This is a genomic window from Streptomyces sp. NPDC046862 (assembly GCF_040704615.1).
Classification (GTDB): domain Bacteria; phylum Actinomycetota; class Actinomycetes; order Streptomycetales; family Streptomycetaceae; genus Streptomyces.
Genome location: NZ_JBEYXP010000004.1, coordinates 283,175 through 338,920 on the forward strand (window position 1 = coordinate 283,175; position 55,746 = coordinate 338,920).

General features: G+C 70.5%; 58 protein-coding genes, 3 pseudogenes and 1 riboswitch (2 of these 62 only partly in view). Of the genes and pseudogenes, 25 read left to right on the top strand and 36 right to left on the bottom strand.

The features are described 5' to 3' along the window. The 5 genes and pseudogenes from AB0959_RS06480 to AB0959_RS06500 form a co-directional block, all read right to left on the bottom strand. Positions 1-101: the start of a hypothetical protein gene (locus tag AB0959_RS06480; protein ID WP_366825153.1), read on the bottom strand. Its footprint begins 115 nt before the window's first position; 101 of the gene's 216 nt are visible here — the first part of the coding sequence; the start codon lies at positions 99-101; its stop codon lies beyond the left edge, outside the window. Positions 102-698: 597 nt separating this feature from the next. Further along, positions 699-1,043 carry a helix-turn-helix domain-containing protein gene (locus tag AB0959_RS06485; RefSeq protein ID WP_366825154.1) on the bottom strand — a complete coding sequence of 115 codons (345 nt, stop codon included), beginning with the start codon at positions 1,041-1,043 and terminating at the stop codon, positions 699-701. 206 nt (positions 1,044-1,249) lie between these two features. Then, positions 1,250-1,897, bottom strand: coding sequence for a PaaI family thioesterase (locus tag AB0959_RS06490; protein ID WP_366825155.1), 648 nt, complete (start codon positions 1,895-1,897; stop codon positions 1,250-1,252). A gap of 98 nt (positions 1,898-1,995) precedes the next feature. Next, a pseudogene (locus tag AB0959_RS06495) lies at positions 1,996-2,298 on the bottom strand (alcohol dehydrogenase catalytic domain-containing protein); the annotation flags it as partial. Then, positions 2,291-2,722 carry a tautomerase family protein gene (locus AB0959_RS06500; RefSeq protein WP_366825156.1) on the bottom strand — a complete coding sequence of 144 codons (432 nt, stop codon included), beginning with the start codon at positions 2,720-2,722 and terminating at the stop codon, positions 2,291-2,293. The gene AB0959_RS06500 and the pseudogene AB0959_RS06495, both read right to left, overlap by 8 nt. A gap of 121 nt (positions 2,723-2,843) precedes the next feature. On the opposite strand from AB0959_RS06500, the gene AB0959_RS06505 reads away from it, so the two are divergent. Continuing rightward, the gene (locus tag AB0959_RS06505) at positions 2,844-3,428 is read left to right on the top strand and encodes a TetR/AcrR family transcriptional regulator (RefSeq protein ID WP_366825157.1); all 585 of its coding nucleotides are present in this window, start codon (positions 2,844-2,846) and stop codon (positions 3,426-3,428) included. A 29-nt stretch (positions 3,429-3,457) separates the two neighbouring features. Here AB0959_RS06505 and AB0959_RS06510 read toward each other — a convergent pair whose 3' ends face one another. After that, complete coding sequence (locus AB0959_RS06510) at positions 3,458-3,934, bottom strand: tautomerase enzyme (protein ID WP_366825158.1); 477 nt, start codon at positions 3,932-3,934, stop codon at positions 3,458-3,460. Between the two features lie 305 nt (positions 3,935-4,239). After that, entirely contained in the window at positions 4,240-5,118 is an 879-nt protein-coding gene (locus tag AB0959_RS06515) for a helix-turn-helix transcriptional regulator (protein WP_366825159.1), read from the bottom strand. A 102-nt stretch (positions 5,119-5,220) separates the two neighbouring features. Between AB0959_RS06515 and AB0959_RS06520 the strand changes: the two genes are divergently transcribed. Further along, complete coding sequence (locus tag AB0959_RS06520) at positions 5,221-5,916, top strand: SDR family NAD(P)-dependent oxidoreductase (protein WP_366825160.1); 696 nt, start codon at positions 5,221-5,223, stop codon at positions 5,914-5,916. A gap of 61 nt (positions 5,917-5,977) precedes the next feature. Beyond that, positions 5,978-6,703: a DUF6081 family protein gene (locus AB0959_RS06525; protein WP_366825161.1), complete on the top strand. Its 726-nt coding sequence runs from the start codon at positions 5,978-5,980 to the stop codon at positions 6,701-6,703. 186 nt (positions 6,704-6,889) lie between these two features. On the opposite strand, the gene AB0959_RS06530 is transcribed toward AB0959_RS06525, so the two are convergent. From AB0959_RS06530 to AB0959_RS06545, 4 genes are all read right to left on the bottom strand, one after another. Next, a complete protein-coding gene (locus AB0959_RS06530; RefSeq protein WP_366825162.1) occupies positions 6,890-7,858 on the bottom strand; it encodes an NADP-dependent oxidoreductase in 969 nt (322 codons plus the stop codon). Between the two features lie 27 nt (positions 7,859-7,885). Continuing rightward, positions 7,886-9,034 (bottom strand): amidohydrolase family protein, encoded by a 1,149-nt coding sequence (locus AB0959_RS06535; RefSeq protein ID WP_366825163.1) that lies wholly within the window; start codon positions 9,032-9,034, stop codon positions 7,886-7,888. 246 nt (positions 9,035-9,280) lie between these two features. Then, the gene (locus tag AB0959_RS06540; RefSeq protein ID WP_366825164.1) at positions 9,281-9,871 is read right to left on the bottom strand and encodes a hypothetical protein; all 591 of its coding nucleotides are present in this window, start codon (positions 9,869-9,871) and stop codon (positions 9,281-9,283) included. A gap of 249 nt (positions 9,872-10,120) precedes the next feature. After that, positions 10,121-11,041 (bottom strand): dioxygenase, encoded by a 921-nt coding sequence (locus AB0959_RS06545; protein ID WP_366825165.1) that lies wholly within the window; start codon positions 11,039-11,041, stop codon positions 10,121-10,123. Between the two features lie 1,420 nt (positions 11,042-12,461). On the opposite strand from AB0959_RS06545, the gene AB0959_RS06550 reads away from it, so the two are divergent. Beyond that, on the top strand, positions 12,462-12,827 hold the full coding sequence (locus AB0959_RS06550) for a hypothetical protein (RefSeq protein ID WP_366825166.1): 366 nt from the start codon (positions 12,462-12,464) through the stop codon (positions 12,825-12,827). 976 nt (positions 12,828-13,803) lie between these two features. After that, positions 13,804-13,932, top strand: a pseudogene (locus AB0959_RS06555) (undecaprenyl-diphosphatase); the annotation flags it as partial. 149 nt (positions 13,933-14,081) lie between these two features. Here AB0959_RS06555 and AB0959_RS06560 read toward each other — a convergent pair. Beyond that, a complete protein-coding gene (locus tag AB0959_RS06560) occupies positions 14,082-14,948 on the bottom strand; it encodes a GNAT family N-acetyltransferase (protein ID WP_366825167.1) in 867 nt (288 codons plus the stop codon). Positions 14,949-15,069: 121 nt separating this feature from the next. After that, complete coding sequence (locus AB0959_RS06565; protein ID WP_366825168.1) at positions 15,070-15,918, bottom strand: helix-turn-helix transcriptional regulator; 849 nt, start codon at positions 15,916-15,918, stop codon at positions 15,070-15,072. 140 nt (positions 15,919-16,058) lie between these two features. On the opposite strand from AB0959_RS06565, the gene AB0959_RS06570 reads away from it, so the two are divergent. The 5 genes and pseudogenes from AB0959_RS06570 to AB0959_RS06590 all read left to right on the top strand — a co-directional run. Continuing rightward, positions 16,059-16,325, top strand: coding sequence for an Atu4866 domain-containing protein (locus AB0959_RS06570; RefSeq protein ID WP_366825169.1), 267 nt, complete (start codon positions 16,059-16,061; stop codon positions 16,323-16,325). A gap of 166 nt (positions 16,326-16,491) precedes the next feature. After that, a complete protein-coding gene (locus tag AB0959_RS06575) occupies positions 16,492-17,250 on the top strand; it encodes a glucose 1-dehydrogenase (RefSeq protein WP_366825170.1) in 759 nt (252 codons plus the stop codon). Between the two features lie 110 nt (positions 17,251-17,360). Beyond that, the gene (locus AB0959_RS06580) at positions 17,361-17,540 is read left to right on the top strand and encodes a hypothetical protein (RefSeq protein WP_131564309.1); all 180 of its coding nucleotides are present in this window, start codon (positions 17,361-17,363) and stop codon (positions 17,538-17,540) included. 51 nt (positions 17,541-17,591) lie between these two features. After that, positions 17,592-18,191 (top strand): AAA family ATPase, encoded by a 600-nt coding sequence (locus AB0959_RS06585; protein ID WP_366825172.1) that lies wholly within the window; start codon positions 17,592-17,594, stop codon positions 18,189-18,191. A gap of 304 nt (positions 18,192-18,495) precedes the next feature. Then, positions 18,496-18,678: pseudogene (locus tag AB0959_RS06590) on the top strand (winged helix-turn-helix transcriptional regulator); the annotation flags it as partial. A gap of 108 nt (positions 18,679-18,786) precedes the next feature. On the opposite strand, the gene AB0959_RS06595 reads toward AB0959_RS06590, so the two are convergent. Then, positions 18,787-18,972, bottom strand: a complete 186-nt coding sequence (locus tag AB0959_RS06595; RefSeq protein WP_366825173.1) for a hypothetical protein — start codon at positions 18,970-18,972, stop codon at positions 18,787-18,789. 244 nt (positions 18,973-19,216) lie between these two features. Here AB0959_RS06595 and AB0959_RS06600 point away from each other — a divergent pair, with 244 nt between their 5' ends. From AB0959_RS06600 to lnt, 3 genes are all read left to right on the top strand, one after another. After that, entirely contained in the window at positions 19,217-20,137 is a 921-nt protein-coding gene (locus AB0959_RS06600; protein ID WP_366825174.1) for an expansin EXLX1 family cellulose-binding protein, read from the top strand. Between the two features lie 102 nt (positions 20,138-20,239). Next, on the top strand, positions 20,240-20,713 hold the full coding sequence (locus AB0959_RS06605) for a nuclear transport factor 2 family protein (protein WP_366825175.1): 474 nt from the start codon (positions 20,240-20,242) through the stop codon (positions 20,711-20,713). A gap of 114 nt (positions 20,714-20,827) precedes the next feature. Further along, positions 20,828-22,393: an apolipoprotein N-acyltransferase gene (gene lnt / locus AB0959_RS06610; RefSeq protein ID WP_366825176.1), complete on the top strand. Its 1,566-nt coding sequence runs from the start codon at positions 20,828-20,830 to the stop codon at positions 22,391-22,393. Here lnt and AB0959_RS06615 read toward each other — a convergent pair. Further along, positions 22,317-23,222, bottom strand: a complete 906-nt coding sequence (locus AB0959_RS06615) for a Gfo/Idh/MocA family oxidoreductase (RefSeq protein ID WP_366825177.1) — start codon at positions 23,220-23,222, stop codon at positions 22,317-22,319. The two genes, lnt and AB0959_RS06615, sit on opposite strands and share 77 nt — an antisense overlap. Before the next feature lie 147 nt (positions 23,223-23,369). Here AB0959_RS06615 and AB0959_RS06620 point away from each other — a divergent pair, with 147 nt between their 5' ends. Continuing rightward, the gene (locus tag AB0959_RS06620; RefSeq protein WP_366825178.1) at positions 23,370-23,882 is read left to right on the top strand and encodes a DinB family protein; all 513 of its coding nucleotides are present in this window, start codon (positions 23,370-23,372) and stop codon (positions 23,880-23,882) included. A gap of 618 nt (positions 23,883-24,500) precedes the next feature. Here the strand turns inward: AB0959_RS06620 and AB0959_RS06625 are convergent. From AB0959_RS06625 to AB0959_RS06655, 7 genes are all read right to left on the bottom strand, one after another. After that, positions 24,501-25,013, bottom strand: coding sequence for a hypothetical protein (locus AB0959_RS06625; RefSeq protein ID WP_366825179.1), 513 nt, complete (start codon positions 25,011-25,013; stop codon positions 24,501-24,503). A gap of 137 nt (positions 25,014-25,150) precedes the next feature. After that, a complete protein-coding gene (locus AB0959_RS06630) occupies positions 25,151-25,834 on the bottom strand; it encodes a uracil-DNA glycosylase (protein ID WP_366825180.1) in 684 nt (227 codons plus the stop codon). A gap of 187 nt (positions 25,835-26,021) precedes the next feature. Then, positions 26,022-27,602, bottom strand: coding sequence for an ABC transporter substrate-binding protein (locus tag AB0959_RS06635; protein WP_366825181.1), 1,581 nt, complete (start codon positions 27,600-27,602; stop codon positions 26,022-26,024). Positions 27,603-27,803: 201 nt separating this feature from the next. Beyond that, positions 27,804-28,571, bottom strand: coding sequence for an SDR family oxidoreductase (locus tag AB0959_RS06640; RefSeq protein WP_366825182.1), 768 nt, complete (start codon positions 28,569-28,571; stop codon positions 27,804-27,806). A 17-nt stretch (positions 28,572-28,588) separates the two neighbouring features. Further along, on the bottom strand, positions 28,589-29,350 hold the full coding sequence (gene fabG / locus AB0959_RS06645; protein ID WP_366825183.1) for a 3-oxoacyl-ACP reductase FabG: 762 nt from the start codon (positions 29,348-29,350) through the stop codon (positions 28,589-28,591). Positions 29,351-29,498: 148 nt separating this feature from the next. Then, positions 29,499-29,909, bottom strand: coding sequence for a DUF3037 domain-containing protein (locus tag AB0959_RS06650; RefSeq protein ID WP_366825185.1), 411 nt, complete (start codon positions 29,907-29,909; stop codon positions 29,499-29,501). Further along, entirely contained in the window at positions 29,906-30,661 is a 756-nt protein-coding gene (locus AB0959_RS06655; RefSeq protein ID WP_366825186.1) for a HipA family kinase, read from the bottom strand. Before AB0959_RS06655 ends, AB0959_RS06650 begins: the two co-directional genes overlap by 4 nt. A 202-nt stretch (positions 30,662-30,863) precedes the next feature. Here AB0959_RS06655 and AB0959_RS06660 point away from each other — a divergent pair, with 202 nt between their 5' ends. Further along, a complete protein-coding gene (locus tag AB0959_RS06660) occupies positions 30,864-31,367 on the top strand; it encodes a Rieske (2Fe-2S) protein (protein ID WP_366825187.1) in 504 nt (167 codons plus the stop codon). A gap of 32 nt (positions 31,368-31,399) precedes the next feature. On the opposite strand, the gene AB0959_RS06665 is transcribed toward AB0959_RS06660, so the two are convergent. Beyond that, positions 31,400-32,044, bottom strand: coding sequence for a cysteine hydrolase (locus AB0959_RS06665; protein WP_366825188.1), 645 nt, complete (start codon positions 32,042-32,044; stop codon positions 31,400-31,402). Between the two features lie 134 nt (positions 32,045-32,178). Between AB0959_RS06665 and AB0959_RS06670 the strand changes: the two genes are divergently transcribed. Further along, positions 32,179-32,646 (top strand): pyridoxamine 5'-phosphate oxidase family protein, encoded by a 468-nt coding sequence (locus AB0959_RS06670; RefSeq protein ID WP_366825189.1) that lies wholly within the window; start codon positions 32,179-32,181, stop codon positions 32,644-32,646. A 17-nt stretch (positions 32,647-32,663) separates the two neighbouring features. Here the strand turns inward: AB0959_RS06670 and AB0959_RS06675 are convergent, their stop codons facing one another. Then, positions 32,664-33,617, bottom strand: coding sequence for a LysR family transcriptional regulator (locus tag AB0959_RS06675; RefSeq protein ID WP_366825190.1), 954 nt, complete (start codon positions 33,615-33,617; stop codon positions 32,664-32,666). A 74-nt stretch (positions 33,618-33,691) separates the two neighbouring features. Between AB0959_RS06675 and AB0959_RS06680 the strand changes: the two genes are divergently transcribed. Next, positions 33,692-34,672 (top strand): DMT family transporter, encoded by a 981-nt coding sequence (locus AB0959_RS06680; protein ID WP_366825191.1) that lies wholly within the window; start codon positions 33,692-33,694, stop codon positions 34,670-34,672. 7 nt (positions 34,673-34,679) lie between these two features. Here the strand turns inward: AB0959_RS06680 and AB0959_RS06685 are convergent, their stop codons facing one another. Next, on the bottom strand, positions 34,680-36,011 hold the full coding sequence (locus AB0959_RS06685) for an aminotransferase class I/II-fold pyridoxal phosphate-dependent enzyme (protein WP_366825192.1): 1,332 nt from the start codon (positions 36,009-36,011) through the stop codon (positions 34,680-34,682). A gap of 35 nt (positions 36,012-36,046) precedes the next feature. Between AB0959_RS06685 and AB0959_RS06690 the strand changes: the two genes are divergently transcribed. Then, positions 36,047-36,730 carry a pyridoxamine 5'-phosphate oxidase family protein gene (locus AB0959_RS06690; protein WP_366825193.1) on the top strand — a complete coding sequence of 228 codons (684 nt, stop codon included), beginning with the start codon at positions 36,047-36,049 and terminating at the stop codon, positions 36,728-36,730. 85 nt (positions 36,731-36,815) lie between these two features. Here AB0959_RS06690 and AB0959_RS06695 read toward each other — a convergent pair whose 3' ends face one another. The 3 genes from AB0959_RS06695 to AB0959_RS06705 form a co-directional block, all read right to left on the bottom strand. Next, the gene (locus AB0959_RS06695; RefSeq protein ID WP_366825194.1) at positions 36,816-37,793 is read right to left on the bottom strand and encodes an EamA family transporter; all 978 of its coding nucleotides are present in this window, start codon (positions 37,791-37,793) and stop codon (positions 36,816-36,818) included. A 264-nt stretch (positions 37,794-38,057) separates the two neighbouring features. After that, the gene (locus AB0959_RS06700) at positions 38,058-39,098 is read right to left on the bottom strand and encodes an EamA family transporter (protein ID WP_366825195.1); all 1,041 of its coding nucleotides are present in this window, start codon (positions 39,096-39,098) and stop codon (positions 38,058-38,060) included. A gap of 254 nt (positions 39,099-39,352) precedes the next feature. Further along, positions 39,353-39,910, bottom strand: a complete 558-nt coding sequence (locus AB0959_RS06705) for a Clp protease N-terminal domain-containing protein (RefSeq protein ID WP_366825196.1) — start codon at positions 39,908-39,910, stop codon at positions 39,353-39,355. 236 nt (positions 39,911-40,146) lie between these two features. Here AB0959_RS06705 and AB0959_RS06710 point away from each other — a divergent pair, with 236 nt between their 5' ends. Then, the gene (locus AB0959_RS06710) at positions 40,147-40,575 is read left to right on the top strand and encodes an SRPBCC family protein (RefSeq protein WP_366825197.1); all 429 of its coding nucleotides are present in this window, start codon (positions 40,147-40,149) and stop codon (positions 40,573-40,575) included. 117 nt (positions 40,576-40,692) lie between these two features. Here the strand turns inward: AB0959_RS06710 and AB0959_RS06715 are convergent, their stop codons facing one another. Beyond that, positions 40,693-41,331: a PadR family transcriptional regulator gene (locus tag AB0959_RS06715; RefSeq protein WP_366825199.1), complete on the bottom strand. Its 639-nt coding sequence runs from the start codon at positions 41,329-41,331 to the stop codon at positions 40,693-40,695. A gap of 106 nt (positions 41,332-41,437) precedes the next feature. Here AB0959_RS06715 and AB0959_RS06720 point away from each other — a divergent pair, with 106 nt between their 5' ends. From AB0959_RS06720 to AB0959_RS06730, 3 genes are all read left to right on the top strand, one after another. Beyond that, the gene (locus AB0959_RS06720; RefSeq protein WP_366825200.1) at positions 41,438-42,088 is read left to right on the top strand and encodes an HAD family hydrolase; all 651 of its coding nucleotides are present in this window, start codon (positions 41,438-41,440) and stop codon (positions 42,086-42,088) included. A 110-nt stretch (positions 42,089-42,198) separates the two neighbouring features. Then, positions 42,199-42,978, top strand: coding sequence for an SDR family oxidoreductase (locus tag AB0959_RS06725; protein WP_366825201.1), 780 nt, complete (start codon positions 42,199-42,201; stop codon positions 42,976-42,978). Between the two features lie 326 nt (positions 42,979-43,304). Next, positions 43,305-44,114: a PhzF family phenazine biosynthesis protein gene (locus tag AB0959_RS06730; RefSeq protein ID WP_366825202.1), complete on the top strand. Its 810-nt coding sequence runs from the start codon at positions 43,305-43,307 to the stop codon at positions 44,112-44,114. A gap of 81 nt (positions 44,115-44,195) precedes the next feature. Here the strand turns inward: AB0959_RS06730 and AB0959_RS06735 are convergent, their stop codons facing one another. After that, a complete protein-coding gene (locus AB0959_RS06735) occupies positions 44,196-44,996 on the bottom strand; it encodes a type II CAAX endopeptidase family protein (RefSeq protein WP_366825203.1) in 801 nt (266 codons plus the stop codon). Positions 44,997-45,282: 286 nt separating this feature from the next. Further along, positions 45,283-46,800 (bottom strand): glutamate--cysteine ligase, encoded by a 1,518-nt coding sequence (locus AB0959_RS06740; RefSeq protein WP_366825204.1) that lies wholly within the window; start codon positions 46,798-46,800, stop codon positions 45,283-45,285. 569 nt (positions 46,801-47,369) lie between these two features. On the opposite strand from AB0959_RS06740, the gene AB0959_RS06745 reads away from it, so the two are divergent. Beyond that, entirely contained in the window at positions 47,370-47,948 is a 579-nt protein-coding gene (locus AB0959_RS06745; RefSeq protein WP_366825205.1) for a hypothetical protein, read from the top strand. A gap of 430 nt (positions 47,949-48,378) precedes the next feature. Further along, entirely contained in the window at positions 48,379-48,573 is a 195-nt protein-coding gene (locus AB0959_RS06750; protein ID WP_366825206.1) for a DUF5999 family protein, read from the top strand. A 95-nt stretch (positions 48,574-48,668) separates the two neighbouring features. On the opposite strand, the gene gcvP is transcribed toward AB0959_RS06750, so the two are convergent. Then, positions 48,669-51,554: an aminomethyl-transferring glycine dehydrogenase gene (gene gcvP / locus AB0959_RS06755; RefSeq protein ID WP_366825207.1), complete on the bottom strand. Its 2,886-nt coding sequence runs from the start codon at positions 51,552-51,554 to the stop codon at positions 48,669-48,671. Positions 51,555-51,729: 175 nt separating this feature from the next. Then, positions 51,730-51,824, bottom strand: a riboswitch (glycine riboswitch). 121 nt (positions 51,825-51,945) lie between these two features. Between gcvP and AB0959_RS06760 the strand changes: the two genes are divergently transcribed. Continuing rightward, on the top strand, positions 51,946-52,314 hold the full coding sequence (locus AB0959_RS06760) for a PRC-barrel domain-containing protein (protein ID WP_366825208.1): 369 nt from the start codon (positions 51,946-51,948) through the stop codon (positions 52,312-52,314). 92 nt (positions 52,315-52,406) lie between these two features. On the opposite strand, the gene AB0959_RS06765 is transcribed toward AB0959_RS06760, so the two are convergent. From AB0959_RS06765 to AB0959_RS06780, 4 genes are all read right to left on the bottom strand, one after another. Next, positions 52,407-53,822 carry a DNA polymerase IV gene (locus AB0959_RS06765; protein WP_366825209.1) on the bottom strand — a complete coding sequence of 472 codons (1,416 nt, stop codon included), beginning with the start codon at positions 53,820-53,822 and terminating at the stop codon, positions 52,407-52,409. 78 nt (positions 53,823-53,900) lie between these two features. Further along, positions 53,901-54,560 carry a MerR family transcriptional regulator gene (locus AB0959_RS06770; protein WP_366825210.1) on the bottom strand — a complete coding sequence of 220 codons (660 nt, stop codon included), beginning with the start codon at positions 54,558-54,560 and terminating at the stop codon, positions 53,901-53,903. 395 nt (positions 54,561-54,955) lie between these two features. Continuing rightward, the gene (locus AB0959_RS06775; protein ID WP_005475662.1) at positions 54,956-55,429 is read right to left on the bottom strand and encodes a bifunctional nuclease family protein; all 474 of its coding nucleotides are present in this window, start codon (positions 55,427-55,429) and stop codon (positions 54,956-54,958) included. A gap of 84 nt (positions 55,430-55,513) precedes the next feature. Further along, positions 55,514-55,746, bottom strand: partial view of a MerR family transcriptional regulator gene (locus tag AB0959_RS06780; RefSeq protein WP_366825211.1) — the 3' portion only. Its footprint extends 526 nt past the window's final position; 233 of the gene's 759 nt are visible here — the last part of the coding sequence; its start codon lies beyond the right edge, outside the window — the gene reads right to left on this strand; its stop codon occupies positions 55,514-55,516.

Here is a 55,746-nt window from a genome sequence, read left to right on the forward strand (position 1 = left end):
GCACCAGCCACGGTCGCCACCGCACCGCACACCGTCAGCAGGCCCCCGAACGCGCCCAGGGCCAGGAGCCGTTCTCGGTGCCCCCACGACTGTTTCGCCATGCCGCCCCCACTCCTCAGGCTCCGCCTTGTACGTCTTCCCGAGCGTGCCGGAAGACCTCGACGGACGAGTCTCAGTCTGAGACACCCCAGCCACCGTCTCCCGACAGGGAGACAGGGCCACTTTCCAAACTCCGGGGATACGACGCACCGGCAGGGATCATGGGCCCACGGTGCACGTGCACCGCTCAGACTGCCCTGTACCGGTCGACTCCCCCACCTGCCGGGCAAGTCGGCACGTGGCCGGAGCCCGCACAGTCCGACCGCACCGCGCCCGCCGGAAACGCGTTCATCGACACCGGGGCCATCGGCCGGGGCCTGCTGCCTGTGGGGAACTCAAGAGACGCTGCGCGGCCTACTGGCCACAGCACGCACCGGCGCCGACCAGGACGATCGCATCGGCCGGCTGCGCTTCACGGTTCCGGAGCTGACACAGAGCGTCCGATTTTTCCTACCGGCGCCACTCGACTTCAGCCACCGCCGACCACAACACCGTCACCGGCAAGGCATCAACACGCATGATCAACGGGGCTGTCCGGCAATCCGGCAGCGCCTCCGACGTCCCGGCTTCTACCGCGCGTGAACTTGTCAGCCGACTGATCAGCCTTCCGCCCAGGCGGCCTCTTCTTCTTGGATCCTGTCGTACTTCTCGCGCGCGATGGCAATTTCCGGCAGATGGGTCGCACCCCACTCGTCCAACGTGCGGAACACCGGCCTGAGGCTATTGCCCAGCTCGCTGATCTCGTACTCCACGCGCGGTGGGATCTCTGCGTGATAAGTGCGGATCACCAGCCCGTCCCGTTCAAGCTGCCGCAGTCGCGTCGTCAGGACTTTGGGCGTGACATCCCCCAAGAGCCGCTGCAACTGGTTGAAACGCAGTCGCCCGTGATGATGCAGGACCCACAGAATCGGCGTGGACCACCGGCTGAAGACCAGGTCGACCACCGGACCGATCGGACAGTTCCTGGTCGCTTCGTCTGTCTGCACAGCCAACCCTCCCAGATGGAGGCCACTATCCACTGGAAACCAGTATACCCGGGAAAGCAACTATCCCGCTGATAGCCGCCGCGCTGCGGGAGCTCTTCGCCGCCGCCCGTTTGCCTGCTCAGCGGCTACCCGACCCGTCCTGCCCGCTGCCGCGACGCTGCGCGTCAGGCTTCTCCTTGCAGGCCGGGGAACAGGGCGCGGGTGCGCTGAAGGTCGGGTGTGACGAAAACCCCGTCGGCTGTGACCAGGTTCGTGGCGGGATCCGTCTGGGTGGTGATCGACCCGTCCACGAACACCTTTCGGTTGTCCGTGCCGGTGACGCGGGCGAGGAGTCGCAGCGGTGTTTCCAGCGGGACGGGCCGGTGGTAGCGCATCTGGAGGGAGACGGTCATGCCGGGCAGGCCGACCGCGGTGCAGGCGCGGCCCATGAGTTCGTCCAGGAGCATGGCGCTCATGCCGCCGTGGCCGTAGCCGGGCGGGCCCTCGTGGGCGACGCCGAGTGTGCACTGGCCCAGCAGGCCGTCGCTGGTGGGCGTGATGTGCAGGGGCGGGGCCAGTGGGCTGCCGGCTCCGGTGACGGGGCTGTACATCCGTGCCCCTGTGGGGAATTCGTCCACCTCGGGTATCTCCGCTCGTGCACGCCGTCGCCCCGTCAGCTGGCCGGTGACATGACGGACGGAGTCGGCTACCCGGTGAAGAGTGTCCGGCGAGGCGGCGGTGCGGACGGTGGCCTCGACCAGGGTGCGCAATTCGTGGCCGAGGCGGGTGATGGCCGCCTTCCGGTCTTCCAGTTCCTCGTCTGTCGCTCGCACGGATGAGGTGTCGGTGAGGGAGGTGTGCATCGGGTTTCTCGGTGCGGTGGAGCGGGTCGATGTCCGCGTGGGGTCAGTCATCGGCTCGCACGAAGGCGCGCGGTCAGCCCGGCCCGGCAGCGGTCGCAGGTGCCGCAGTTGATGGACCAGGGGACGACGACCAGGTCGACAGGGGCCACGGCGGTGACGACGTCGCCGGTCTCGACGACCTTGGCCACGCACTCGTGGCCGAGCGCGAAGGACGGGTCGATGAAGCCATGACCGGCCAGGATCGCGGAGTCCACGTCGCACGGGGTGGCGGCCACCGGCGCCACGATCGCCTCCCCGTCGGACCGGAGCTCGGGGTCGGGTGCCTCGCGCCACTCGACGGTGCGCTTGGCGACGGAGGTCAGTTCACACATCGCCCCGCTCCCCCTTCGCCAGAGCCACCAGGTCGGCGTAACGGATGACGGAGCCGCCCGCGCCCCAGGTGCCCTCGGGCTGTTCGTGCACCAGCACCCACACCCGCAGGGCGTCGTCGGGGGCGAGCCCGGCGGCGGACAGGACCGTCTTCGTCACTTCCTCGACCAACCCCGCCTTGCGGCGCTCGGACAGGGCCCCCTGCGGGACGGTGACCTCCACCAGGAAACGCGGCGCGTCGTCCTCCGCCGTGCTCTGCGCGCCTTCCGGCAGTTCGACCAGGTAACTCCACGCCTGAGCGCGGAAGAACGCCGTGTCGGGCGCGCCCTCCCAGCGCAGCAGCACCGCGGCGAGGTCCCGCTGAATACTGCTGCGGCCTTGTTCGGTCAGGGCACCGGCCGGGGCCGTGAGCCGGATCATCGGCATAGACACACCTTTCTTCGTTCCCCACAGGTCGACGGCATCCGTCCATGACAGTCGTTATAGACGGCCGTCACGCTAGACTATGACGGTTGTTATAGCCAGGGGACCGGAAGGGACCTCGTACGTGACCAAGCCCAGTCCGACGGCGCGTGAGCGGATCGTGGCCGGTGCGGCCGACATGATCAGCCGGCGCGGCCTGAACGCGACGAGCATCCGGGAGACGGCCAAGCACGCCAGGGCGCCGCTGGGCTCGACGTACCACTACTTCCCCGAGGGCAAGCAGCAGTTGGCGACCGAGGCCGTCCGCTACACGGGCGAGTGGGTCGCGCGCGGACTGCGCAACGAGCTGGAGGCGGGGCCGGTTCCAGGGTTGCGGGCCTTCCTCGGCCTGTGGCGCAAGATCGTCATCGACAGCGACTTCCGGGCCGGCTGCCCCGTCCTCGCCGTCTCCATCGAGGAACCCGCCACCGACGAGACACCCACCGCCCTGGCGGCCGCCGCCGACGTCTTCACCACCTGGGAAGGCCTGCTCGCCGACCCCTTGCGCGAGCACGGCGCCGAGCCGGAGCAGGCGGCCCAGCTCGCGACGCTCATCGTCGCGGCCGTCGAGGGAACGGTGACCATGTGCCGCGCCAAGCGCAGCACCCAGCCCCTCGACCACACCGCGGAGCAGTTGCAGTCACTCACCCTCGCCACGATCAAGGGCTGAGCCGGTCCACGCTCGCGGAGTCCCGGGCTTCAGACGCCCAGCGCGGCACGGACGGCCCTGACCCTCTCCTCCGTGAACACCCCGCTCTCGAGCAGCGACAGGATCGACTGCACACCTCCGGACGAGCCCCAACTGCCCTCGTCGATCACCCGGAAGTTGACCCACCAGGCCGGCGACGGCTTCTCCAGCCCGCAGGCCGCCGCCAGCGCGGCCAGAACGCGCTCGATGACCTCGACCCGTACGTCCGGCTGCCACGCGGCATCCATGACCGCCACGTCGATCACCATCACGTCGAGCTCCGGGCCGGCGTCCGCCAGCAGCCGTCCACCGATGGCCATCATGTCCCGCTCGCGTTCGACGAAGTGCACCTGGAAGCCGACCCGGGCGGCCGGAGCGGGCTGTCCCACCTCGGGCACCAGCACCGCGTCCGTCAGGGTCTCGGCCAGTTCACGGCGCTGGCCCAGACTCAGGCGCCCCTTGGGAGCCTTCACGGTGATGATCGTCACGCCATCCTCCTATGACAGTCGTTATAGAGCAGCAGACTACACACCTCCATAACGCCTGTCATATCGATGCTTATCGTCCATGCGTTCGCGCCGCCCGTGCGGCCACATGCGGTCGGGTGGGGCAGGGGGTCGGTCAGCGGGATGCGTCGCCGCTCGGCCACTCGGCGGAATCCGGCCATGGCCTAAGCTGTCCGGTCGATCACGGTCCCGCGACGGTGACCGCGGCGGAGATGCATGACGAGTGCGGCGGACCTCTGCCTGCTGCACGAGATACGGCCGACCCGACGGCTACGGCGACCCGATGGCTACGGCGAGGAGAACTGACCGGGCCCCGATGGCGAGGAGCCGCCGGCGCCGACGCCGTTCGTGACCCGCAGGAACTCCAGCTTCTCCGCATCGGCGGAGCCCGCGGCCACCGTGTAGACGACGAGGCGCACGTCGCAGCCCGGGACGGTGAGCACGTCGCAGTCGCACGTCACCTCGCCGACCTGGGGGTGCACGACGGTCTTGCGGGCCGAGACGTGCGGACCGACCGCGCCCTCCTCCCACAGCCGGGCGAACTCCGCACTGGTGGAGCGCAGTTCCTCGACAAGGTCGATCAGGCCACGGTCGCGGGGGTAGCCGACGAGAGCCGTGCGCAGATCGGCGACGAGGGCGGGGTTCAGGGCGTCGTCCTCCTGGAACACGGGCCAGGCCGCGAGCCCTGAGGGCCCTGCGGCGAAGACCGCCCGCACCAGGTTCCGCTCGGCGTGTGTCCGTGCGCTGGGGTCGCCCAGCAGCACTGCCCATGCGGGAGTCCAGGACAGCAAGGTCCAGTCGGCACTGAACACACCCGCGGGGAACTCCCCGAGGCGCGCCAGCATCCGTTGGACCCCCGGCGGCACATGCGTGGAGATCGTCCCCTCCTGTGGCGGGAGGAGGCCGGCCAGCCGGTAGGCGCAATCACGCTCCATGGGTTCCAGTTGCAGTGCCCTGGCCAGGCTAGCGACGACCTGCGCCGAAGGGCTCGTGGCGCGCCTCTGCTCCAGCCGCACCACATAGTCGACCGACAGCCCCGCGAGTTCGGCCAGTTCCTCGCGTCGCAACCCCACCGCACGCCGTCCGGGCCGCGAAGTCCGCCCGATGTCGATGGGAGAGAGCCGGTCGCGCCAGCGGCGCAATGCCGTGCCAAGGGTCTCGTCCACCTGACCATTGTGTCCGCCGGACAGCCGTTCTGCCTGGTACTGGCAGTCCTACCGTCAGAGAGAGCACTGGCTCTCCTCTCGCCACCCGCCGAGAGTGAACGCATGACAACAACATTCATCACAGGAGCCAACAAGTCCCTCGGGTACGAGACCGCCCGCCGATTGGTCGAGGCCGGCCACACCGTCCTCGTCGGCGCTCGTGATCCAGAGCGCGGTCAGGCGGCAGCCGACGCACTCGGTACCCGTTTCGTCCAGATCGACGTGACCGACGACGCATCGGTCGCCGCGGCCGCCGCCGATATCGAGGCTCGCGAGGGGAGCATCGATGTCCTGATCAACAACGCGGGTGTCTTCGGGCCGCACCTTCCCGCCGAGCAGCTCACGGCCGCCGACGCCAGCGAGGTGTTCGGCATCAACGTCGTGGGAATCGTCCGGGTGACGCACGCGTTCCTGCCGCTGCTGCGCAAGTCCGCGCACCCGGTCATCGTCAATGTGTCCAGCGGTATGGGGTCGTTCGCGGCCACCCACGACCCCGGGCGCGTCGAGGGCCGGAACCTCGCGCCGATCTACACGGCGTCGAAGGCTGCCGTGACCATGCTGACCACGCAGTACGCGAAGTCCTGGCCGGATGTGAAGGTGAACGCGGCCGACCCGGGCTACACCGCGACCGACTTCAACGGTCACCGCGGCCCGCAGACAGTGACCGAGGGGACCGACGCGATCGTCGAACTCGCCACCATCGGGGCGGACGGACCGACCGGGACCTTCCGTGACCGTCACGGTGCGGTGGCCTGGTGAAGACCGGCCGGTTCGACCTCCATCCCAGCCAGACCGTCAGCGCGAGAGGAAAGGCGCACCCATGACGAGCACCACCCTTGGACACGAGATCGTCTACGACAACTTCGAGGGCGCGACCCTGGACATGACCCGCTGGTTCCACTTGACCTTCCCGCTCCCGGACGGCGCGACGTTCGTCGCCGATGAGCCGGGAGCCAAGGTCGCGACCGGTGGTGGTGGCCGACGGGTTGTCATCGACCAGTTCACCCAGAGCCACCCCGTCCAGATGGCCGACAACTGCAAGTACCTCGTGCTCTCCACCGAGGACTTCGCCCTGCCCGAGGCCGGCAGGATCAGCTTTTCCGCCTCGATCGCAGCCGAGGCGATCAACGCGACCCCGTACGACCACCGAGACGGCTTCGCGGCCTTCGTGCTCTGCGATCCGGTCAACGGCTGGGTCTACGACCTGTGCACGAGCGGCGAGACCGTGTTCGCGATCACCGAACGCCTGGCGTACCCCGGGGTGACCTCACCCTTCACCCGCGTGGTGAGCGACCCTCTGTTCGGCCCTTCCGCGACGCCCGGACAGCTCCACCACTGCGAGATCACCATCGACACGGCCGTCAAACGGATCACGTGGCAGATGGACGGAAAGACCGTTCACGAAGAGCTGGCCGCCGAGCTCCCTGCGTCACTCAAGATGGGCATGGGCATCTTCACCGTGCACCAGGTCACGGAGGGTGCCAGCACTTCCCTGCGCGGACAGGGACTCACCGCCTACTGGCGGGACCTCCGCGTCCGCAACTGAGACCGAGCGCCAGGGCGGGCGACCGCACCGGCCGGCAAGTCGCTCGCGATACAGAGCTGCGGTGGTCACAGTCCCGAGGATCAACAGTGTTGCGTTGCGTGCACCGCTCTGCGTCAAAACCGGGCAGCCGGCCCCCACCTCCTGCACCACCTCCAAGGTGCCGGGCGCCGCACTCCGGCGGCACCGTTACGAGCGGCGGCTCGGTGGGCGCCTCTCGAACAGGACGACGATCTTTCCTCGGGCCTGGCCCGCGGCGAGGACAGCCAGGCCGTCGGCGGCCTGCTCCAGCGGCAGCACGGTGTGGACGTCGACGGCCAGGGTGCCCGCGGCCGCCTGCTCGGCGAGCGGCTCGGTGATCTCGCGGACCGGCTGGGCGTAGACCATCCCTCCGGTGAGTCCGGCGGCGTCGAGGGTGTCGGCGTCGGGGGCCATGACGGTGGCGGCGACCTTGCCGCCCTTGCGGACCGCGTCCAGGGGGACGTCGGCAGGGGTGTTCCCGACGAGGTTGACCAGCGCGTCCACGCCGTCGGGGTGGGCGGCCCGAACCCGTTCCACGATCGAGCCGGCGGTGTGGTCCACGACGGTCCTGGCCCCGAGTGCGACGAGCCGTTCCGCGTCGGCGGCGGTGCCGGTGGCCACGACGCGCACGCCCCGGGCGGCGAGCAGTTGGACGGCGTATCGGCCCACTCCGCCGGTTGCGCCGTTGCCCAGCACGGTCTGGCCCGGTTCCGGATCGACGTGGTCGACGGCGGCCGAGGCGGCGGCCGAGGCCAGGGGCAGCGCCGCGGCCGTGGCGAAGTCCAGCCCGGCCGGCTTGACCGCGACGGTCGAGGCGGGCAGCAGTGCGTACTCGGCGAGGGTGCCGGCCTGGATCGGCGACGTCAGGATCACATCGCCGAACACCTCCTGACCTGGTTCGACGTGGTCGACGCCCTCGCCGACCGCCTGCACGACACCGGCGGCGTCACGGCCGAGGACCAGCGGGTACTCGTGCCAGAACCTCTTGGCCATCAGCCCGGCGGCGATGGCGTTGTCCAACGGGTTCAGCCCGGCCGCCTCGACCTTGATCAGGACGTGCCCACGTGCCACTTCCGGGATGGGCAGTTCGCCGAGGACGGGCTGCCCACCGGCCTGGGGGACATGCAGCGCGCGCATGACCGTGCTCCTTGGGCTTGTGGGTGGTCAGCGGCCCGTGACCGCGGCCGCGGTGGCGCGCAGGGCCTTGGCGGTACGCCGGAGATCGGCGTGGACGAGCCGGCCCCTGGCCTTGACGACCTTGCCTGCCACGAGGACCGTGTCGATGTTGTGTGGCTGTGCCTCCGTGACCACGGCCGCGATGGGGTCGCGTTCGGCCGTGAGCATGTTGAGGTCGTCGAGGCGGATCATGATGACGTCGGCCTGCTTGCCGGGGCGCAGTGAGCCGGTGCGGTCGTCCAGTCCCATCGCGGCGGCGCCGTCCAGGGTGGCCATCCGCAGGATGTCCTTGGCGGTCATCGAGGGGTCTTCGGCGATCTGGCCGGCGAGGTGTGCTGCCCGCATCGTGGAGAACATGTCGCCGGGGGCGAAGGCGACGGTGTCGACACCGGTGCCGGTGGTGATACCGGCGCGCCGCAGGCGGCCGGCCTCGTCGCCGGGCGTGGCCGAGGCGGTGGCACCCGAGTCGGCGATCAGCTTCAGCTCGTCGTCGCCGATCCCGTTGGCGTGGACGTAGAGGGTCTTCTCGCGCAGCAGACCGGCCTCGCGCAGGGCGAAGACCGGCTGCTCGGCGTCGTGGACGACGGCGAGGGTGGCCATCCTTTTGCGGCAGGACTTCTCCCCGGTCGACAGCCGGGTGCGGAAGGTGTGCCGGGCCCTGGCGGCGGCCTTCGCGGTGGCCTCGCGCAGGTGGCCCGGGCGCATCACGATTCCCTTCTGGTCGACACTGATCACGATCAGCGTCCCGGCCGGGGCCGGGTGGGGAGTGCGGGCCGTATAGAACGCGGCGACGTCCACGGCCGCGGCCCGCACCAGATCCTCCACCTGGCGTTTGCCCACCACCCGGCCCCCGCAGCTGCGGTCGATCGCTTCCAGCGCGGTGTCGTAGGAACCGCGGGCCGCTTCGAGGACCGCGAGGCGGCGCAGTCCCAGACTGTGCCGCCCGTGGGGCAGGCCCAGCATGGCGTCGGCGGGGTAGAGGTTGGTCATGCCCGCGCCGCGCAGGGCGCATCGGGTCACGGTCACCGGCCCCAGCACGGTGGCCAGTTGCCGCCGGTGGCCCTTCTCCAGCCTGCTCCGGCCGCCGGCGAGCGCAGCCCGCTCATTGGGACCGAGGGCGGACAGGTGGTCCCCCATGGCGGGCCCGCCACTCGAGATGGGCCTGCAGGAGCAGTCGCCCCAGTTCCCGGGAACCCGCTTCGACGTCGGCCTCAGTCTGTTCATGCGTAGCGGTGAGTGCTTCGGGGCTGGAGAGGCGGGTGGCCAGGAAAGTGAGGGAAGAAAACACGCGGGCAAAGGGGTCAGCCGCCGCGGCCGTTTCATACGCTGCGTTCATCGGGCTCTCGTCCTCGGACAGTGGCGATCTGGTGGGCACCATCGACGCTAGGGACGAGAGCCCGGCCCCACACCGGCGCGACGCCGCTCGCCGGTCGCGGCTTCCCGCTCCGGCGCACCCGCGCCCGCCCTCCGCGCACCACCCCACGCGAACAGGCCCGGCTCGTCCTCGGCCAGCCAGCCCCGCTCCACCAGCCGTTTCAGCTTCGAACGGAACCCCTCCACCTTGTTCTTGTCCGTCGCCAACCCCAGCGCGGCGCACAGATGATGCGCCCGCATCGGATGCACCGCGTCCTGCAACACCTCGACGACGTCCCGGTACGAGCGCGGCAGCACATCCGCCTCAACCCCCGGCTCCCACTGCGGCACCAGCCGCACCCCGACCGGCGATCCCGCCCCGCTCCGGTCCACCGGCAGCAAGTCTTCCTCCGCAGCCCAGTCCACGGACACCGCACCCTCGCCGGACAGGATCTCCGTCATCGTCTCCCGCGTGATCTCCAGCCGGGACAGCACAGCCTCCCGCTCGGCAACGCGACCACCCAACTCCTCCATCCGCGAGCGAAGTTCACTGATCTCGGCCCGGGCAGCCGCCTCCCGCCGCTCGATCTCCTCCAGCCACGACACCATCGCCGCCTCCAAGACCACGTCCCAGGACACAACGTTCCGCCCTCCGCGCACACACGGCAACGGCGCACAGCATCACCAGCTCACTGAGAAAGAGCCGCACCCTAATCGGTTTCCGCTCACGGTCGGCCTGCATCAGGGCGGCCGCGGCTGCGCGACGTTCTGCTTCGGTGATCACCGGGTTCCTCTCGGGGCGGACGGAGTGCCGTCGCGTTGCGGCCGTCGGAGAGGGGCGTGCACTTGCCGGACGACGACACGGTCACGTCATGCGTGGTGGGGCTCGCTGTCGCGCTTGGCCGACACAGGTGGGGTCGGCAGCCATGCCTCACCGGGCTCGACGACGAAGGTGAACTCGAGGCTGTACCAGGGCTCAGCCACGTCCTCATCCGGCGCCGACTCGTTCTCGTGGCGCACGTACGTGCCGATGAGGCTCTGTACGACGCCGAACTGCGCGTCGCTCTCCAGGATGGGATCGTCGTGGCTGTAGAGCTGGGACGCGATCGTCTTGTAACCCTGTTTATGGATCAGCACATGGAGATGCGCCGGCCGGAACGGATGACGTTCGAGCGCGGCCAGGAGGTCTCCCACCGGCCCGCCGTTCGGTATCGGATACCCGGAAGGCTTGATACTGCGGAAGGCGAACCCGCCTTCGTCATCGCTGAAGAACTTTCCGCGGAGATTCCACTCGGCCTGCTCGGGGTCCTGGTTCTCATAAAGGCCGGCCGGTGATGCGTGCCAGACGTCGACTTCCGCGCCGACGACCGGCTTCCCATCGGTATCGACGATCCGGCCGGTGAAGAACAGCGGCGGCCCCTCGGTGGGCGAGCGGACGATCGACTCACCGTTGTTCATCGTCGGGCTGCCCTGGCGCCAGAAGGGGCCGAGGAGGTTCGCCGAGGTCGGCTTGGACTCGGTGCCGTTGTTCATCAGGGCAACCAGCGTCGACAAGCCCAGCGAGCCCGCCATCAGCCTCACCTCGTTGTGGCTGGGAGTGGTGAGCTGGCCGAGCCTGGTCAAGATGTTGATGGAAGTGTCGAACTCCTTCTCCGTCAACCGCACTTCACGGGCGAAATCATGCAGGTGGCGCACCAGCGCCTGGACGATCTCCTTGACTCGCGGGTCGCCGGCCCGCTCAGTCTCGGCAAGCACCGCCGCGGTGAGCTGGTCTTCGTCCTGGATGATCACGTCGGCATCCCCTTGTGACGGTCAGCTGCTGACCCGCGGCCGACACTGCCACGCAAGTATCCGAAGGCCGTTCGGCCTGCACAACGACAGTGTTCATCCAGTGAACAATGAGGCGCCGAGCTCGTGTCGGCCGGCCGCGGCGGTGGCCCAGGCAACCAGCTCCACGATGGACACGACCACGCCGTACCTCGATGGCCACAACGGCAGCCTGTCCAGGTCTACGCAGGGCCGAAGGGCCTGAGGGCGGTTTCTGTCGGTGATCTCGAACTGAGGACGTACAGCGGCAGCCCGGTCCCACAGCAGTTTCACAGCTTCATCCGGCGCCAGTGGCGAGACCGGAAACACCTGCTCGTCATACATTCCCAGCGTCTGGCGGCTGGTCTCCAGAATACGCAGCCCGGGTGCGGCCGACAGCGCATGGGCCAGTTCGGCACAGGCCTCGACCTGACGCTCGCAGTTGCACCACGCCCTGGCCCAAAGCTCTCACTCAATCGCCCATGCCGGTTCACGACAGCCTGCACCCCGCAATGAGGGTTCAGCCCGACGCGTCCCGCACGGCGGATTCTTCGTCGGCACGCTGTTCGCGGCGACGGGCGGACTGCTCGCCCTGGCCTGGGGCCCGATGGACGAGGGCATACCGGGCGGCATCGTCGGCTCTGAGGGAGAGCTGGGCAATGGCTGACCAGTCACCCGAAATCCGCGACGAGGCCGTGGTACCCCGCTTCGTCCGGTCTCCGAGGGGCCGTCATGCCGTCCCTCGTACGTCCACACTGACCCGACTGCGCCTGCCGCTCGGGAAGGCACTCGCACTCACCGCGCTGCCGACCGCCCTGGTCCTGGGGAGCCAGCACCTGTCCCCCGTCGACACAAGTGCCACTGTGGCTCATTCCGGTCCCGAGGAAGGGGCCGGAGGCGGCGTCGACCGTGCCCGTCCCGACGCCACAGCATCCCCTGCCGCGGCGCCCACTCCGTTCACTGCTCCCAGCGCGCCCGGCGCCCCCACCGGAGACGCTTCCGGCAAGCCGCTGGATCACGTGGCCGACGAGGGGGCGACGCCCGTCCCGGCTCCGACGCCCACTCCGGCCCTTTCGCCGAGCGCGAGTGCCGCCTCCACTGGCCTCGCGGACCTCCTCGGCTCCCTCTTGGGCGGCGACAGCGGGCAGCAGGGTCCGGCATCCGGCACAAGCCCCTCGCCCAGCCTGGCCGTTCCGACGCCCAAGGCCACGGAACCATCCGCCCCGCCACCGGCGACGCCTCACGCGTCACCCACCGCAAGCCACCGGACCATCGCCCCATTGCCCCATTGCCCCCACCAGCGTCCAAGGAGTCAACCCGCTCAGGAGCCCGCACCTGCGACATCAGCGACCTCAAGGCCCCCGAGGACAATTGCGCCGGCCGATTCGCTGCCGAATCCTGGAACATGAAGGGCAGTCACCTCGAACTGCGCAATCTCGTCTTCGGCGGCGTGGTGACCGTGGACACGGCCGCCGGGCCCAAGCGGGTGCTCAAGTTCTCCGCGGCGGCCGTCACGATCCGCGACCTGAAGATGGCCGTACCCGTCGGCCCGCAGATCCAGCACATCGACGGAGCTCCCGGCTCGACGTCCACGCTGCATGGCGACCACATCACCATGTACGTCGAGAGCCTGACCGGCACCCTCTCCGGAGTCGAAGGCATCCCCCTGCCCCCAGCCCTCCGCCTGCACCTCACGCCCGACACCGTCCCGGAATGGCTCTACGACACGCTCGGGAACCTCGACCTGCGCGGGCGCGGGTACCGCCTATGACCGGGAACTGGCTGCCCTTGGCGCGGCCTTCCCGGACACCGTTGTAGCGGGCTCCGACGCTGTTGCAGTGTCTGCAGGCGATGCCGTAGTTCGACACATCGCAGGCCAGCCACCAGTGACCCGGGTGGCCGGGCACGTCGCGTACTGGGCACCGAAGATCTCGGCTCCCGCACCGAACCCGTGCTGCTCCGGGAACACGGCCACGGGAGCGCGAGCCCATCAGAAAGCCCAGCGGACTCCGCGGACCGCCGAATCGCCTCCAGCACCAGCAGCTCGGCCTGGCCGTAGTCCTCCCCGGCCACCTCCCCGCTCTCGCACGAGAAGTGCAGCGCCGCGTACCGGCCCGAGGCCGTCAGTTCCCGGGCCATCGCCGCCAGCACCTTCGTCTTCCCGGTCTGCCGTGGCGCGTGCACCACGAAGTACTGGCCCTGCTCGATGTACCCGCGGGCCCTGGGCAGCCGCTCCTGGGCCGGCACCATGTAGTGACGCGTGGGGACGCACGGCCCGGCCGTATTGAAGTAGCGCATACCTCGCACGCTAGCCGACGGCACCGAAAACCTGGGGCGACCGTGCACCCGACCACCGGCTACACCGCCCCGTACGGGCACGAGTGCCAAAGCAGCGGTGCCCCGGTGCGGGGATCACCCGGCGGGCAGACGCAGAAACGCGGCCAGCGCCCGCTGGGGTGCGGTGACCGCTGGAGCGCCTCCGGCGACCGCCAGGGCATGCAGGTCACCGCGGCACAGCTCTTCGCGTGCCGATCAGCTCATCCGGGGCACCGCTGTCGTCCCAGTCGGCCTCACGCGTGGCCATGGAGCAGGAGATTGCCGATTTGCTGCAAAGCAGGTGGCTGCGCTTCGCGGCCAGCGAGGGAGGGCACTGGAAGGCGCCATCTCCCGCTGCTCTACCATTCGATCTTGAAAAGTGGTGGAAAACAGCAGGTCAAAGCCGCTCAGGACGCGTCGACATAGTTTCGTTCATGAAGTTCATCTCCACGAAGAGCTTCATGCCGTTCGTCTGGTACCGCATCGCCCTCGGGGTAGTCATCATTGTGCTGGTCAGCATGGGTGCGCTGAGCCCGCACGCGGCCGAGTCGTCGGGCTGACGCCGAGCGTCAAGATCGAGGCCGGCACGAGAGTCGGCCTCACCCGGCGGGCAAGCGCGGGCGGGGTGAGGACGGAGGCCTCGCTGACACGGGGCGATCGGGCCCTGACGCGCGCCCGCGACGCCGCCGACTACCGAGGAGACAAGGCACTAGGCGTCCCGGTACTGGTCCCGGACCTCGGGGCGTTGCCGGAAGCCGGCTGCCTTGTAGGTGGCGACGGCGCCGGCATTGGAGCTCGGGGTGCAGACGACCGCGCTCGACGAGCCCAACTCCTGGAGTGCGGCCGCCGCGGCGACGGTGATCGCCTCGCCGTAGCCATGACGGCGATGTTCCCGGTGCACGCCCATCGGTTCGAGCAACCCGGGCCTGCCCGGACCGGCCGACCACACCGTCACCGCCGCCACCGCGTTGTCCTGGTCGTCGTACGCGACCAGGCACCGGGCGTCGGCGTACGGCAATCCGGCCGCCATCGCGTGCCAGCGCTCGTCGGTGAACCTCGACCCGTCGAACGCTGCCCTGTGCACGGCGACGTACAAGTGCGCCTGCTCCGGCCCGACCACCTCGATCCGCACGCCTGGATCCTTCACCGGTTCCGTGAGGTCGCGGCGCAGCGGCGTCCACGGCTCGTCGGGGTTCCAGCCCTCCTCGAACAGCAGATCCTGGACCAGTGCGTCCGTCGGCGCCTCGATGCTCACCTTCCCCTCGGGCAGCACACCGCGCTCCGGCTCGGTCACGTCTTCAACCAACCGCTGCGCCAGTTCCTCGTCCCGCTGAGCATCCGGCGCGGTCGTCAGCCGCAACAGCCCGGGGCCGTCCAGCAGCCCGACGGCGAGAATCCGTCCGCCCCGACTCCACGTCCTGACCGCCGCGGCCGTCGCTTCCGCGCCCGATCGCCAGAACCAGCCCAGGTCCCCCGGATGCAGTTGCATCGGCGCCCCGTCGTTCTGCCACTCCCGCAGCACGCCCACAGCCTCGCTCAGCCCGTCGGCGCCCGGCTTGCCCATCGTCACCGCCATGCCCTCGATCACACCCCACGGCACCGACGGTCCGCACCCGGTTTCCGACCGGTCGGCGTGGTGCGGCTCCGGGAACTCGGGGAGACGGCCGGTGATCAAAGAGGCACGGCCTGGTGGTGGCCTAGCGGTGGTGCCGGGGAGCGGCCTGGCGGCGGGTGGCGTGGAGGGAACCGAGGAGATCGAGCGCCTCGGCGCTGGGGCTGCCTGGTTCGGCGTGGTAGATGACGAGCTGCTGGCCAGGGGCGTCGCGTACGTCGAATGCCTGGTAGGTGAGTGTGAGGGGGCCGACGTCCGGGTGGACCAGGTGCTTGGAGTCCTGGGTCTTGCCGCGCACGCTGTGGGCATTCCAGAAACGGGCGAAGTCCGCACTGTGCTCGGTGAGGATGCGGACCAGTTCGTGCAGTCGTGGGTCGTCCGGGTCGAAACCGGCTGCCTGGCGCAGGGTGGCGACGGTGGCGTGGGCCGCCCGGTCCCAGTCGGCGTAGAAGTGCCGACCCGCCGGGTCGACGAAGGTCATGCGGGCCAGGTTGTCCGCCGGGCCGAACGGAGCGTAGAGGGCATCGGCCAGGGCGTTGGCGGCGAGGATGTCCAGGGTCCGGCTGAGGACGAACGCCGGGGTGTTCGGGTAGCCGTCCATCAACTGGCGCAGCGCCGGGCTGACCTGTTCTGCCAGGCGGGTGGAGGGCTCGTCGCCCGGCGTGGTCCTGGCCAGCCGGTACAGGTGTGCGCGGGCCTCCGCGTCGAGGCGCAGCGCGCGGCTGAGGGCGTCGAGTACCTGGGGTGAGGGGTTGCGCTCGCGTCCCTGTTCCAGGCGGGTGTAGTAGTCGGTGTTCACTCCGGCCAGGACGGCGACCTCCTCGCGACGCAGTCCGGGGACTCTACGGGTCCCGTAACTTGCCATGCCTATCTCCTCCGGCAGCAGGCCGGCGCGGCGTGCGCGCAGGAAGTCCCCCAGGTGGTTGTCGTCCATGTGTTCAGGCTAGGCGGCTGCCCGATGTGGTGCCTGGGTGCCGCGCACCCAGGCACAGCGCGTCCTGGTCAATGGCCTTTGCTCTGCCCAGACTCGGTGGAGCAGGGCACAGCCGCACCAACCGTGGAGAGGAACGGGCCATGACCGGGACCGTTGGAGGAGACGACGTCGACGTGGTCGGGATGTGGGTGACCGCGGACGGTCACATCCGTCAGGAGCTCCTGGCGGACGGTCGCTACGACGAGGCCCGTGGCGAGCGGCGCAGCGCGTACACGGGCCGGTACACGGTGACCGGCAGCCACCTGGACTACGTCGACGACTCCGGGTTCACCGCGACGGGCGAGATCCGGGACGGGGTGCTCTACCACGAGCACCTCGTGCTGTACCGGGAGCTGACGTCGCCATGACGAAGGCCGCCCGGCCCCGGGTCACCGGGACGAGGCGGTCGCAACGACGGGGCGACGGCCCGCGGCTCGGCCGCCGACGGACGTTTCACCACAACCTGCCCGACGGCGGCGGAACGTGACACCTCCGCACGACAGTCGGCCTCAACGAGAATCAAGGACCATTCCGATGGCAGCACAACGACTTGACGGCAGGGTCGCGCTGATCACTGGCGCGACGGGCGGCATCGGCACGGCGACCGCCGAACTCTTCGCCCGTGAGGGCGCCCGGCTGGTGATCACCGATGTCGCCGAGGGGCCCCTGCGGGACCTCGCCCAGCGGATCGAGGCACGCGGAGCCGAGGTCGTCTCCGTCCGCCTCGACGTCTCCTCGGCGCGGGAGTGGGACGAGGTGATCGCCGTCGTACGCGACCGGTTCGGAACGCTGGACGTCCTCGTGAACGTCGCCGGCATCCTGGACTGGCCGGGTGTCGAGGACACGCGGGAGGAGGCCTGGGACCGCGTCATCGACGTGAACCAGAAGGGCACGTGGCTGGGGATGAAGGCGGCGATGCCGCTGCTGCGTGCGAGCGGCAACGCGTCGGTGATCAACACGTCGTCCGTGCTGGGGCTCGTGGGAAGCGGCGCGGCCGCGGCCTACCAGGCGTCCAAGGGCGCGGTGCGCCTCTTGAGCAAGACCGCCGCGGTCGAGTACGCACGGCAGGGAGTGCGGATCAACTCGGTGCATCCCGGGGTGATCGCCACTCCGATGATCCAGGAACTCCTGGACGACCAGGGCGACCGGCAGCCGGACGTCCGACGCACTCCCATGCGCAGGGCCGGCCGCGCCGACGAGATCGCACCCGCAATCCTCTTCCTCGCCTGCGACGACTCCTCGTTCGTCACCGGCTCGGAGCTCGTGGTCGACGGCGGGCTCACCGCGCACTGACCGGCTGGCCGTGCGCCGTCCACGACGGCTTGCCCATCGTGACCAACCACATATCGCACGAGTAGCCGCGCGGTAGCGCACTGTCAGTCCTTGCCCCTACTCTGTTCGGCATGTCCCCCGATTCCATGACCCCTGGTTCCGTGCGGTCCGCTGCCGACTTAAACGAGCAGATCCGAGCCCTGTGGATGCGCGCGGGCGGTTCACTGTCGGCGCAGGAGCGGGCCGAGTACGAACTGCTGGTCGTCAAGTGGGCGGCGGCGATACGCGGAGAGATCATCGAGGCGGCATGAGGCCATCGGCTGAGCAGGGCATCGGGGCAGAGCGTTGAGCGAGGCAGCCCCTTGAGATCCGACCCCGGGCGTCCGGACCCGGGCGCATCCCGTGGGACCGTCATCTTCCTGAACGGCACGTCCAGTTCGGGCAAGTCGAGCATCGCAACCGAGCTGCTGCGGATCCTCGACGAGCCGTACTTCCATCTGCCCGTGGACGCGTTCCACGCGATGCGGACGCGTCAGGAGATGCCTCCCGAGCGACTCACCAGCGTTCTGCACAACACCTGGCGCGGCTACCACCGGGCGGTGGCCGGAATGGCCGCAGGCGGCAACAACGTCGTAGTGGACCACGTGTTGAGCGAGGAATGGCGGCTGCGGGACTGCCTCGATCTCTTCGTCCCGCAGGACGTCGTGTTCGTCGGAGTCCGCTGCCCGCGCGACGAGCTCGAGCGGCGGGAGCGCGAGCGTGGTGACCGGCCACCCGGCCTGGCTGTACGGCAGTTGGCCCAGGTGCACGCGCACGGCGTGTACGACGTCGAGTGCGACACCAGTCGGGCCGACCCCCACGAATGCGCCCGTCTCATCAAGGACTTCCTGCCCCACCGTCCCGAGCCCACGGCGTTCCAGCGGCTGCGCGGGAAGATCGCCGACGACAAGACCCCCGGCTGAGTATCACCGCCCGCCGGGTCCCGGCAGCACCGCACGCGAGGTGTACGGCCCCCAGGCCCGCCACGCGTCAGCGCGGTTCCGCGGCCGGCCAGGCGCGGGGGTACGGGACGCCCAGCACCTCGGGCGCGACCGGGGGTGTGCTCGGCGGCGAGCAGCGTGTATCCCGCGTATCTCGCGTAGCCCTCTATCAGTCCGGCGACCGCGGGCACGACCGACCGGCCCCGCAGCCCCGCCGAGATCGCACAGGCCCAGTCGGCTCCGGGGTGTGGCGCGTGAGCGGGCAAAACGAGGGGGAACCTTCCCCATGGACGCTCTGGACCGGAAGATTCCTACCGAGCTGCAGTTGGACGGCCGTCTGACGGTGACCGAGCTGGCCGCCCGCGTGCGGTTGAGCGTCTCGCCGTGCCACCGCCGCCTGCGCGACCTCGAACGCGAGGGCGCGATCCGCGGCTACCGCGTGGTCCTGGACGCGGCCGCCGTCGGCCTGAACTCCTGACCCCCACTCTCGTCATGAAGCACGTCGTGGAGGACCGGCCACTGCCCGAGCAGCCCCGCCGTGCAGCCTCGGTGACGGCGACGGAGGCGATGACGAGGGCTACGGAACCCTGAACTCGATCCGGCTGATGGCCGGCCCGTCACCGGTGACCTGGCCTTCGCCGATCGCCTCCGTCCAGGAGCCCTCCGATTGGAGTTTCGCCAAAACCGCGGGGGAAAGACTGACGGTGATCTGGATACCGCCCCCGGAAGCAGGGGCGCGGTCTATGCGGACTTCATGGTTCATGCCGCCGACGGTACCCACAACCACACTGTCGGCACGGGCAGTTGGACTTTTACCCGGGGTCGTGAAGTTCTGAGCCGATCGGTCATGTCTTGTGGCCGGAATTGCCGCCGCTGAAACCTCGGCATCGCGCGGCAACCTTTTCGGCCACGACGACCACTGATGAGTCGGAAGCTCCATCCCCGAACTGCCTCGCCGAACTGCCTCACCGAAGACGCGCTCTCCCGAACCAGGCAAGGACTCATCTGTGGCATCCCGTCCCCGCGAGCGGCGCACCGCCCTCCTCGCCGCCACCGTGGCGGCCGTCGTACTCGTCGTGTCCCTGGTCCTGGTTTTCCGCCCCGACCACGAGGGCGATGACGGGCCCGCCGCGGCCACGCCCGTCGCCGGCACGCAGGTGACCAAGTCGCCCAAGGCGCCGGAGCGGAAGGCGTCCACGGCGTCACCGACCGCGACGGCCGGCACGACCGCCCCGGCGCCGGCTGCGACCCCCTCGACGGCGAAGCCATCGGCCACGCACACCCCGTCGGCGGCCTCCGCCACGGCCCCCTTGGCCGGACGAATACGTCCCGACGTCACCTACCCGGGGGTCGCCACCTTCTACGACGCGGGGACGGGCGACGGCGCTTGCCTGTACGGCCCGAGCGACGACCTCATGGTCGCCGCGATGAACCACACCGACTACGAGTCGTCGAAGGCGTGCGGGGCGTACGTACGCGTCCAGGCGGCCGGCGGCGCATCCGTCACCGTCCGGATCACCAACGAATGCCCGCTGCCCTGCGCTCCCGGTCAACTCGACCTCAGCGCACAGGCCTTCGCCGAACTCGCCGACCCGTCACGGGGCCAGATCCCCGTCACATGGACCTTGTTGAGCCCCGACACGTCCGACACGGTCTCCGTCCGGTACAAGACGGGGTCGAGCCGCTGGTGGTGCGCCCTCCAGGTGATCGGCCACCGGAATCCGGTGGCGCGACTGGAGGTCCGCGCCGACGGCGCCTGGCGTCGGCTGCCGCGCACCGACTACAACTACTTCCTCTCCGATGACGGCACCGGGTGCGGTGGCGCGATCAGGATCACCGACATCTACGGAGAGCGACTGAACGTCGACGGGATCGCGCTGCGGCCCGACGTCGTGCAACCGACCCGCGTCCAGTTCGCCCGGCACTGACCTTCAAGCGCTCGGCGTCAGCTGTCACAGCACCCCGTTGCCACCGAATATCCCCCTGCAGGCCCCTTGGCGAGGCCCGCCCCCTCCCCCAACACTGAGCCGATGACGCAGCGTGTGGAGCTCGCGACCGTGTTGGACCGGCTCGCCGTGGACGAGTTGATCACCGAGTACGCCGTGGCCGTGGACGACGGCGACTGGACGGCGTACCAGAAGCTGTTCGCCCCGGACGGACGCGCCGACTACCGCTCGGCCGGAGGCATCGAGGGGGACGCCGTCGAGGTCGCCGGATGGCTCGCGCGAAGCATGGAGCTGTTCGGCATGCGGCAGCACCTGATCGTGAACCGGCGTGTCCGCTTCGGCGTCCTGGAGCACGACACGGGCGACACCGCCCACGTCCAGGCGGACTACGTCAACCCGATGCGGTTCGCCGGCCACGACGGCGGATCAGGCGGGTCCACGGCCCCCGACTTCGTGTGCGGCGGCCGTTACGCCTTCGTCCTGGTGCGTACGGACGAGGGCTGGCGGCTGCGCGAGGTGGTGGTCCGGGAGAAGTGGCGTCACACGCCGGACCGGTAGCCCGCCACGCCCTGACCGGCCCCCACGGAGATCGGCCTGGCCGGAGATCATCTGTCGGAGATCGTCCACCGAGCGCACACTGGAGGTACGTACCACCGGGGAGGGAGGCGCTGCATGAGGTTGCCCGGTCACTGGCTGGCCTCCCCGTGGCGGCGCGGCGTGCTGGCCGCGCTGTCCGGGGCCCTTCCGATGTTGGCGTTCCCGGCGCCGTCCCTGTGGTGGTTCGCGTACGTCGCCCTGGTGCCCTGGATGCTGCTGGCCCGCTCGGCGCCCACGGGCAGGCGGGCCGCGTACGACGGCTGGCTGGGCGGTCTCGGCTTCATGCTGGCCGTGCACCACTGGCTGCTGCCGAGCCTGCACGTGTTCACGTTCGTGATAGCCGCGCTGCTGGGTGCCCTGTGGGCGCCCTGGGGGTGGCTGGTGCGCCGGTTCCTCGCCGGTGCGCCCCCGGCCCGGCGGGTCGTGGCCGCGCTGGTCGTGCTGCCGTCGGGCTGGCTGATGGTGGAACTCGTACGGTCCTGGCAGGGGCTGGGCGGGCCGTGGGGGCTGCTCGGGTCCAGCCAGTGGCAGGTGGAGCCCGCGCTGCGGCTGGCCTCGGTTGGCGGGGTCTGGCTGCTCAGCTTCCTGGTCGTGGCGGTCAACGTCGCCGTCGCCGTGCTCGTCGCGGTACGGCGCTCCCGAGTTCCCGCTGTCGCCGGGCTCGTCGCGACGGTCGTCGTCACCTCCGCGGCCTGGATGTGGTCGCCGCGGCCCCACGTGGACGGCCGGGTGCGGATCGCCGTCGTGCAGCCCGGTGTCATCCCCGGCCCCGACCAGCGGTTCGCCCGCGAGGAGGCCCTCACCCGCGAGCTCGCCGGGCAGGACCTCGACCTGATCGTCTGGGGCGAGAGCAGCGTCGGCTTCGACCTCGCCGACCGCCCCGACCTCGCGAACCGTATCGCCGCCCTGTCCCGCGAGACGGGTGCCGACATCCTGGTGAACGTCGACGCCCGCCGCTCCGACCGCCCCGGCATCTACAAGAGCTCGGTGCTGATCGGGCCGCAGGGCCCCACCGGCGAGCGGTACGACAAGATGCGGCTGGTCCCCTTCGGCGAGTACGTGCCCTTCCGTACCGTTCTCGGCTGGGCCACCTCGGTCGGCAAGGCGGCGGGTGAGGACCGCAGGCGGGGCACCGAGCAGGTCGTGATGAACGTGGGGAACGGGCTGAAGGTGGGCCCGATGGTGTGCTTCGAGTCCGCGTTCCCCGACATGAGCCGTCATCTGGCCCGGGACGGTGCCCAGCTGCTGCTCGCCCAGTCGGCGACCTCCACCTTCCAGCACAGCTGGGCGCCCGAGCAGCACGCGTCGCTGGCCGCGCTGCGGGCCGCCGAGACGGGCCGCCCGATGGTGCACGCGACCCTCACCGGTGTCTCCGCGGTCTACGGCCCGAGCGGCGAGCGCATCGGCTCCTGGCTCGGCACCGACGCGAGCACGACGGCGGTGTACGAGGTGCCGTTGGCGGACGGTGTCACGCCGTACGCCCGGTTCGGCGAGTGGCCAGTGTACGCGGCGGTGCTCGTCCTGGTCGCGCTGGGTGCCATCGAGGGCGTACGCGCCGTGCGGTTCAGGAGGACGGCTCCTGAACCGCACGCACGACCCGCTCGCACAGTTCGTGAGTCGCCAGCGCGTCACGGGCGCTGAGCACCCTGCCCGCGCGTACGGCGTCGAGGAAGGCGAGCACAGCCTGCTCGATGCCGCGCTGCCGGGCGACCGGCACCCAGTCGCCGCGCCGTCGCACGGTCGGCTGCCCCTTGTGATCGACGACCTCGGCGAGGTTCACGACCTGGCGCTTGGTGTCCTGTCCGGACACCTCGAGGATCTCCTCGGCCGAGCCGCTCAGCCGGTTCATCACCCCGAGCGCCGTGAAGCCGTCCCCGGACAGCTGGAGCACGACGTGGTGCAGCAGTCCGTCCTCGGTGCGGGCGCGCACGGTCACGTCGTCGATCGGCCCCGGCACCAGGAACCGCAGGGTGTCGACGACATGGATGAAGTCGTCGAGGATCATCGTGCGCGGCACCTCGGGCAGGCCGACGCGGTTCTTCTGCATCAGGATCAGCTCGCGAGGATGGTCCGCGCACTGGGCGTACCCGGGTGCGTACCGCCGGTTGAAGCCCACCGCCAGGGCGACGTCGCGTTCCTCGGCCAGCTCCACCAGGCGTTCGGATTCGGCCAGTTCGTACGCCAGCGGCTTGTCGACGTACGTCGGTACGCCCGCGTCCAGGAGCCGCGCGACGATCTGGGGGTGCACGTCGGTGGGCGCGTGGACGAAGGCCGCGTCGAGGTCCTGGGCGAGCAGGGTGTCGAGGTCGGCGTGCCGCCGCTCCGCGGGGAGGTGGAGGCTGTCGGCGACCCGGTCGAGCGTCGCGGGTGTCCGTGTCTGCAGGTGCAGTTCGATCCCCGGCTGGGTGCCGAGCACCGGCAGGTACGCCTTCTGCGCGATGTCACCGAGTCCGATGCAGCCGACCTTCACAAGGATCTCCCGTCACGTGCCTCGCCGGAAGCATACGGCGGCGGTGGCGGGCGCCGGCCGAGCGGGAGGAGTCACCGAGCGGGAGGAGCGGCCGGCTTTCCCGAAAACCCGTGGTGGCGCCTGCGTCACTGCACGAGGATGCACATCGTGACGATCAAACGCACCGAGCCCGCGACCAACGCCGACGAGCGGTCCATGCTGGAGGGTTTCCTCGACCACCACCGCCAGACACTGGAGATGAAGTGCGCGGGCCTGGACGACGCCCAGCTCAGGACGGCGTCGGTGCCGCCCTCCGTGCTCTCCCTGATGGGTCTCGTACGGCACATGGCGGACGTGGAGCGCTCCTGGTTCCGCCGGGTGCTCGCCGACGAGGACGCGGCGCCCCTTCACTACAGCGACGAGGACCGGGACGGCGAGTTCCACCTCACCGACGCGGACACCTGGGAGGACGCCTACGCCACCTGGCAGGCCGAGATCGCCGCGGCCCGGAGCAACTCGGCACGCTTCGCCCTGGACGACGTGACCAAGGGCAGGAGCCGGTTCACGGAGGAGCCCATCACGCTGCGGTGGATCTACACACACATGATCGAGGAGTACACACGGCACAACGGTCACGCGGATCTGCTCAGGGAGCGCCTCGACGGCGCCACCGGCGAGTGACGCCGTCATCCGTGTCACCCGTGCGGGGCATCCCGGGCCCGTCTCCTCCCGTAAACGGTCCGGACACAGCAGAGTTGCACGGGTGCACCGAACGACGACCACCCACACGCTCCTGGTCACCGTGGCCGCCGCGGCCCTTTCCGGCTGCGTGACCATTCAGCACCCGCCCTCGCCCGACGTGGCGCCGGCGCCGTCCCGCCCGTCGGCGCCGCTCCCCGACGGCCGCGCCGAGCCCCAGGTCGTGCAGGCTCCGGCCCAAGAGGCGCTGGAGCTCATCGGCCCACCACGGCGACCGGCCCCGAGCGCGCCACCGGCCCCGAATGCTGCCTCGACCCCCGCGGCACCGCCACCCAGGCCCGTTCGACCGCACCCCGCCCCACCCGGGCCCTCGAAGCCCCGCGTACCCGGCCCACGGGCCGCGATCCCCCAGGACCTGGCCGAACCGCCCCGGAGCAGCGACGTCTGCGCCCTGGGCCGCAAGTACGGCGGGTGGGCGAAGGACAGCCCACAGTCCACCATCTGCCAGGACACATACGGACGTTGACCACGGCCCCGCGCCAGGCCCGACAGGAACTGGGTGCGCCGTCCCGGCGGTCCGGGCGGCCCCGGCGGCTCCTCTCATCCGTCGGCCGCGTCCTCCCCGTTCAGCCGCAGGTTCAGGCGGTTCATCGCCGCGCGGATGCCGTCGCCGTAGCTGTCGTCGCCGAGGGTGCCGACCGTCTCGTACGCCAGCCGGAGGTGGCTGCGGGCGGCCTCGAGGCGGTCGAGGTTCGCGTAGTCGGCGGCGAGGTTCAGGTGCAGTGACGGGTAGAGGGCGCGCACCGCGCGCCAGTGCCGGTGCTCCGCCACCCGCCCGTCGGTGAGCTCATCGGCCGCCGACAACGCCCGCAGGTCCCAGGCGAGTTCGTCGGCGGGGTCCTGTTGCGTGTCCGCCAGGTAGTGCGCCAGCGTGCAGCGGTGCAGTGCGTCGCCGTCCTCGCCGATCTCCACCCACAGCTCCAGGAAGCGGTCCCGCGCCTCGTCCCGGTCGCCGCCGCGGTGCAGCATGACGACCTGGCCGATCCGGGTCATCACGGCGTCCGGCGTCGCCTCTTCCTGGTGCTCCGCCACGGCGTCCTCCCTGCTCGTCATCCGTCCCCCAGGACGCTAACGGCAGGTGCCGGCGATCGCGGTCAGGCGGCTCCGTACGGCCACGGAGTCCACTGGGCCGGGCCGGTGACAGCCCCGGCGGAGCCCCGTGGCCGTACGGGGACGGCGGGAACGAGGGGTCAGCCCAGGTTCGGAATCGTCCAGTCGATCGGCTCGTGGCCCTGGGCCGCCACCGCCTCGTTGATCTGCGTGAAGGGGCGGGAGCCGAAGAACTTCTTCGCGGAGAGCGGCGAGGGGTGCGCGCCCTTCACCACCACATGCCGCTCCTGGTCGATCAGCGGCAGCTTCTTCTGCGCGTAGTTGCCCCACAGGACGAAGACGGCCGGATCCGGGCGGTCGGCCACCGCGCGGATCACCGCGTCGGTGAACCTCTCCCAGCCCCTGCCCTTGTGCGAGTTGGCCTCGCCGGAGCGGACCGTGAGCACCGCGTTGAGCAGCAGGACGCCCTGCTCGGCCCACGGCATCAGGTAGCCGTTGTCCGGGATCGGCGTGCCCAGCTCCTCCCGCATCTCCTTGTAGATGTTCCGCAGCGAGGGCGGGGTCTTCACGCCCGGGCGCACCGAGAAGCACAGGCCGTGGCCCTGGCCCTCGCCGTGGTACGGGTCCTGGCCGAGGACGAGCACCTTCACGCGGTCGTACGGCGTCGCGTCCAGCGCCGCGAAGACCTCCTCGCGGGGAGGATAGACGGGACCCTTCGAGCGCTCCTCCTCGACGAACTCGGTGAGTTCCTTGAAGTAGGGCTGCTGCAGCTCCTCGCCCAGGACGCCGCGCCAGGACTCGGGCAGCATGGCGATGTCGGTCACGTCGACTTCCTCCGGTGTGCGCTCAGTTCACGGCCGCACAGCGTGCGCCCGCGGACGGCCGCGCGAACGCGACCGCCTTACGAGCACAGAACCTACAGGCGCCCACTGACAACCGCGCCCGAAGGCGTGACTCCCCGGCGGAGCCACCGCGGGTCCCGGTGCCGGCCACCGCGGAGCCCGGCGCCGACTACCAGCTGGTCTTCCAGGACAGCGTCCACATCGTCATCATCGTCGCGGGGTCGATGGACTTCTCGGCGCCGGCGATCTCCTCGTTCGCGGCCACGAACTGCTTGCCCTGCCACAGCGGCAGCAGTCGCGCGTCCTCCATGAAGATCTTCTGCGCCTCCTCGAACTCCTCGGCCACGGCACCGCGGTCGCTCTTCCGGCGCGACTCGGGCAGGAGCTTGCCGGTGATCTCGGGGGCGTCGTACGGGGTGCCGAGCGCGTTCTGCTGGCCCACGAAGGGCGCGACGAAGTTGTCGGCGTCGGCGAAGTCGGGGAACCAGCCGCGGCCGAACACCGGGTACTCGCCGTTCCGGTAGCCCTCCACGTACGTCTTCCAGGGACGGCTCTTGAGCGTGACGGTGAACAGGCCGGAGGCCTCCAGCTGTCGCTTGATCTCCTGGAAGGCGGGCTTGGTCTGGGAGCCGTAGCGGTCGCTGGTGTACCAGAGGGTGAGCGGTACCTTCTGGGTGATGCCCGCGTCGGTGAGGATCTTCTTGGCCTTGGCCTTGTTGGGGTCCCCGAAGCTGTCGAAGAAGCTCGTGGTGTGGCCGACCAGCCCCCTGGGGATCATGGAGTACAGCGGCTCGACCGTGTCCTTGTAGACCTTGTGGGCGAGCGTCGGACGGTCGATGACCTGGGCGACCGCCTTGCGGACCTCGGGCCTCTTGGCCCACGGGTCCTTGGGGTTGAACACCAGGTAGCTGATCTCGGTCGTGGGGTTCTCGATGAGCTGGAGCCCCTCGTCCTGGCCGTTCTCCTGGATGTCGACGGTGGCCGAGGCGGGCAGACCGCGGTAGATGACGTCGATCTTCTTGTTCCTGAGCGCGTCGACCATCTCGGACGACTGCTGGAAGTAGCGGATGGTGACGCCGTTGTTCTTGCGGTCCGCGATGCCCTTGTAGTTGTCGTTGCGGACGAGTTCGGCCTGCTTGCCGTCGTCGTAGGACGACAGGTTGTACGGTCCGGAGCCGCTGATCTCGCCGTCGTCGCGGAGCTTGTCCGCGGGGTACTCCTCGGGGTCCACGATCGACATGGCGGGCGTGGAGAGCACGAAGGGGAAGGTGGCGTCGGGCTCGTTGAGGTGGAAGACGACCTCGCGGTCACCCTTGACCTGGATCCGGGAGAGGCTGCCCAGGAGACCGGCGGGGCCGCCGTTGACGTTGATCTTCTTGATACGATCGATCGAGTACTTCACGGCCTGCGCGTTGAGGTCGTGCCCGTCGGCGAACTTCAGGCCCTCGCGCAGCTTGCAGCTGTACACCGTGGTCGCGGTGTCCGTGAACTCGCAGCTCTCGGCGGCGTCGGGCGCGGGCTCGGACGCGCCCGGATCGTAGTTCAACAGGGTTTGGAAGACGTTGCGCATCAGCTCCCAGGAACTGTCCCAGGCGGCCGCCGGATCGAGGGTGCTCGGGGCGCTGGTGGTCCCCACGACGATCGGACGGTCGTCGTCGGACGAGTCCGAGGAGAGGACACCACATCCGGCGACCATGGTTATGGACGTGATCGCCGCCAGCTGACGCAGGTATCTGTCCCGCTTGAACACGCGCACCATCCTCGATCGGGCATACCACAAGGGTGGCCAGACCATACCGCAGTGTCAGGCCACTTGAACCGCCGCCCCGGCAGGCCCTTGATCAGCGCGTATGTCCGAGCCGTAGAGGAACGGTGTTATTCCCTTGTGCACCGCCACAAGGTGGGCGCCCGCGTGTCTCCGGCCGTGCCGGGCGGGCGCCCACCACAGGCGTCAGCCGACGCCGGCGTTGAGGAAGATACCTCCGTCCACCACCAGGGTCTGGCCGGTGATCCAGTCGGACTGCTCCGAGGTGAGGAACGCGGCGGTGCCACCGATGTCGGAGGGCACGCCGAGCCTCCCCAGCGGGTAGGCCGCGGCGGCCTCCGCCTCACGGCCCTCGTACAGGGCCTTGGCGAACTGTGTCTTCACCACGGCGGGCGCGATCGCGTTGACCCGCACCTTGGGCGCGAACTCGTGCGCCAGCTGCAGGGTCAGGTTGATCATGGCGGCCTTGCTGATGCCGTACGCGCCGATGAACGGGGAGGCGGAGACGCCGGCGACGGAGGCGATGTTGACGATCGCTCCCCCGTTGTCCTTCTGCCAGGCGTGCCAGGTCCTCTGGGCGAAGCCGAGGGCCGAGACGACGTTGGTCTCGAAGACCTTGCGCGCCACGTTCAGGTCGAGGTCGGCGATCGGCCCGAAGACGGGGTTGGTGCCGGCGTTGTTGACCAGGAAGTCGACGCGGCCGAAGGCCTCCATGGTGCGCTCGACGGCGGTGGCCTGGTGGGCCTCGTCATGTGCCTTGCCGGCGACACCGATGACACGGTCGGCGCCGAGCTGCTCGACGGCCTCCTTCAGGGCGTCCTCGTTGCGGCCGGTGATGCACACGCGGTCACCCCGGGCGACGAGCGCCTCGGCGACGCCGTAGCCGATGCCGCGGCTGGCGCCGGTGACGAGCGCGACCTTGCCCGAGGGCTCGGGGAGCTGTGCGGAAGTCATGTGCTGGTCCCCCGGTGTCAGTTGAGCGGTCCGCCGGCCACGTACAGCACCTGGCCGGAGACGAAGCCGGCGGCCTCGCCGGTGAAGAAGGCGATGGCGTTCGCGATGTCGTCCGGGTTGCCGACGCGCTGTACGGGGATCTGCGTCGCGGCCGCGGCCTGAAAGTCCTCGAAGCCCATGCCGACGCGGGCGGCGGTGGCGGCGGTCATGTCGGTGACGATGAAGCCGGGCGCGACCGCGTTGGCGGTGATGCCGAACTTGCCGAGCTCGATGGCGAGGGTCTTGGTGAAGCCCTGCAGTCCGGCCTTCGCTGCCGAGTAGTTGACCTGGCCGCGATTGCCGAGCGCGGAGGACGAGGAGAGGTTGACGACGCGGCCGAACTTGGCCTCCACCATGTGCTTCTGACAGGTCTTCGTCATCAGGAAGGCGCCCCGCAGGTGCACGTTCATGACCGTGTCCCAGTCGGCGGAGCTCATCTTGAACAGCAGGTTGTCGCGGAGCACGCCCGCGTTGTTCACCAGGATCGTGGGGGCGCCGAGCTCCTCGGCGATCCGGGCGACGGCGGCCTCGACCTGCGCCTCGTCGGAGACGTCGCAGCCGACCGCGAGCGCCTTGCCGCCGGCGGCGGTGATCTTCTCCACGGTGTCCTTGCAGGCCGCCTCGTCGAGGTCGATCACCGCGACGGCGCGGCCCTCCGCGGCCAGTCGTACGGCGGTCGCGGCGCCGATGCCGCGCGCGGCACCCGTGACCACGGCGACCCGCTGCTCAGTGGTGGACATTGCTGCTTCTCCTCGCCCTTGGGATGCGGCTCTACAGTACGCCCAACAGGTGAGCGACCGCTTAGTACCTTCAGCACACGTGACGCTAGAAGCCCTGGCACCCGGTGTCAACGGCACACGAGCGACGTGTGATCCATTCCCTGTTCCATCACCTGACCAGGAGGTCGAGCAACCGCTCCGCCTCGGCCCCGGGGTCGGCGGTGAGCCCGGTGTGCACGGGCCCCGGCTGGACCACCGTCGAACGGGGCGCGATCAGCCAGCGGAAGCGCCTCCCGGCGTCGTCGCGCGCGGCCTGGCCCGCCGCCTCACCCCCGGCGCACACCCCCTCGACGGCACGCAGGGCGGCCCGTACGCCCGCCACGTCCGCTTCCGGGTCCAGCGCCCGCAGCCTCGTCTCGTCGAGGTGCGTCCGGGCGGCCACGAAGGACCGGGCGCGGCAGTACACCAGCACGCCCGCGTTGAAGCACTCGCCGCGTTCGACGCGGGGCACGACCCTCAGCAGCGCGTACTCGAAGACGTCCTGCTCCCTCGACCGGGTCCCCAGGGTGCGCTCGCTCACTTGATCCCCTCGATGCGTTCGTGGATGACGGCGGCCCGCGCCAGCAGCGGCTCCGCGTACGCCCGTCGCAGCTCGTCCGCGCTGTCGAACCCCGGCTCGCCCGCCAGCCACACCTCGGGGATCTGGGCGGTGACCTCCGCCAGCAGGTCCTCGGTGACCAGGGGTGCCAGCGCCTCGGCCGCGGCCGCGACATCCGGTGCGAAGGGCGCCAGCGCGTGGTCGGCGGCGTCGTAGGGCCGCTGGGCGGAGGCGACGGCGCCGGGCCAGTTGTGGTGCCAGATCATCGTGGCCCCGTGGTCGATGAGCCACAGATCGCCGTGCCACACCAGGAGGTTGGGGTTGCGCCAGGAGCGGTCCACGTTGCCCACGAGGGCGTCGAACCAGACGACCCGGCCGGCCTCCTCGGGGCTCACCCGGAAGGCGAGGGCGTCGAAACCGATCGCGCGCGGCAGGAAGTCCATCCCGAGGTTGGCGCCGCCGCTCGCCTTGAGGAGGCCCTGCACCTCCTGGTCGGGCTCGCCGAGGCCCAGCACGGGGTCCAGGTCGATCGTCACGAGTCCCGGCACCCGCAGTCCGAGCCGGCGGGCGAGCTCACCGCAGACGACCTCCGCGACGAGCGTCTTACGGCCCTGCCCCGCGCCCGTGAACTTCATGACGTACGTGCCGAAGTCGTCGGCCTCGACCAGTCCCGGCAGCGACCCGCCCTCACGCAGCGGAGTGATGTACCGGGTCGCGGTGACTTCTTTGAGCATCGCCCCAGGTTACTGGGGCGGGGACGAGCCCCGGACACGGCCAATGCGGTGGTGTGCCGACGACGACAGCGAACCGACAGCTCCGCTTTACCCACGTCTCATCCCGAGCGGGTCAAGATTTCGGCATCGTCTGAACAGGCGATCACCGCCGACCGTACCTGTCGGCAGATCCACGCACCCCCCACGGAAGGGAAACCCCAGCATGACCAGCGCACCGCACCAGCCCGCCTCGAAGCCGGCCCGCCGCGCCGTGATCGCAGCGGCCGGCGCGACGGGGCTCGCCGTCGCGCTGACCGCGTGCGGTTCGGACGACGACTCCTCGGCGGCCTCCTCCGACCCCTCCTCCGCCGCCGGCACCGAGGAGAGCAGTGGCGCGAGCACCGGTGGCACGAGCGGCGGCGACGCCGGCTCGGGCGGCGGCACCGAGGTCGCGAAGACCTCCGACATCCCGGAGGGCGGCGGCAAGGTCTTCGCCGACCAGAAGATGGTGGTCACCCAGCCGACGGCGGGCGAGTTCAAGGCGTTCTCGTCCACGTGTACCCACCAGGGCTGTGCCGTGAAGAGCATCAAGGACGGCGTAATCAACTGCCCCTGCCACAACAGCAACTTCTCGATCACCGACGGCAGCGTGAAGAGCGGCCCGGCGCCCAAGCCCCTGCCCGCCATGCAGATCACCGTCGACGGCGAATCGATCAAGATGGCCTGAGCCCGGGGGTACTCAGGCCGCCAGGCCGCCGCTCATGCGCGCCTCTGAGGCCGCTTGAGGCAGCGCAGCACCTCGTCCGTGGTCGCGACCGTGGCGACCAACGCGAGGGTGTTGCGGATCATCGCGGGGGTGTACTCGGAGGGCACCCCCGCGATGGCGTCCCTGGGCACGACCACCGTGTAGCCGAGGTTGACGGCGTCGAACACCGCGTTCGGGACGGCTACGTTGGCCGAGACTCCGGTCACGACCAGCGTGCGGCAGCCGAGGTTGCGCAGCAGCGCGTCGAGGCCGGTGCCGGCGAGCGGCGAGAGCCCGTGCAGCCGCCGTACGACCAGGTCCTCCTCGGCGACCTCGACGGGCGGCGCGACGCGTACGGCCGTGGTGCCCGCCAGTTGCCGGACGGGCAGCCGTTCGGCCGCGCGGAACAGCCGGGCGTTGCGGTTCGCGCCCCGGCCGTCGGGCCGCCGCTCGGCGACGGCGTGCACGACCTGCACCCCGCTCTCGTGGGCCCCGGCGACCAGTCGGGCGACATTCGCCAGCGCCCCCGACGACCGTGCCTCCCGGGCCAGCTCGGGCAACGCGCTGTCCGGGCCCACGACACCCTGCTGGCACTCCACGGTGAGCAGCACCGTGGTGGCGGGGTCGAGGAGGTCACCGAGCACCTCGTACGACGGCATGACTCCCCCTTCGTCCTGTCACCGGGTGGTCCACCAGGTGGTCGGGGCGTGGGAGCGTAACGTCCCTTGCGTATGGACGGAAGACGATTCATGCTGCCTCTCTGACAGGGCGTCAGAAAGAGGGAGACACCTCCATGACCGTCACGCAGCGCCGGGGCCGGAAGATCATGATGACCCCCACCGAGCTGGACGAGTTCCTGGCCTCGCAGCGCACCTGCCGGGTCGCGACGATCTCGGCGGACGGCGCCCCGCACGTCAGCCCGCTGTGGTTCGCCTGGGACGGCACCTCGCTGTGGCTGTACTCGATCACGCGCAGCAAGCGGTGGGCCGACCTGCGCCGCGATCCCCGTATCGCCGTCACGGTCGACACGGGAGAGGACTACGGCGACCTGAGGGGCGTCGAGCTGTCGGGCAGGGTGGAGTTCGTGGGGGACGTCCCTCGCACGAAGGAGCCGAATCCCGAACTCGCCGACCTGGAGCGGCTGTTCGCCCGCAAGGTCTTCGGTCTGGACGAGATGCCGCACGACGGCCGCCACGCGTGGATACGGCTGACCCCGGAGTCGATCGCTTCGTGGGACTTCCGCAAGCTGGCGTCCCTGTGACCAGACCGACCTCAGCTTCAGGACGAGGCATCTGAGGTGACAGAGGCGGCTGAGGTGGCAGAAGCGGCTGAGGCGATGCTCTCCCCCGCCTTCTGCAGCGCCTCCACCGCCGCCCTGATCGACGGGCGCCGGTCGGCGTCCGCACGCCACACCGCGTAGACGTACCGGTGGACACGGTGACGGACCGGCACGGCCCGCACCCCGGCCGGCATCGGGTCGCGCCCCAGCCTGGGCGCGACACAGACCCCGAGCCCGGCGGCGACCAGGGCGAGCTGGGTGTGGTGCTCCTCGGCGCAGTGGGCGATGCGTGGCTCGATGCCCCTGCCCCGCAGCGTGTAGATCAGCCATTCGTGACAGAACTCGCCCTCGGGCCAGGCGACCCACTCGTCCTCCGCGAAGTCCTCCAGGTCGACCGCGTCCCGGCCGGAGAGGGGATGCCCCTCGGGCATCGCGATCTCCACGGGGTCGTCGAGGATCGCCGCCCTGGCGAGCCCTTCGGGCACCGGCAGGGGCTTGTTGTACCAGTCGAGGACGACGGCCAGGTCGGCGTCGCCCCGGATCACCGCGTTGACCCCGTACTCCGGCTCCAGCTCCCGTGAGCTCACCCTCAGCGACGGGTGGTCGGCCCGCAGCGCGCTCAGCACCGACGGGAAGAGGCCGCGCATCGCCGTCGGGAACGCGGCCAGCCGCAGCTCGCCCACCACCTGCCCGCGCTGCGCCTCCAGGTCGGACTGCGCGAGCTCGACCTGGGACAGGATGCGGGCGGCGTGGTCGGCGAGCAGCCGTCCCGCGTCGGTGAGGCGCACCCCGCGCCCGTTCTTGGCCAGGAGCTGTTGTCCCACCTCCCGCTCCAGTTTGGCCATCTGCTGCGACACGGCCGACGTCGTGACATGCAGCCCTTCGGCCGCTCCACTGACCGAGCCGTGCCGGGCCAGGGCGTCGAGGGTGCGCAGGCGCTCCAGGTTCAACATGTAAGCGATGCTACGAAAATCAGCTCACAAAATCTCGCTTGTGCTACGAGATCGCGGAGAGCATCGTTACGGCCATGACCAGCGCCACCGCCGCCTCCCGGGCCTCCGCCCACCCCCCGTCCCCCACCGAACGTCGCCGTGCGGCCGTCGACTGGCGCCTCCGCTTCGGCTTCCTCGCCCTCATCTGGGGCTTCAGCTTCCTGCTCATCAAGGTCGGCACCGAGGGCTACGCACCCTTCCAGGTGACCTTCGGACGACTGCTGTTCGGGACGGCGGTGCTCGCGGTCGCGATGGCGGTGAAGCGGGAGCGGCTGCCGCGGGGCGCCCGCACCTGGGGCCACCTCACGGTCGCGGCCTTACTGTTGAACGCGCTGCCGTTCTCCCTCTTCGCCTACGCGGAGCTGACGATCCCGTCGACGCTCGCGGGCATCTGCAACGCGACGTCACCCCTGTGGGGCATGGCCCTGTCGCTGGTCGCGCTCTCCGAGGACCGACCGACGCGGGTGCGGGTCGCGGGCCTCGGACTCGGCTTCCTCGGCGTGCTCACGGTGCTCGGCGCCTGGCAGGGCTTCCACGGCCTGGACGCCTCGGGCACGGCGATGGCGCTGCTGGCCTCGCTCAGCTACCCGATCGGCTGGATCCACGTCCGCCGCACTCTGGCGGGCTCCGGCCACTCGAACCTCTCGCTGACGGGCGCCCAGTTGCTGCTGGCCACCGTCCAACTCGCCGTCGTCACACCGCTGTTCACGTCCCTGCCGGGCAGTTTTCCGGTGCTGCCCCTGCTCGCGGTCGTCGCGCTCGGCGCCCTCGGTACCGGTGTCGCGATGCTCGTGCAGTACGGCATCGTCGCCGAGGTCGGCCCGACCACCGCCCAGATGGTCACGTACTTCATCCCGGTGATCGCCACGGCCGCCGGCGTCGCGATCCTCGGGGAGTCGCTCACCTGGTCGACGCCGGCCGGCGCGGCGATCGTGCTGGCGGGGGCGGCTCTCACTCAGGTCAAGCCCCGTACACGGCCCTCGCCCATCAAGCCCCCTGCGCGCGAGCGAGATTGACAGGCCGTCACACGTAACGCCGAGCGGGCGCCGGGCCGATCGCCGAGGCCACGGCGTCCGCCACGTGCCCGATCTCGTCCTCCGAGAGCGTGGACACGGTGATCCGGATGCCGGGCGGCGCGCTCATGCGGAAGCGGGCACCGGGTGCCACGGCCCAGCCCGCGTGCAGCAGCCGGGCGACCACTCCGGTCTCGTCGGGGACGGGCACCCACACGTTCATCCCGCTGCGCCCGTGCGCCGCCACCCCGCGCTCCGCGAGCGCGCCGATCAGTGCGTCCCGCCTGCGCCCGTACGCCCCCGCCACGGCTCGCGCTTCCACGGCACCGTCGGCCCACATCCCCACGACGGCCCGCTGCACCAGCCGGCTCACCCATCCGGGCCCGAGTCGCTGCCGCCCCCGCACGCGGTCCACGGTCACGGAGTCACCGGTGAGCACCGCGAGCCGCAGATCGGGCCCATAGGCCTTGGCGACCGAACGGACGAAGGCCCAGTGGCGCGTGACGCCGGCGAGCGGCTGGAGGGACTGGTCGACGATCCGGTAGCCGTGGTCGTCCTCGATCAGCAGGGTCTGCGGGTGGTCCGCGAGCACGGCGCGCAGGGCACGCGCGCGCGTGGCGGTCACCGCGGCACCGGTCGGGTTCTGCGCCCGGTCCGTGACGATCAGGGCACGCGCGCCGCTCTCGAGAGCGCGGCGAACGTCGTCCGGGAGCGGTCCTTCGTCGTCGACACCCACAGGGATCGTGCGCAGTCCGAGCGCCGGGACCAGGTCGAGCACGCTGCCCCACCCCGGGTCCTCGACGGCCACCGCGTCGCCCGCCTTGAGGTGCGCGGCCAGGACGCGCTCGATGGCGTCGAGCGCGCCGGAGGTGACGGTGAGCGGTCCGTCCGGCACGCCGTCGGCGTCCAGGTCGGCACGCGCGATCCGCTCCAGTTCGGGCTCGACGGCGGCCTGACCGTAGAGGACGGGCACGCGGTCACCGTGCTCGGCGGCAGCCACGAAGGCCTTCGCCAGCGAGGGCAGCAGCGCCGGATCCGGATTGCCGTCGGCGAGGTCTCGTACGCCCTCCGGTACGTCCACCCGGATGTACTCGCGCCCCGTCGTGGCCGGCTTGGAACGCACCCGGCTGCCGCGGCGCCCGGCGGTCTCGATGACCCCGCGCTCCCGCAGGGTGCGATAGGCAGCCGCGACGGTATTGGGATTCACACCCAGCTGTACGGCCAACTCCCGCATGGGCGGAAGAAGTTGCCCCGGCTCCAGCTCTCCGGCACCCACCGCACGCTCGACGCTCGCCGCAATCTCTGCTGCGCGACGCCCTTCGATCCGATACTCTCCTAGCACAAAATAGATTATGCACTAGTGCAATGGAGAGCGCAATGCAGGGGACCCCGCAGCCGATGCCGTCGCCCACCGCCTACACCCCGACCGACCGCACCGTCCCCACCCGTTCCGCAGAGAGGGCCTCGTACGACAAGGAGGTGGTGCACGCGATACTCGACGAGGGCTACGTCTGCCATCTCGGCTTCGTGCGGGACGGCGCCCCGGTCGTGCTGCCCACTCTGTACGCCCGGGTCGGCGAGCGGCTCTACGTCCACGGCTCGACGGGCTCGCGCCCGCTACGGATGACCGGCAAGGCCGATCCCGGGCTCACGGTGTGCCTGACCGTCACACACGTCGACGGGCTGGTCCTCGCCCGGTCCGCCTTCCACCACTCGATCAACTACCGTTCCGTGGTCGTCCACGGCATCGCCCACCAGGTGACGGACCCGGAGGAGAAGCGGCTGGCCCTGGACGCGCTGGTGGACCATGTCGTACCGGGGCGCTCGCGCGACTCCCGGTCCGCCAACACCAAGGAGGCCGCCGCCACCGCGGTGATCCGCCTCGACCTCGACGAGGTCTCCGCCAAGACGCGCACCGGCGGCGTCAACGACGAACCCGAGGACCTCGCACTCCCCCACTGGGCCGGCGTCGTCCCGCTGAACAAGGGCTACAGCACGCCGGTACCCGACCCGGACATGACGCCCGGCACGGAGCTTCCTGACTACCTGTCGGTGCTGTGAGACGTCGGGCGCTCTCAGCCCGTCCGGGGTTTGCCGAGTGACGGTGCGGGCCCCACCCGTTCCGGGGAGGACCCGCACCCACGCCTCACACGCGCACAGCCTCCACCTCCCGCTCGACCACGACCGCACCCCGCGCCTCAGCCACCGCGAGCCCGGCGACCGACCCGAGCATCAGCAGCGTGCCGACCACTGTCGCCGCCGTCAGCTGCTCACCGAGCAGCACAACGGCGAGCACGGCCGCACTCACGGGCTCCAGCAGCATGATCACGGACACGGTGGCCGACCGGACGACGGCCGCTCCGGCGAAGTACAGCGCGTAGGCGAGGGCCGTGGGAACGGCAGCGATGTACGCCAACAGCCCGAGCAGCAGGGAGAGTTGGCCAGTCGCCGGGACCAGCCCCTCGGCCAGCCCGAACGGCAGCAGGCACAGGCTCGCCACGGCGAACGTCCACGCGGTCGTACCCGAGGCGTCGCCCGCACCGTCGCGTCCCCACCACCGGGTGAGCAGCGTCATCACGCAGTACCCGGCGGCCGACACGAGCGCGAGCAGCACACCCCAGGGCCGTACGCTCGCCCCGCCACCGCCGAGCACGAGGACGGCGAGCCCGGCGAGCGCTCCCGCGACGGCTGCCACGCCGCCGCCTCCGAGGCGTTCGCCCAGGGCCAGCCGGGCGCCCAGCGCGATCAGCACCGGACCGGCGCCCAGTGTCACGACGGTCGCCACGGCGAGGCCGGTCTCCTCGACCGCGGCGAAGTAGGCCGTCTGGAAGACGGCCAGCCCGATGCCCGTCACCCCGGCCCGCAGCGCCTTGCGGCCGAGCGGGTCACGGACGGGGGCGGTCCGCACGGCTACACCGGGCCGGACCCGCCGACGCGGGAGGCGGACGGCGAGCAGCACGACGAGCCCGGCGGCACAGCGCCAGAAGGACAGGGCGACCGGTCCCATGTCGCTGGTCCGGTAGACCAGGGAGGCGGCCGCGCCCGCGGTGCCCCATGCGGCACCGGCGACGATCAGATACAAGAGGCCTCGCCCTACGGGCAGGCCGGAGACAGTGTTCGACACGTGTTCTCTCCGCAGAAACAGAAGTTCGGGAAAGGACCACGTCGTCGCCGGGGTGAGGTGTGCTGGGCACTGGCATGTGCTGGACACTGGCGTGCGTGAGCACTGGCATGAGCTGGGCGCAGCTCACCGGCGTACGGAAAGGTCCTCGGACTTCGTCTGCGGGCAGCACCGTTCAGCCCTGCCGACCGGCAGGGCGTGACTCCCGGAGGCCCGCCTCAGGCGGCCGGGGGAGGAAGAACGAGCGTCGACGGCATGATCAGCATCCTATGGGGCGCTTCCGGGAGCCGACAACTGCCTTTCGGAGCCGTCCGTTGCCTTGTCGCCGCTCCGATCGTGGCCCGAACCGCCCGCGACCGGCTCCTCGGAGGTCTTGGCGGGTGTCGAGGACTGCGCGATGAAGGCGCCGACCAGGACGACGGCACCGCCGATGATCTGCGGTGTGGAGAGGTGCTCGCCGAGCAGCACCCAGGCGAGCACGGTCGCGATGACCGCTTCGAGGCAGGCCACGACGCCCGCGACCTGCGGGGAGAGCCTGCGGACGGCGACCACTCCGGTGATGTACGCGAGCACCGTCGCGATCAGCACGACCCAGCCGAGCAGCAGCCAGGCCGCGACGGGCGTGCCGTCCATCCCGGCGGTGCCCGCGAGGACGGACCAGTCCATCGTCCACGGGCGGGCCACGACGGTGAGCACGAGGGCGCCGACGAGCAGGCCGTAGGCGATGACACCGAGCGGGTCCGGCGCCTCCTCACCCCCGTCCGCGCCCTGGTCGGAGAGGACGAAGTAGCCGACCTGACAGCAGGCGGCGGCCAGGGCGAGCAGCAGACCGAGCGCGTCGAAGCTCATTCCCGACCACACCTCGACGACACAGGCGAGCCCGCCGACCGCGAGCACGACTCCCACAGCCGCGGCACGCGCGACCGGCCGTCGCTGCACGAACCGCACCCAGCCGAGCAGGAGGGCGGGGGCGAGGTACTCCACGAGCAGCGCGACCCCGACCGGGATGCGCGAGATCGCCGCGAAGTAGCAGGCCTGCACTCCCGCCACAGCGAGCAGTCCGAACCCGGCGAGCAACGCGGGCCGCCGGCGCGGGAGTCCGCGGTGGCGCACGGCCAGCGGCAACATCACCAGCGCGGCGCCCGCCACCCTCAGCCACACCACGTGGAGCGGGTCGAGCCCCGCCTCGATCAACGGCTTGGCCGCGACACCCGATCCACCGAAGGCGACGGCCGACCCGAGCGCCAGCCCGAGTCCGACGCCTCGGCCGTGGCCGCCCTGACTGCCCTGAGAGATCCGCACCGGCACATGATGACAGCCGATGACATGAGCGTCACCCCCATTGACACCTGTCTCACGCCCTGGACCACCGCAGTGCGGTCCGAGGGCTCGTGATCCTGAGGAACGCGGGCGGGCTACGCGCCCTTAAGGGGCGCGGAGAACTGCGCGACCAGCCACACCAAACCCGCACCCACCCACCGACAGGAACCCGGCCGACGAGACGGACGGCCACCACGACACGCAGCAACCACGGCGGCGCCCACACACCCACCAACCCGTCCTCAGCCGGCGGCATCCCCACCCTCCGGGCGGCTGGCCGCCCCCATCCGCACCGACAACGCCCCCACGTCGACCCCCGCACGCCCGAGCACCTCCACGGCCCGCGACTCCGAAGCCGCGACGATCGCGGCGAGGAGATCGACCCCACAGGCCCGCACCCCACCACCCGCCCGGCCACGCGCCGCCGCACGCCCGCACGCGTCCTCCATCGCCCCGGCCGCCACCGGCGACCAGCCCGCCACGTCGGTGAGCACGGGGACGGCACCGGAGTCCTCGACGCTGCTCTGCCACCGCAGTCCATAGCCGATGCTCCGCTGCACGAGGTACCCGAGCAGCCGGGCGACCTGCGCGCCGTCGCCGAAGACGGCGCGCACCTCGGGGTCGGACTCCAGGAGCGTGTGCAGCAGATGCGCGGTGTCGATGTGCCGGTCCCCGTCCCGCAGCGCCCGCCTGCGCGCACCGGCGATCACCGCTGCCAGCTCGTCGGTGAGTCGGGCATCGGTCTCCGCGCCTGTCCGGTCGTGGTCGGCGGCGGACTGCCGGGGGATATGGGGTCGCACATCCCCCACCCCATCAGTCCCTTCCGGCCGAGTCATCCTCGCCGGGCAGCATCTTCGCGTCCGACACAGGTTGGTGCGGATGAACCGGTTCTCCTCCTTACGGATGAGAACACATCCCCGAGAACGACATCGTGCCGTTCCCGCCGAACCATTCCTGACGGTTCATCAGTATTGAATGTTGCAGGCCGTGCCGCTACGTTCCGCGACACCGCAGCCCGAGACGAAGAGGTGGTCGCATGGCCGAGGTCAGCGCGGAGGCACGCATCGAGGCACCCGCCGAGAAGGTGTGGGCCCAACTCGTCGACTGGTCCGCGTACGGGGACTGGAACACGACCCACACGAGTTTCCCCAAGGGCGGCCCGAAGACCCTCGCGGTCGGCGGCACCTTCCAGGAGAACCTGAAGCTCATGGGCTTTCCGGCGGAGGTCGAGTGGACCATCGCGGAGCTCGAGCCCGCCCGGGTCCTCACCATCCGCGGCAAGGGCCCGATGGCCGTGGACCTCGCCACGCGCTACACCCTCACGCCGGACGGCACCGCCACCACGGTCCGCATCGACGGCGAGTTCACGGGCGCGGCCGTCTCCCTGATGGCGGGCAAACTGAAGGACTCGGCGACGGCCGCGCTGAACGAGTCGCTGCGCAAGCTGGGTGGACTGGTGGCGTAACCCGGACACACGGTCCCGCACCACCACTACTCCTCGCGTACCGCGTCACCCGCACACACCAAGGCGCCCCGCGGACAGTTCCGCAGGGCGCCCTCATGCCGTACTGCGGCCGGGCTGTCAGTCCTCGTCGGCGAGGATCAGATACAGCTTCTTACGGGCCTCGTTGATGACCGCCAGCGCCTTGTCGCGCTGGTCCTTGCTGCCGGTCTTCCAGACCTGGCCGAACGCCTCCATCAGACCGAAGCCGGCCTGCCGGATCTCGCCCAGCGCCTCCCAGTCGACCCCGCGCGAGGCCTCTTCCCACGGCGCCTCGGGCCCCTCGTCGGCCGCCGTACGACCCGGCTCGGTGAGCGAGAACAGCTTCTTGCCGCCCTCCGTCTCACTGGCGATGAGGCCCTCGTCCTCCAGCAACTGGAGGGTGGGGTAGACCGAGCCGGGGCTGGGCTTCCACGCCCCTCCGCTGCGCTCGGCGATCTCCTGGATCATCTCGTAGCCGTGCATGGGCCGGTCCTTGAGGAGGGCCAGGATCGACGCCCGTACGTCGCCGCGCCGCGCCCTTCCCCTTGGCCCTCCCCTGCCGCGTCCGCCCCACGGGCCCGGCCCGAAACCCGGGCCGAAGCCGGGGCCGCCGTGCCCCGGACCGAACGGCCCGAAGGCACCGCGCAGCGCTTCGAAGTCGGGACGTCCCTGCGGGCCGCGCCCGCCGTGACGTCCATGTCCGCGCTCGAATCCGTAGTCCTGTCCACGGGTACGCATCGCAATCACTCCATTCCATCGTTGATCTGTCGCGATGCCTCAACGATATATCGGAATAGTTCGCATGACAAGCCTCTCGCTGTCTGTCCGTGGTCTACTGCCGGTCATGCCGTTGCTGCTGCTGGACCTCGACAACACCCTGATCGACCGCGACGCGGCCTTCCGCGCCGCCGTCGCCGGCTTCCTCGCCGAACACGGACTGGCCGGCTCCGATCTCACGTGGGTGACGCACGTCGACGCGAGCGGCTACACCCCGCGGCACGATGTCGCCACCGCCCTCACCGACCGGTACGGGGACGCGGTGCCGGCCACCGCCATCCGTGCCCTTCTCGACCACGGCGCCGCCGACCGCGTCGTCCTGGGGCAGCCCTCCCGCGAGGCCCTGGGCAGAGCGCGGGCGGCGGGCTGGACGTGCGTGATCGTCACCAACGGCCGCACGGCCCAGCAGGAAACGAAGATCCGCAACACCGGCCTCGACCGGCTCGTCGAGGGCTGGGTCGTCTCCGAAGGCGTCGGTCACAAGAAACCTGATCCCGAGATCTTCCACGCCGCGGCGGCAACCGTCGGCGCCTCCCTCACCGGCGCGTGGATGATCGGCGACTCACCGCACGCCGACATCGCGGGCGCCCACGCACTCGGACTCCGCAGCGTGTGGGTGACGGACGGCCGCCCCTGGGCCCAGGACTCCTTCCGGCCCACCCACCTGGCTCCCGACGCCGCCTCGGCGATCGACCACGCCATCAGTACGACGGGATGACCCAAGCAGGATGCCGGACCTGCCCAACCGGCCTCTCCGCACCGGGCGTTGCTCCCCCGCCGATCCGCCCCAGGGACCGCCGCCACGCACCCGCCGTCTAGGGTTCGGGCATGACCTCGGACAGCTACCTCTCCCAACTCTTCTCGCTGGACGGCCGGGCCGCTGTGGTGACGGGCGGCAGTTCCGGCATCGGCCGGGCCATCGCCGGGGCTCTCGCGCGAGCGGGGGCGGGCGTGGTGATCGTGGCCCGCAAGGAGACGGAGCTGGCCGCCACGGTCGACGAGCTCGCGGCCGACGGATGCCGGGCGGCCTGGGTGAGCGCCGACCTGGGCACCCGCGACGGAGTGCGCGCGGCGGCGGAGCAGGCGGCCGAGGTGTTCGGCGAACCCGACATCCTCGTCAACAGCGCCGGGATCAACCTGCGGCCGCCCATGGGTGAGCTGGGCGAGGACGTGTGGGACGCCACGATGGCGGTGAACCTGGAGGCGCCCTACCTGTTGGGCGAGCGGTTCGGACCCGGCATGGCCGAGCGGGGCTTCGGGCGGATCATCCACATCACCTCCCAGCAGGCGCACCGGGCGTTCGTCCAGAGCGGCGCCTACGGGGTCAGCAAGGGGGCTCTCGAATCGCTGGCCCGCTCACAGGCCGAGGCGTGGTCGTCGCGCGGCGTCACCTGCAACACGCTGGTGCCCGGCTTCGTCGCGACCCCGCTCAACGCCCGCCTGCAGTCCGTCCCGGCGAAGATGGCGGCGCTGGCCGAGCGCACGATGGTCGGCCGCAACGGCCTCGCCGAGGACTTCGCCGGAGCGGCGGTATTCCTGGCCGGCCCCGCCTCCGGCTACGTCACCGGGCAGTCGATCTTCGTCGACGGCGGGTTCTCCGTCCACTGAACCCGGCCAATGGACCTCGTCTGCTGAACCCGGCCAATGGACCCGTCCAGTGGCCCCAGCCACTGATCCCAGCCACTGACTCCAGCCAATGGCCCCAGCCAATGGCCTCCGGCCGGCGAACCCGGCCACGGAGGCCGGCCGCCGGCCTGGGGACCCCCTCGACACCCCCAGCCCGCGGCCGTCCACTCGCGCCCGTCCACCCACGGCTGACCGACACGTGGGCGGAGGGGCGCGGCTCCTCCCCCTCACGCACCCCTCTCAAAACCAGTCCACTGCCCTGCGATTGGCCTTGGCCCGCCACTCCACCCGGCACCTAACGTCGGACCATGCGGATTCGAATCGTCGACGCCTTCACAGACCGCCCCTTCACCGGCAACCCGGCGGGAGTCGTCCTCCTCGACGCCTTCCCCGACGACACCTGGCTCCAGAACGTGGCCCGGGAGGTCAACCACCCCGAGACGGCGTTCGCCCACCGCCTGCCCGAGGACGGCGAGGCCGACTGGGCCCTGCGCTGGTTCACGCCCGAAACCGAGGTCGCGATGTGCGGCCACGCCACGCTCGCCACAGCACACGTCCTCTCCACCACCGGCGCCCACACCGGACCTGTCCGGTTCGCCACCCTCAGCGGAGTACTCGTCGCGACGGCCCACGAGGACGGCTCCCTCACCCTGGACTTCCCCACCGCGCCCCTCACCCCGGCCGAACTCCCCGACGGCGTGGCCGAGGCACTGAGCGCCCAGCCGCTCACCGCCCTCGACACCGGCCCGAACATCGGTGACCTGCTGCTCGAACTCGCCGACGAGAAGACCGTCCTCGGTCTCGCCCCCGACCTGAGGGCTCTCGGCCGCTACTCCGAGCGCGGCGTCATCGCCACGGCCCGCGCCGAAGACCCCTCCCAGGGCTACGACTTCGTCTCGCGCTGCTTCTTCCCGAACGTCGGCATCGACGAGGACCACGTCACGGGCAGCGCGCACACGGCCCTCGCCCCGTTCTGGTCCGACCGTCTCGGCCGCCGCGCCCTCACCGGCCTTCAGGCCTCACGGCGCTCCGGCCTGGTCCGCACAGAGGTCCACGGCGACCGGACCCTCCTGACCGGCCACGCGGTCACGGTCATCGAGGGCGAGCTGCTCGCCTGACGACACACATACAAGGGGGCGCACCGCCGGCTCCACGCCGGACCGCGCGCCCCTCATCCGCTTCACCCTCGTCGCGCACGCTCACGCCGTCGGCAGCCAGCCGACCTTGCCCGCCAGCAGTGCGTACCCGACGAACGCGCCGATGTCGAGCAGCGAGTGCGCCACCACCAGCGGCCCGACCCGCCCCCAGCGCCGGTACAGGTAGACGAACACCACGCCCATCACCATGTTGCCGATGAAACCGCCGATGCCCTGGTAGAGGTGGTACGAGCCGCGCAGCACCGAGCTCGCCATCAGCGCGGCCCCCGCGCTCCAGCCCAACTGGCCGAGCCTGCGCAGCAGATACCCGACGACGATGACCTCTTCGAGGACCGCGTTCTGGATCGCGGAGAGAATCAGGACGGGGTACTTCCACCACACGTCGGGCAGCGCCTCGGGCACCACCGTGAGGTTGAAACCGAGGCCGCGGGCCGCGAGGTAGAACGCGATGCCCGTGCTGCCGATCACCGCCGCGATCGCCGCCCCGCGCCCGAGGTCGAACCACGGCTTCGTCCGGTCGAAGCCGAGCGTCCGCAGCCCCGCGCCCTCTCGCAACAGGAAGTGCGCGACGAGTGCGACCGGCACCAGCGCCGTCGTGATACCGAAGAGCTGCCAGGCGAGGTCCAGCCATGGGCGGCCCGGAGCGGCCGAGGCATTCATCGTCGCGGCCTGATCCTTCAGGCCTCCCGGCTTCGTCACCGATCCGACAAAGCTGATCAGAGCGGATACCGCGCTCGCGCCGAGCGAAAGCGCCAGAACGAGCAGCGTCTCGTTCCGGAACATCCGTCGAGCCGATCCGTCCAGCGGCAAAGAATCGGCCACCGACCCCGCCTCCACCTGCACTTATGCCTCCAGTTCGGTCATCCCACCGCATCTCCATCTTCGCCCCGAAAAGGTCTCGAAAGGAGTTGCGAAGATCGTGCCACGAGATCCGAACAGGGAGGGCACCATCCCCTGGGACGTCACAGCTTGCCCGATCATCCCAGGGCGGGCGCACCCGGCCCTCGACCACCCAGCCCGTCCGGCGCTTGAGGACGAGGCCGTTCAGGCCGACAGCGGGGGTCTGGGGCGGCAGCCCCCAGGGACAGGAGGGGGCGGGTAGGGGCGGCGGGGGCGGGAAACCCACCGCTCACCCCAACAGCACCGGCTCCGACAACCCCACCGGCCACGTATGCACCGGCTCCCCCACATGCATCAGCTCGCAATACCTCCGCGTCGTCGCAGCCAGCGCCGCATCCCGGTCGAGCCCCTTCTCCAGCGCCCGATGGAACGTTTCCGCCTGCCAGCTCGCCCCGTTCACCCGCCTCCGGCACCGCTCCTCGATCACTCGGAGGTAGAAGTCCCGGTCCGCCCGCTCGACACCCCACGCATCCAGCCCCGCCTCGGCCAGCGGCAGCAACTCGTCGCGGACGAGGCTCACCGCGTCGACCTCCACGACCCCGCCGTACCGTCCCCGCCGGGGCCACCGCAGCCGCGCGTCGATGCCATGCCGGCAGGCCTCGTCGAAGTTGGCGGCGGCGACCTCGAAGGGCAGGCGCGTCCACACCGGCCGCGACTCCTCGGCGAGCGCCCGCACGACCCCGTAGTAGAAGGCCGCGTTGGCGATGACGTCGGTGATCGTCGGCCCCGCGGGCAGCACCCGGTTCTCCACCCTCAGGTGGGGCACGCCGTCAGCGATGCCGTACACAGGCCGGTTCCAGCGGTACACCGTGCCGTTGTGCAGGACGAGCTCCCCGAGCTTGGGGGTGCCCCCCTGATCGAGGGCCTGCAACGGGTCCTCCTCGTCGCAGATCGGCAGCAGCGCGGGGAAGAAGCGCAGGTTCTCCTCAAAGAGGTCGTACGCCGAGGAGATCCACCGCTCCCCGAACCAGGTACGCGGCCGCACACCCTGCGCCTGGAGCTCGGGGGGCCGGGTGTCGGTGGACTGCTGGAACAGCGGAGGCCGCGACTCCCGCCACAACTCGTGCCCGAACAGGAAGGGGGCGTTGGCGCCCACGGCGACCTGTGCCGCCGCCACCGCCTGCGCCGCGTTCCACACGCCGGCGAACCGGTCCGGGGTGACCTGGAGGTGCAGCTGCACGGAAGTGCAGGCGGCTTCGGGCGCGATCGACTTCGACGTGCACACGAGCCGCTCCACGCCGTCGATGTCGAGCGCGAAGTCCTCTCCGCGAGCGGCCACGATCTGGTCGTTGAGCAGGGTGTAGCGGTCCACGTCGGAGAGGTTCGAGGAGACCAGGTCGTCCCGGCCGAGCGTGGGCAGAATGCCGATCATCACGATGCCCGCGTCGAGCTCACCCGCCTTGCGGTCAGCATATGCCAGGGACGTGCGGAGCTCCTCGGAAAGCCGGTCGAATACGAGGCCCCCCAATCGGTGTGGGGCTATGTTGACTTCCAGGTTGAACATGGCGAGTTCTGTTTGGAAATCACGGCTCGCTATGCGCTCCAGTACCTGGGCATTCATCATTCTGGGCAGTCCGTCGGCACCCACGAGATTCAGCTCGATCTCCAGCCCCATCAGGTTCTTGGGCCGGTCGAACCGCTTCTCCTCCAACAGCCGCTCGAGCCCCGTCAGGCACTGACGGAGCTTGTCACGGTAGCGGTGTCGATCGGACAGGTCGAACGACCCCGCCACGACCTTCTCCCCCATCGAAGTGTCCCCTCCTCTGATGGGCAGGCCGACGATCCGGCCGCTGCTGTCCCGGGTCACGGTGGATGATGCCCAGGCAGCGCGATCGATAACGTCCCACATCGCGTCCCTCCATAGCGCCCCCGGGCGGACCCGTCACCCGCTACGCTGACCGAGTACCCATTGGCACATTCAGTAGGCATGAAGTAGTACGCGGTTTCTACGCCTGACGGCCTCGTGAAAAACGCCGACGAGAACCGGCCGACCGTTGCTCGGAGAATTTCCGAGGTCACCGGCGCACACGTCACGTGTAATCGGGATGAATCCCGCATTATCAAGACCGAATAGTGCCTTGCTCTTCATATCCGGGACGGCTAGCGGAAACATCACCTGAACACGACTCGTATAAAATCCGCGAAACGAGGCAGAGAGCTGGCGCTCGCGGTCCTCGGCCTGCCGTCAGGTGACGTACGGCAGTCCGCCCTCCCGCACCGGACCCCAGGCCCCCGCGTCTCTGATCCCGAGAGCTGACAGCGCCGTCCGCCCCCGCCCTCGCGCCACCATGCCTGTCGAATGAGAGGCGACCCACCATGCCGCTGCATGTCCCTCCGGCTCCCGCGCCCGCATTGCGCACCGTCCTCACGGCACTCGGTTCTCCCACCGCCGTCCGCGAGGCCCGCACTCCGTCCCTGCGCAGCGCCCAGGGACCCGTGACGCCCGAACTCCCGCTGCCCGTCCACGTACTCGACCGCATCACACCCGAGGGCGCGTCCGCCACCCGGCTGGCCGGGTGGCGTTTCCTGATCCGCTGCGGCGACCGCGCGGTGGCCGCGGCGGAAACCAGGCTGACGCCCGATGGCTGGGCCTTCTCACACTTCTTCGAAGGCCCGTACGTCGCCGCCACCGAGCTGGCCCTGGGCGAGGCGGAGTCCCTGCAGCAGCCGTATCAGGCGCGTCTGCTGTCGGTGCCCGAGCTGTACATGCTCACGCTCTGGCTGCACGGCGACTGCACCGCGGACGGCGCCGCCGGCCATCCTGCGGCCACGGATCTCCTTGTGCCACTGGCCCCCGCCCCGCCCGGCATCGCGGCCAACCGTCCGCACCGGGTCGCGGACCTGCTGCCGGTCCTGACCCACCGGGTGACTCCCGCCCCGCTGCTCAGCGCCTGACCCTGCTCACCCGGCGGCCTCCGCACCCGCCCCCGACGACTTCCGTACCCCGCCCCGGAAAAAGACCGGCGGCGGGGTACGGCTTTCTCCTCTACGGGTTTCACCACTTCGACGGGATTCTCCGCTCTTTCGTGCGCGATAACGCTCGTACGAGCCGGATAAACCCCCGGTCGGCATGGACTAGCCCCATCCGACCACGGCGAACCACCCGAAAGGACAGTGTCGTTGCGATGAACCGACCGCGTGTGAGATGCGTCATCAATCTGTGAGAAAACGGTGCCGCAAAAGCGCTGCGGATTGACGCTCGTAGGGCAACACTGGGACCCACCGACTTATCGCAACGGGGGCGGCCATGAACAACGCTTCAAGCCGCGAGTCAGCCACGACAGCCATCCCACACACCACGACAAACCGAGAGATCCCGACCACCATGTGCCAGCATCAGCCACCGTGTCCGACAGCCGCATCCGCCGACCGGGAGTCCGCCCGCCTCGTGGCGCACCACCCGGAGCAGGGGTGGAGCCTCCTGTGCAACGGCGTTCTGCTCTTCGAGGACACCGGTGAGCTCCTGCCCGACGGCCAGATCATCGCCCCGCGCCGCGCGCAGGCGATGACGGTCGCCTGAGCCACAGGCGACACGGGCGGGCATCCGCCCGGAGAAACCAGGGGCCGGCCGGAGAAGCACTCTCCGAACCGGCCCCGACGCGTATCCAGGTGTGACTACTCTTCGTAAGCGTCCAGCGGCGGGCAGGAGCAGACCAGGTTCCGGTCGCCGAAGGCCTGGTCGATCCGGCGCACCGGCGGCCAGTACTTGTCCGCGGCGGACACGCCCGCCGGGAACACGGCCTCCTCGCGCGAGTAGGCGTGCTCCCAGTCCCCGCCGAGCGCTGCGGCCGTGTGCGGGGCGCCCCGCAGCGGGTTGTCGTCGGCCGGCCACTGCCCGGACCCGACGCGCTCGATCTCCGCGCGGATCGCGATCATCGCCTCGCAGAACCGGTCCAGCTCGGTGAGGTCCTCGGACTCGGTCGGCTCGATCATCAGCGTCCCGGCCACGGGGAACGACATGGTCGGAGCGTGGAAGCCGTAGTCGATCAGCCGCTTGGCGACGTCGTCGACGCTCACGCCGGTCGCCTTGGTCAGCGGGCGAAGGTCGATGATGCACTCGTGCGCGACGAGCCCACCGGGACCGGTGTAGAGCACCGGGTAGTGCGGCTCCAGGCGCTTGGCGATGTAGTTGGCACTGAGGACGGCCACCTGCGTGGCGCGCTTGAGCCCCTCACCGCCCATGAGCCGGACGTACGCCCATGAGATGGGCAGGATGCCCGCGGATCCCCACGGGGCGGCCGAGATCGGGCCCACGCCCGTCTCCGGCCCGGCCGCGGGCTGCAGCGGGTGGTTCGGCAGGTACGGCGCCAGGTGCGCCCGTACCCCGACCGGGCCCACGCCCGGACCGCCGCCACCGTGCGGGATGCAGAACGTCTTGTGCAGGTTCAGGTGCGAGACGTCGCCGCCGAAGTGGCCGGGCTTGGCCAGGCCCACCAGCGCGTTGAGGTTCGCGCCGTCGATGTACACCTGACCGCCCGCGTCGTGCACGGCCCCGCAGACGTCGGCGACGTGCTCCTCGAACACGCCGTGCGTCGACGGGTACGTGATCATCAGCACCGCCAGCTCCTCGCGGTACTGCTCGATCTTGGCCCGCAGGTCCTCGACGTCGATCTCACCGTCCGCGGCGGTCTTCACGACGACGACCTTCATGCCGGCCATGACGGCGCTGGCCGCGTTCGTGCCGTGCGCGGAGGACGGGATGAGGCAGACGGTGCGCTGCTCGTCGCCATTGGCCCGGTGGTAGCCGCGCACAGCGAGCAGACCGGCCAGTTCGCCCTGGGAGCCCGCGTTCGGCTGGAGCGACACCTTGTCGTACCCGGTGACCTCGGCGAGACGTTCCTCCAGCTCGGTGATGAGCGTGAGGTAGCCCTGCACCTGGTCGGCGGGCGCGAAGGGGTGCAGCTGCCCGAACTCGGGCCAGGTGACCGCCTCCATCTCGGTGGTCGCGTTGAGCTTCATGGTGCAGGAGCCCAGCGGGATCATGCCGCGGTCGAGGGCGTAGTCGCGGTCGGCCAGCCTGCGCAGATAGCGCAGCATCGCGGTCTCGGAGCGGTACTGGTGGAAGACCGGGTGGGCCAGGTACTCGTCGGTGCGCAGCTGCGCGGCCGGCAGTGTGTCCTCGGTCGCCGCGTCCAGCGCCTCGATGTCGCCCTTGACCCCGAACGCCGTCCACACCGCGCCCAGTTGGGCCCGCGCGGTGGTCTCGTCACACGCGATCGACACCTGGTCGGCGTCCACGAGCCGGAGGTTGACGCCCTGCTCGCGCGCGGCCGCGACGACCTCGGCGGCCCGTCCCGGCACCCGCGTGGTCAGCGTGTCGAAGTAGGCGCTGTGCACCACCTCGACACCGCCCTCCGCGAGACCGGCGGCGAGGATCGTGGCGTAGCGGTGCGTACGCCGGGCGATGGCCCTCAACCCTTCGGGGCCGTGGTAGACGGCGTACAGGCCGGCCATCACGGCGAGCAGCACCTGGGCGGTGCAGATGTTGCTGGTCGCCTTCTCCCGGCGGATGTGCTGCTCCCGCGTCTGCAGGGCGAGCCGGTACGCCTTGTGTCCGTCCGCGTCCACGGAGACGCCCACGAGCCGCCCCGGCAGGCTGCGAGCGAACTTCTCGTGGACGGCCATGTATCCGGCGTGCGGCCCGCCGAAGCCCATCGGCACGCCGAAGCGCTGCGTCGTCCCGACCGCGATGTCGGCGCCCAGCTCTCCGGGCGAGGTCAGCAGGGTGAGCGCGAGCAGGTCGGCGGCCACGGTGACCAGCGCGCCCAGCTCGTGCGCCCGGTCGATGACCGGCTTGAGATCCCGGACGGCGCCGGAGGCGCCCGGGTACTGCAGGAGAACACCGTTGATCTCACGCTCGGCGATCCCGGCCGGGATGCCCTCGCTCAGATCGGCGACGACGACCTCGACACCGGTCGGCTCGGCACGCGTCTCGATCACGGCGACGGTCTGCGGCAGGGTGTCCGCGTCGACCAGGAAGAGGCCCTTCTTGTTCTTGCCCATGCGCCGGGACAGCGCCATCGCCTCGGCCGCGGCCGTTCCCTCGTCCAGCAGCGACGCACCCGAGGTCGGCAGGCCGGTCAGGTCGGCGACCATGGTCTGGAAGTTCAGCAGCGCTTCGAGGCGTCCCTGCGAGATCTCCGGCTGGTACGGCGTGTAGGCCGTGTACCAGGCCGGGTTCTCCATGACGTTCCGCAGGATGACCGGCGGCGTGAACGTCCCGTGGTAGCCCAGGCCGATCATGGAGTCCAGCACCTGGTTCCGGTCCGCGAGGGAGCGCAGCTCGGCGAGGACCTCGGCCTCGGTGCGCGCACCCGGCAGTTCCAGCGCGTCGGCGTTCTTGATCACGTCCGGAACCGCGGCGGTGGTCAGCTCCTCGAGCGAGCCGTACCCGACCTGGGCGAGCATCTTCGCTCTGGCCTCCAGATCGGGACCGATGTGGCGCTGCTCGAACGGGGTGCCCTGTTCGAGTTCGGAGAGCGGAATGCGATCGGCGGTCATTGCGGAGGCCTCCTGGTCTGACGCGACCTTCGAGGGACACCACGGCAGGGGTGTCCGGACGGCCTCCCCCTCTGTCATCTCAACCTGAGAGCTTCACCGGGCTGCCCTAGGGCCCCGGCTTTCACCGTCGGTGAGAGCGGAAGCCGTCGACACCCGCTCTGCTTTCCAGAGTGACCTCGTCCGTGCGGTACAGGGGCCTGAGAGATTCCGGGGAGGAGTTGCTCCTTCGGCGCCTCCGATGGAGCCGGAGGACTCTCCCGCACGGGGTCAGCAGCCGATGTCAGCCTACCAGCGCGACCAACGCACGCGTCTTCGAGTGGCCACCTTCCTCGATGTGCCTTTTCGTAGTCCTAGGGACGAGTTGCACCATATGCGACGACTTGGAGGGCCCGTGCAGACCGACATCGATCCGCGCAACCTGATCGGCCGCAAAGCGTTCGACCGCAAGGGCACCAAGATCGGCACCGTCGACGAGGTGTACCTCGACGACGCGACCGGGATCCCCGAGTGGGCGGCGATACGCATGGGCCTGTTCAGCCGTGACGCCTTCGTCCCCCTGGAGCCCAGCGAACTGGTGGAGGGCGCCCTCCGCGTCCCCTTCGACCGCGCCCTCATCAAGGACGCCCCCGACTTCGGCGTCGGCCGCCACCTCTCCCCGGAACAGGAACTCCAGCTCTACCACCACTACGGCCTGGACATCGCGCCTCCTCCCCCGGTGGACCGCGAGTTCGGCCAGATCGCGGGCTCGGAGGAGGCCTGAAGCGGACCGCGGACGCACGTTCACCCGTACGCCGCAACAGCCCCCGTCGCCCACGGCTCCCCCCTCTCGCTCTCGCCTCTCGCTCACGCGTCTCACATCCGGTCGACGATCTCCGACGGACGCTCCGCGCCCGAGCCGTGCGCCGCCTCGCCCACCAGCCCTGGAGCCACCACGGTCGGCCCACCCGGTATCAGCGGCAACGGATCGGCAGGCTGGAGGGCCTGGTCGTCGGTACGGAAGGTGCGGACACGGCCCGGCGCCGAGTCCGGCGTCTCGAAACGCACGGTCACCCGACCCAGCCCGCTGCCCTGCACCCACCCGTGTCCGAACTCGGTGTGCCGCACGTCGTGCCCAGCGGGCCAGCGCCGCTCGGCGGGCACCGCCTCCTCCCGGGCGGTCTCCTCCGCCGTGTCCTCGTCCTCGAGGTGGGTCTCCCCCGCCGCCTGGGCGAACAGGTCCTCCTGCGTGTAGTCGGCGAGCCCGCTGACCCCCACCCCGAGCAGCCGTACGCCTCCCGTGGTGTCCACGCCCTCCAGCAGCCGCGCCGCCGCCTCCCGCACCACGGCGGGATCGTCCGTGGGCCCGCGCAGGGTCTCGGACCGGGTCAGCGTCGAGAAGTCGTACCTCCGCACCTTCAGCACGATGGTCCGCCCGGACAGCCGCGCCCCGCGCAGCCGCCGCACGCACCGGTCCGCGAGCCGCTGCACCTCCATACGGACCCGCACACGATCGTGGATGTCCACGTCGTACGTGTCCTCCACCGACACCGACTTCGTGTCCCGCTCGGCCACCACGGGCCGGTCGTCGAGGGCCAGCGCCATGGCGTACAGACCGTGCCCGTGCGCCTTGCCCACCAGCCGCACGAGCTCGTCCTCACCCGCCTCCACGATCTCCTCGACCGTCGTGATCCCGGCCCTTCGCAGATGGTCGCCGGTAGCCGGCCCCACCCCCGGCAGGATCCGCACCGACTTCGGACCGAGCAGCGCCCTCTCGGTCCCCGGCTCGATGAGCACGAGGCCGTCCGGCTTGGCCTCCTCGGACGCGATTTTCGCGAGCATCTTGGAGGCCGCGAGCCCCACCGAACCGGTCAGCCCGGTCACGGCCCGGATGTCGGCGCGCAGCTTCGTCCCCGTGAGCCGCGCCGACTCCCCGTCCCGGGCCACTCCCCCGGCCTCGAGGTCGACGAACGCCTCGTCCAGGCTCAGCGGCTCCACCAGCGGCGACAGAGCCCGCAGCAGCCCCATGACCTGCTCGCTGATCGCCCGGTAGAACTCGAAACGCGGCACGAGATACGCGGCGTTCGGCGCGAGCCGCCGCGCCTGGCCCATGGGCATCGCCGAGTGCACCCCGAAGACCCGCGCCTCGTAGGAGGCGGTGGCGACCACCCCGCGCGGCCCGAGCCCGCCCACGATGACGGCCTTCCCACGCAGGCTCGGCTTGGACGCCTGCTCCGCCGAGGCATAGAAGGCATCCATGTCGAGATGCAGGATCGTGGGCGCGGTTCTCACATCTCCGATGCTGCCCTAAGCCACTGACAATGGGCCGCCGCAGCCGCGCCAGAGGGCTACCACGGGGTCTGCGGCCCCTCAGACCGCCCGGTTGCGCCGCCGCGCCAGCTCGTCCGTGGGGTTGTGGCCGACGAGCGTCTCACCCGTGTCGATGCGCTCTCCGTGCAGCTGCGACAGGGCGCTCTCCACGTCCCGCCACACCACGCCCACGGCGATCCCGAAGATGCCCTGCCCGCCCTGAAGCAGGGCGTGCACCTCGTCGGGTGACGTGCACTCGTAGACGGTCGCGCCGTCGCTCATCAGCGTCATCCGCTCCAGATCCCGAAAGCCACGCTCTCTGAGGTGCTGGACAGCGGTGCGGATGTTCTGCAACGACACGCCGGTGTCGAGGAACCGCTTCACGATCTTCAGGACGACGACGTCCCGGAAGCTGTACAGCCGCTGCGTACCGGACCCGTAGGCAGGCCGTACGCTTGGCTCCACGAGGCCCGTACGGGCCCAGTAGTCGAGCTGCCGGTAGGTGATGCCCGCGGCCGCGCACGCGGTGGGGCCGCGGTAACCGATCTGCTGCGCCGCCTCGGACGCCGCCGCCTCGGACGCCGCCCCCGCGTCGACCGGAACCGGGGCCGGCCTGGGCGGGACGTGACCGGCCGCGTTGCCGTGGAGCGGGTACGGGCCGCCGCCCCCCGGACCACGTCCGTGGGCGCCCCCAGCCGTACCGTCGCCGCTGCTTCCCACGCCGACCTCCGTCCTTGACCTGCCTTCTCGACGGTAGGCAGTCACCAGGGGTGCGTCAACGATCGCCACACTCGGCACGCCGAGTGATAATCACCCAACGAGTGGTTTCCCGTGCCCTCCCGCGGGGAAAGGCTAGCCGAATGCGCTTCCGTCGAGCCGGGTAACACCGTGCTGTCGCCGGTACACACGCCGCACACGAGCACGAATCGCCCAGCTGTCCGGGGCCTCTGGCCTCCCACACCGGTGGCACCGGTGACACCGATCACGCGGACGAAAATGGGCCCCAGACCAGGCCCCGTGGGGCGCGCCCTCGGCTCGACGGCCTCCACGGCCGGACAGCTCCATCGCTGCGGGCCGCCCTTACGGGCGGTACCGCACTCCGGACCCCGGCCGCGTCACTGACTGTTCGTGCCGAAGTCCTCGGGCGAGATCTGGTCGAGGAACTCGCGGAACTTCTCCACCTCGTCCTCCTGCTCGTCCGGGATGGCGATGCCGGCATCGTCCAGCACCCCGTCACTGCCGAAGATCGGCGTCCCGGTACGCAGGGCCAGCGCTATGGCGTCGGACGGGCGTGCACTCACCTCGACCCCGCTGGCGAACACCAGCTCCGCGTAGAAGACGCCCTCACGCAGATCCGTGATGCGTACTTCCGTGAGCTCCTGGCCGACGGCCTCCAGCACGTCCTTGAACAGGTCGTGGGTCAGCGGTCGAGCGGGGGCCATGCCCTGCTGGGCGAAAGCGATCGCCGTCGCCTCCCCCGGCCCGATCCAGATGGGGAGGTAACGGTCGCCTCCCACTTCACGCAGGAGCACGATCGGTTGGTTGGAGGGCATTTCGACCCGGACACCTACGACATCGAGCTCGTTCACACAGCAACCCTAGGCCGTGCGCGGGACGTTTGGGTAGTCGGACAGATATTGGCCCACCAGACCGGCCCCATCCACCCCGGGGAGTCAGGGCAGCCTTACTCCGAGCGCGGTCCGCACCAGCGCGGCGTGCAGCTTCACCGTGAGCCCCGCCAGCTCCTTCGTACGGGCCTCCGCATGGGCCCTGGTCTGCGGATTGCGATGGCGCCGAAGAGGGGCCACCACCTGGTCGACCAGGCCTGCCTCACGGTCGGCTGCGGCCTTCATGGCCCGAAGATGCCGTGGCTCGATCCCGAACCGCCCGAGTTCCACCAGAAGAG

Excerpts from the sequence above, each read along its gene's own strand:
- AB0959_RS06500 (WP_366825156.1), bottom strand. The coding sequence starts at position 2,722 with ATGCCGATGATCCGGCTCACGGCCCCGGCCGGTGCCCTGACCGAACAA.
- AB0959_RS06520 (WP_366825160.1), top strand. The coding sequence starts at position 5,221 with ATGACAACAACATTCATCACAGGAGCCAACAAGTCCCTCGGGTACGAG.
- AB0959_RS06525 (WP_366825161.1), top strand. The coding sequence starts at position 5,978 with ATGACGAGCACCACCCTTGGACACGAGATCGTCTACGACAACTTCGAG.
- AB0959_RS06530 (WP_366825162.1), bottom strand. The coding sequence starts at position 7,858 with ATGCGCGCGCTGCATGTCCCCCAGGCCGGTGGGCAGCCCGTCCTCGGC.
- AB0959_RS06535 (WP_366825163.1), bottom strand. The coding sequence starts at position 9,034 with ATGGGGGACCACCTGTCCGCCCTCGGTCCCAATGAGCGGGCTGCGCTC.
- AB0959_RS06550 (WP_366825166.1), top strand. The coding sequence starts at position 12,462 with ATGAAGGGCAGTCACCTCGAACTGCGCAATCTCGTCTTCGGCGGCGTG.
- AB0959_RS06560 (WP_366825167.1), bottom strand. The coding sequence starts at position 14,948 with ATGGCGGTGACGATGGGCAAGCCGGGCGCCGACGGGCTGAGCGAGGCT.
- AB0959_RS06565 (WP_366825168.1), bottom strand. The coding sequence starts at position 15,918 with ATGGACGACAACCACCTGGGGGACTTCCTGCGCGCACGCCGCGCCGGC.
- AB0959_RS06570 (WP_366825169.1), top strand. The coding sequence starts at position 16,059 with ATGACCGGGACCGTTGGAGGAGACGACGTCGACGTGGTCGGGATGTGG.
- AB0959_RS06575 (WP_366825170.1), top strand. The coding sequence starts at position 16,492 with ATGGCAGCACAACGACTTGACGGCAGGGTCGCGCTGATCACTGGCGCG.
- AB0959_RS06580 (WP_131564309.1), top strand. The coding sequence starts at position 17,361 with ATGTCCCCCGATTCCATGACCCCTGGTTCCGTGCGGTCCGCTGCCGAC.
- AB0959_RS06595 (WP_366825173.1), bottom strand. The coding sequence starts at position 18,972 with ATGAACCATGAAGTCCGCATAGACCGCGCCCCTGCTTCCGGGGGCGGT.
- AB0959_RS06605 (WP_366825175.1), top strand. The coding sequence starts at position 20,240 with ATGACGCAGCGTGTGGAGCTCGCGACCGTGTTGGACCGGCTCGCCGTG.
- lnt (WP_366825176.1), top strand. The coding sequence starts at position 20,828 with ATGAGGTTGCCCGGTCACTGGCTGGCCTCCCCGTGGCGGCGCGGCGTG.
- AB0959_RS06625 (WP_366825179.1), bottom strand. The coding sequence starts at position 25,013 with ATGACGAGCAGGGAGGACGCCGTGGCGGAGCACCAGGAAGAGGCGACG.
- AB0959_RS06640 (WP_366825182.1), bottom strand. The coding sequence starts at position 28,571 with ATGACTTCCGCACAGCTCCCCGAGCCCTCGGGCAAGGTCGCGCTCGTC.
- fabG (WP_366825183.1), bottom strand. The coding sequence starts at position 29,350 with ATGTCCACCACTGAGCAGCGGGTCGCCGTGGTCACGGGTGCCGCGCGC.
- AB0959_RS06655 (WP_366825186.1), bottom strand. The coding sequence starts at position 30,661 with ATGCTCAAAGAAGTCACCGCGACCCGGTACATCACTCCGCTGCGTGAG.
- AB0959_RS06660 (WP_366825187.1), top strand. The coding sequence starts at position 30,864 with ATGACCAGCGCACCGCACCAGCCCGCCTCGAAGCCGGCCCGCCGCGCC.
- AB0959_RS06665 (WP_366825188.1), bottom strand. The coding sequence starts at position 32,044 with ATGCCGTCGTACGAGGTGCTCGGTGACCTCCTCGACCCCGCCACCACG.
- AB0959_RS06670 (WP_366825189.1), top strand. The coding sequence starts at position 32,179 with ATGACCGTCACGCAGCGCCGGGGCCGGAAGATCATGATGACCCCCACC.
- AB0959_RS06675 (WP_366825190.1), bottom strand. The coding sequence starts at position 33,617 with ATGTTGAACCTGGAGCGCCTGCGCACCCTCGACGCCCTGGCCCGGCAC.
- AB0959_RS06680 (WP_366825191.1), top strand. The coding sequence starts at position 33,692 with ATGACCAGCGCCACCGCCGCCTCCCGGGCCTCCGCCCACCCCCCGTCC.
- AB0959_RS06690 (WP_366825193.1), top strand. The coding sequence starts at position 36,047 with ATGCAGGGGACCCCGCAGCCGATGCCGTCGCCCACCGCCTACACCCCG.
- AB0959_RS06710 (WP_366825197.1), top strand. The coding sequence starts at position 40,147 with ATGGCCGAGGTCAGCGCGGAGGCACGCATCGAGGCACCCGCCGAGAAG.
- AB0959_RS06715 (WP_366825199.1), bottom strand. The coding sequence starts at position 41,331 with ATGCGTACCCGTGGACAGGACTACGGATTCGAGCGCGGACATGGACGT.
- AB0959_RS06720 (WP_366825200.1), top strand. The coding sequence starts at position 41,438 with ATGCCGTTGCTGCTGCTGGACCTCGACAACACCCTGATCGACCGCGAC.
- AB0959_RS06725 (WP_366825201.1), top strand. The coding sequence starts at position 42,199 with ATGACCTCGGACAGCTACCTCTCCCAACTCTTCTCGCTGGACGGCCGG.
- AB0959_RS06730 (WP_366825202.1), top strand. The coding sequence starts at position 43,305 with ATGCGGATTCGAATCGTCGACGCCTTCACAGACCGCCCCTTCACCGGC.
- AB0959_RS06740 (WP_366825204.1), bottom strand. The coding sequence starts at position 46,800 with ATGGGGGAGAAGGTCGTGGCGGGGTCGTTCGACCTGTCCGATCGACAC.
- AB0959_RS06745 (WP_366825205.1), top strand. The coding sequence starts at position 47,370 with ATGCCGCTGCATGTCCCTCCGGCTCCCGCGCCCGCATTGCGCACCGTC.
- AB0959_RS06750 (WP_366825206.1), top strand. The coding sequence starts at position 48,379 with ATGTGCCAGCATCAGCCACCGTGTCCGACAGCCGCATCCGCCGACCGG.
- gcvP (WP_366825207.1), bottom strand. The coding sequence starts at position 51,554 with ATGACCGCCGATCGCATTCCGCTCTCCGAACTCGAACAGGGCACCCCG.